The following is a 57043-nucleotide window of genomic DNA, read 5'->3' as shown; positions in this document are numbered from 1 at the left end:
TGATGCATCTGGGCCAGAAGGCCGAGAAGGACCTGTCCGTGCTGGCCAACCCGGGCAGCGAGGAAGAGCGAATCCTGTTCGCGGCCATCAGGAAGAAGGTCGCCGAAGACGGCACCTGGTACACGCGCAAGAGCGCCGAGATCATCGGCGTGACGGAAGAGACGACCACGGGGGTGCACCGCCTGAAGGAGATGTCAGCCAAGGGTACGCTGCTGTTCCGCGCCATCAACGTCAACGACTCGGTCACCAAGAGCAAGTTCGACAACCTTTACGGCTGCCGTGAATCGCTGGTGGACGGCATCAAGCGCGCCACCGACGTGATGGTGGCCGGCAAGATCGCCGTCGTGGCCGGCTACGGCGACGTGGGCAAGGGCTCGGCCCAGGCGCTGCGCGCGCTGTCGGCTCAGGTCTGGGTCACCGAGATCGACCCCATCTGCGCGCTGCAGGCCGCGATGGAGGGCTACCGCGTCGTGACGATGGAATACGCCCAGGACAAGGCTGACATCTTCGTGACGACCACCGGCAACAAGAACGTCATCCGCCACGAACACATGGCCGCGATGAAGAACAACGCCATCGTCTGCAACATCGGCCACTTCGACAACGAGATCGACGTCGCGTCGCTCGAGAAATACGAGTGGGAGGAGATCAAGCCGCAAGTCGACCACGTCATCTTCCCGGACGGCAAGCGCATCATCCTGCTGGCAAAGGGCCGCCTCGTGAACCTGGGTTGCGGCACGGGCCACCCCAGCTATGTGATGTCCAGCTCGTTCGCGAACCAGACCATCGCGCAGATCGAGCTGTTTGCGCACAAGGACGCCTACGACATCGGCAAGGTCTACGTGCTGCCCAAGCACCTGGACGAGAAGGTTGCCCGACTGCAGCTGACGACGCTGAACGCCCAGCTGACCGAGCTGACCGAAGAGCAGGCCGCCTACATCGGCGTGCCCAAGGCCGGCCCGTACAAGCCCGACACATACCGTTACTGATCCTGTCCCGATGCGTGCCGACCAGCTCCTCGTCGCCCAGGGCCTTGCGCCGACGCGTTCCGTCGCGCAGCGCCTGATCGGCAGCGGCTCGGCCGAGTGGGCATCGCCCACTGGCTGGGCCCCGCTGAAGAAGGCCGGCGAGGACCTGCCCGAGACGGCGCAGCTGCGCGTCACCGATGACGCGGAGCTGCGCTACGTGTCGCGCGGCGGGCTCAAGCTGGAAGGTGCGCTGGCGCGCACCGGGTTCGACGTCTCCAGCCACACGGTGCTGGACGTCGGCCAGAGCACTGGAGGCTTCACTGACTGCCTGCTGGCCCATGGCGCGCGCCACGTCGTCGGCGTGGATGTGGGCCACGGCCAGTTGCACGCACGACTGCAGGCCGACCCGCGCGTGACGGCGCTGGAAGGCACTCATGTGCGCGAGCTGGACGTGCTGCGCCAGCACGTGCCGACGGGTGGCTTCACGCTCATCGTCGGTGACCTGAGTTTCATTTCCATGGTGGGCAGCCTCCCGGAGCTGCTGCCCTGGCTGGAGGTGCACGGCCATCTGCTCGTGCTCATCAAGCCGCAGTTCGAGCTGGGGCCACAAGCCCTGGGCAAGGGGGGCCTCGTCAAGGACGAGGCCGATTACCCGCGACTGGAAGCACGCGTGCGCCTGGCCTGCACGGCCCTCGGCCTCAAGGTGCTGGACTATTTCGACAGCCCCATCACCGGCGGTGATGGCAATCGCGAATTCTTCTTGTGGGCCTCCCGATGAGCACCCCTGTCAGTTTCGAATTTTTCCCCCCCAACACACCGGTCGGTGTCGAGAAGCTCAAGACCGTCGTGCAGGAGCTGGGCGAGCTGTCGCCGCAGTATTTCAGCGTCACCTACGGCGCGGGCGGCTCCACACGCGACAAGACCCTGGGCGCCGTGACCGACATCGCCGCGGCGGGCTTCGAGGCCGCGCCACACCTCTCATGCGTGGGCTCCACGCGCGAGAACATCGCCGAGATCCTGGCCACCTACCGCGGCCAGGACATCCACCGCGTCGTCGCGCTGCGGGGCGACCTGCCCAGCGGCACCGCCACGGCCGGCGAGTTCCGCTACGCGTCCGAGCTGGTCAGCTTCATCCGCGAGACGCAAGGGCCGGACTGGCACATCGAGGTGGCAGCCTACCCCGAGGTACATCCGCAGCAGCGCTACGCTGCCAAGGACCTGCAGCACTTCGCTGACAAGATGCGCGCCGGCGCCGACGGTGCGATCACGCAGTTCTTCTTCAACGCCGACGCCTACTTCCACTTCGTCGACGAGGCCCGCAAGCTGGGCGTCACCCAGCCCATCGTGCCGGGCATCATGCCCTTCCACAACTATGGCCGCATCGCCCAGTTCGCGCAGCGCGACGGCATCGACATGCCGCGCTGGGTGCAGATGAAGATGGAAGGCTTCATGGACGACTCCGCCAGCATCCGCGCCTTCGGCCTAGACGTGATCACTCGGCTGTGCGAGCGCCTCATCGAGGGCGGCGCGCCCGGCATTCATTTCTACACGCTGAACCAGAGCGCGCTGACGCTGGAACTCTGCAAACGCCTGGGGCTGGGCGGCTGAGCGGTCAGGCCGCCTTGCCGGACTTGATCGCCATCAGCGCCTCCAGCAGCACGCGCACCCGCGGGGGCTGCAGGCGGGCTGTCGGCATGACAACGCTGATCGGCATTGCCGCCGGCCGGCAGGAGGCCAACACCTCGACGAGAGCACCGCTGGCCAACCCCTCGGCCACGATGTTGTCGGGGAGCTGCGCCAGGCCCAAGCCCTGTGCAGCCGCCGCGGCGATGCCCTCGCCGTCGTTCACCTCCACCGTGGGTTCTGGCAGCAGGCTGATGGCCTGCCGGCCGCTGCGAAACTGCCAGGGCCGCTGGCGGCCCGTGCTGGGCAAGCGGAACACGATGGCCGCATGGCCCGCCAGTTGCTCTACTCGCTCGGGCCGGCCACGAGCCGCCAGATAGGCGGGGCTCGCCACCAGCACCAGTCGCTGGGCATCGAAGCGCCTCGCAACGAGGCGCGAGTCCTGCAGATCGCCGACGCGGATGGCGGCGTCCAGCCCGTCGCGGATCAGATCGGCATAGCCGTCCTGCAGGCGCAGGTCCAGGCGCAGCTCCGGGTGCTCGCGCAGCAGCTCGCTGAGCACCGGCATCAACACCTTGCGGCCGTAGGTGATGGGCGCGTCGATGCGCAGCGTGCCGGCCACCGTCTGGCGCGTGCCGGCGGCATCGGCCCGCAGATCCTCAAGTTCGGCCAGCACGCGCTCGCAACGCCTGAACAGGCGCTCGCCATCAGGCGTCATCGACACCTGGCGCGTCGTGCGGTGAAACAGGCGCACGCCCAGCGAGGACTCCAGCCGCGCCACGCTCTTGGCAATGGTGGACGGCGTACCGCGCAGGTCGCGCGCAGCTGCCGCGAAGCTGCCGCGGCGGGCCGTCTGGGCGAAGGCGATGAGCGGCTGAAGTCCCTGCATGGTGACACCTCGATTGAGGAAACATTTTCCTCAATGTTATTCATCTCACGCATCTTCACGCCTCATTCATCCGACCAGACACTGCAGCTCCTCTCAATCCCCACGGGGCTTTCATGTATGTCCTTGAACAATCCTCTCCCCTGCTGACCAGGCTGCCCGGCATCGCCCATGCGACCTGGGCCAGCCAGGCCGAAGGCCTGCAGCAGCTCTCGGTCTGGCGCCAGCGCATGGCGCCGGGCACAGCCACGCCACCGCATGTGCACGACTGCGACGAGGTCGTGCTCTGCCTCGCGGGCAGTGGCGAGTTGCATGTCGACGGGCAGACCCTGGCTTTCGACGCCAGCCGCCTGCTCGTGCTGCCCCGCGGACTCCCACACCAGATCCTCAACACCGGCAGCGAGCCGCTGGAGACCCTGGCCGTGTTCGGCCAGACGCCTACGCCCACACGCTGGCCCGATGGCCGCGAGCTGGCCCTGCCCTGGCACAGCTGAGGTGTGCCGCAGGACGGGCCGAGCTGTTGCGAGGATGCCCTGCAATCTCGCTCGAGCTTGACCCAGCACAAAGCCACACCGTCTCCACGGACGGGGTTGCACGGTCATGTTGCGTTGCATCAACCCGGCAGGCGGGCCGGGCGCGTGGAATGACTCCGTCGGGGCCCGCCCCATTCACAGGAGCCATCCATGTTCAAGAAGATTCCCGCCCTCACCGCCGTTCTCGCCGTCGCACTGGCCGCGCCTCTGGCCCAGGCCGACGAAGGTCCGCTGCTGGTGCGCGTGCGCGCCCTGCACCTCGACTCGGCCAACAAGGACAGCACGGGCCTGGGCCTGTCGATCAACAACAAGACCTTCCCCGAAGTCGATTTCAGCTACTTCTTCGCCCCCAACATCGCGGCCGAGCTGATCCTGACCTATCCGCAGAAGCACAAGCTGTACTCCAACGGCAGTGAGATCGGCTCGCTCAAGCACCTGCCGCCGACGCTCACGCTGCAATACCACTTCAACCCGGCCGGCGCGGTGCGCCCCTATGTCGGCGCCGGCCTGAACTACACCAACTTCTCCTCGGTGGAGTTCGCGCCCGCAGTGCAGACGGCCCTCAAGCCCAGCATCAAGCGCAACAGCTGGGGACTGGCCTGGCAGATCGGCACCGACATCGAGCTCACCAAGGGCACCTACCTGAACTTCGATCTGAAGAAGGTCAACCTGGACACGACCGTCTATTCCGCCGGCACCTCGGTCGGCAAGTTCAAGGTCAACCCGACGCTGGCCAGCGTGGGCCTGGGCTGGCGCTTCTGAGACGAGTCAGCGCAGGGCGTCCACTGCGGGCGCCGTGACGCCCGTCGAAGGACGCGCCGCATGCGCGGCACGACATCGGTCGCCCATAACTTCCGCTCATGTAAATGAGCGATTTACGTGAGCGGCCGTAACCGCACGCCGCAAGAATGCGCGGCCATGAGCCGCCCACTCCTTGCGCTGGCCGCGCTGTGCGCCTGCGCGATCAGCGCGGCCCAGACGCCCACGCCGCCCGCAACTCCCAAGCCCCCCGCAGCGCCCGCCAGCGCCCCCGCGCCCGCCGCTGCAGCCAGCGGCGCCGGCAACCGGCTGGACCGCGTCGAGATCAGCAGCGGTCCCACGGCCAACAGCCGCCGCCGCAACAGCACGGCCAGCAAGATCGTCATCGAGCGCGAGGACCTGGACCGCTACGGAGACACCGTGCTGGGTGACGTGCTGCGTCGCCTGCCGGGCGTCACCATCGGTGGCCGGCCGGGCCGTGGCGGGGACATCCGCATGCGCGGCATGGGCAGCGGCTTCACTCAGATCCTCGTCGATGGCGAGCGCGCCCCTGCCGGCTTTGCCGTGGAGGACCTGCCACCCGACCAGATCGAGCGCATCGAGGTCTACCGCGCGCCCACTGCCGAAACCGGTGCGCGGGCCATCGCCGGCACCATCAACATCATCCTGCGCGAGCCGCTGGTGAAGGCAAACCACGAGCTGCGCTTCACGCTAGGCCAGGACCGCAACGAACCGCAGGCCGACTTCAGCTGGACGCGCAACCTGAAGTGGGGCGGTCCCAACGGCGACGAGTTCATCGGCGCCGTCTCAACCAACGGCGGCCTGCGCCGGCGCTTCAACAACATTGACTCGCACAACCGCGTCACCGACACCGAGACTGGCCAAGTCATCGAAGAGACCTCGCAGATCGGCACCAGCGCGGGCAACAGCGCCAACCTCAACGGCAATGCCCGGCTGCGCTGGAAATACAGCGACACGCTGAGCTTCAGCATCGCGCCCTTCTTCGCGCTGTCGCAGAACGAGGGCAGCAGCCAGACCAATGCCGAGGGCACGCGCTTTCGCGACATCCATGGCGAGAACGATGGCCGCATGCACAACCTGCGGCTGAACCTGTCGGCCAACTACCGCCCCCAGCCCGGCGAGAGCTGGGATTTCCGACTGGGTCGAGGCGGCTTCAAGAACTCCAACAACAGCCACCGGCGCGACACGCTGACCGTCGCGGGCGTGACCACCGAGCGCGTGCAGGACGACCATAACGTCGTCGACGAGGACCAGACCAGCCTGAGCGCCAAGTGGAGCCTGAAGACGGCCCAGGAGCACCAGTGGGTGAGCGGAGTCGAGACCGAGCGCAGCCAGCGCATGCAAGTGCGCGACACCCTGGTCAACGGCGCCGTCATCCCCGGCCTGGTGAAGTTCGGCAATACGCTGGGCTCCAGCAACCAGCGCTTCGCCGCCTACACACAGGACGAGTGGAGTCCCAGCAAGATGTGGTCGGTCTACGCCGGCATCCGCTACGAGCGCATCGAGACCCGCGCCGACGCCGCCGGGCTTCTCCCCGAGACACGCAATGTCTCGCAGGTCACGTCGCCGCTGCTGCACCTGTTGTGGAAGCCCGAGGCCTTTCCCAAGGACCAGGTGCGCCTTAGCCTGACGCGCAGCTACCGCTCACCCAACCTCAATGACCTGATCGCCCGCCCCAACATCAACGCGACCTACCCCGACGGCCCCAATTACCAGACTTATGCCGACCGCGCCGGAAACCCCGACCTCAAGCCAGAGCTGGCCACCGGCGTCGATCTGAGCCTGGAGCACTGGCTGCCCACTGGCGGCATCGTGTCGGCGAGCGCCTTCCTGCGCAACATCAAGAGCCTGATCCGCAACCAGGTGATGCTGGAGACGGTGTCCTGGGACACGTCGCCGCGCTGGGTCAGCCGGCCACGCAACATGGAGGGGGCACGCACCATGGGCCTGGAGTTCGAGCTCAAGGCACGCCTGGACGAGCTGTGGGAGGAAGCACCGCCCGAGCTGCAGCTGATGCTGCTGCGTTTCAACTTTGCCGTCTTCGACAGCAAGGTCAAGGGCATCCCGGGCGCCAACAACCGTCTGGACCAGCAGCCCAAGGGCAGCCTGAACTTCGGCATCGATCACCGGTGGAAGGCGCTGGGCCAGAACTTCGGCAGCGGCTTCAACGTCAACTACGTGCCCGCCACACGTGTGCAGCAGACCGAGACGTTGCGCCGCGAGGAAACTGCACGCCATCAGCTCGACGCCTACCTGTCCTGGTCCAGCGGCTCCGTGCGCGACGGCATTAACTGGCGGCTGTCCATGGCCAATCTGCTGCCGCGTGACGCGCAGTCGTCGTCGGAAGGCCTTGACCTCGTCAACCATCGCCTGACGGAGAGCTGGTCGCGCAACAGGACCTTCCGCGTCGTGTCCCTGCGGGCGGACATGCGCTTCTGAATGAGCCCCCTCGTTCAGTGAGTGCGAGACTGGTTCTCCGAGGGCGTGGTGATGCTTGCCGGATCGACCGGCAGCACATCACCCGGAGCGGGCCGGCTTGGCAGCTGGAATTGGGCACAGGCAGTCGCTGCGGAATGCCCGTGCCTATGCACGGCCGTTCTGGCCAATGGCAGGCCCGATGCTCGGCCCCGAGAATGCGGCGGGTATGAGCACACAGCGCATCCTCTTCTTCTGCATGGGCAATATCTGCCGCAGCCCGACCGCCGAGGGCGTCATGCGCGCCAAGATTGAGTCGGCCGGGCTAGACGTCGAAGTCGACTCTGCCGGCACGCACGGCTACCACGTGGGCGCGCCACCGGACGTGCGCAGCCAGGAGCATGCCGCCCGGCGTGGCTACGACCTCAGCCCACTGCGCGCCCGCCAGTTGGTCGCCGCGGACTTCTCCCGCTTCGACCTCGTGCTGGCCATGGACGAGGACAATCTTGCGAACGCCCGGGCACTGTGCCCACCCGCGCAGCGCCATCGACTGAAGCTGCTGATGGAATACGCCCCCCATGCCGGCAACCCGCACGTACCCGACCCGTACTACGGCGGCGCGGCAGGCTTCGAAGAGGTGCTGGACCTCGTCGAAGCGGCATGTGACGGGCTCGTCACGGCGCTGCGCACCCGCTGAGGCCTGGCTGCAGCTGCGGCGGTCAGTACGTCGCAGCAACCGGACGATGCGCCTTGAGGCAGGTCAGGACGCTCAGGACCACCAGCGCCAGGGCGGCGGCCTCCAGCGGGGTCGGCAGACGGTGCTCCCACGCGAGCCCGTAGAGCAGCGCGAACAACGTCTCGAACAGGATCATCTGGCCGACCAGCGTGAGCGGAAGCAGGCGGCTCATGCGATTCCACAAGGCGTTGCCGTAGATGGACGCCAGTAGTGCGACGCCCATAGAGACAGCACCAAGCCACGCCCAGCTGGACAGCTCGTGCCCACCGGCACCCAGCAGAATCGCCAGCGGAATCAGGGCCATGCTCTGCGCACCGGTGACGACACCCGTCAGCAGGTTCCATTCGTGAGGCGTCACGTGCTCCAAGCGGTGAAGCGCTCGGGCGTTGCCCACGGCGTAGGCTGTCCACGAAGCCAGCGCACCCGCAGCACAGGCAAGCCCGAGCAGTGTCCTTCCCAGCGAACCGCCGGCCGGGTGAGCAATGGCCTGCCAGCCGATGCAGACGACGCCCGCAGCGCACAGCAGCAACGAGGGCACCAGCCTGCCAAGCGGCACGGCCCCGCTGTCGCGGCTGCCGATGATCGTGACGGCAATGGGCAGGAAGCCGATCACGAGCGACGTCATCGCGATGCCGCCGGTCTGCACCGCGGCCGACAGCAGGAGGTAGTACAGGGTGTTGCCGGCAAAGGCGAGCCAGGCAAGGCTCAGCCACTGGCGCCGCGCCACGCGCGCCATCAGCGAGCGCCAGCGAAACGCCACCAGAACCCCTGAAATCAGGCCGTAGCAGAGGTAGCGACCGATGGTCAGATGCAGCGGTCCGAAATCGCCGACCAGTTCGGGCGCGAGGAAAACGAGGCCCCAGAGCGCGCCGGCGCCCATGCCGCAGGCCAGCCCGGCGAGCCTGTCCCCCTGCAAAGCACCAGCATGGCCGGCCGTCGAAAGCGAAGTCATCGGCGCACTTTATTTGCGCCAAACAAAGTCTTGCGCTCCAATTTCAGTACGTAGACGCAACAAATAATCGCCATGCCACGCAAGCCACGCAGTGACGAGTTCACCCTGGACCGGCAGGACCGCGCCATCCTCGACATCCTCCAGCGTGACAACAAGCGGCCTCAGCGAAGCATCGCCGATGAGGTGCACCTGTCCGCCGCCGCCGTGCAGCGCCGCATCGCCGCCATGGAAGACGCCGGCGTCATCGCCGCCAATGTCGCCCGGGTCGATCCCGACGCCGTGGGCGTCACCATCACCTCCATCGTGGAGGTGCATCTGCACAACGAGAACGCCGCAACGGTGGACCGCGCCAAGGCGCTGTTCCGCGATGCGCCGGAGGTGCAGCAGTGCTACTACGTGACCGGCGGCAGCAGCTTCGTGCTGGTCATCCTTGCCGCCGACATGCGCGTCTACCAGCGCGTGACCCGAAGGCTGTTCGCCGAGAACGAATCGGTCAAGAGCTACCGCTCCTTGATCGCCCTGGACAGGGTCAAGACCGAGACGGGCATGGTCATCCCCTGATCCCCTCCTCGGCCGCTACAGCCGGTTTCCAGGGGTAAACCACATTTGTTCGTCAGGCGAACAAATTACGATGTCCAGCGCTGTCACAAAAGATGCTGGAGACATGAAAACCATCAAGCCCTTGCTGGGCGCCCTGCTGCTGGCCGGCGCCTCCACCCAGGCCGCGCCGCCCGTGGACCTGCCCTACCACTGGCGCCCCGTCGCCATCGTTGGCGGCGGCTTCGTCGACGGCCTGTCCTTCCATACTGCAGCGCCTGGCCTGACGTACGCCCGCACGGACATGGGCGGAGCCTACCGCCGCGACACCGCCACCGGCCCATGGCAGCCGCTGCTGGACGGGCTGCCGCTGACCGATGTCAACCTGATGGGCGTCGAGAGCCTGGCCATCGACCCCCACGACCCCGACGCCCTCTACCTCGCCTGCGGCACCTACACCCACCCCTCCGCACCCAACGGCGCCGTGCTGCGTTCACACGACCGGGGTCGCAGCTTCCAGCGCACCGAACTGCCCTTCAAGCTGGGCGCCAACGAGGGCGGGCGCGGCAACGGTGAACGCCTCGCCGTGGACCCCAACGAAGGCCGCGTGCTCTACCTCGGCAGCCGCAATGCCGGTCTGTGGCGCAGTACCGATGCCGCCACCAGCTTCCAGCACGTCGGCACACTGCCCGACGTCGCCTGGCAGCGCAGCGCCGCAGACGGCCCGCCGCCCAGTTGGGGAGGCAGCGACGGCAAGGCCGGCATCGCCTTCGTGCTGTTCGACCCGGCCAGCGGCACGCGCGGCCAAGCCAGCCGCACGATCTATGCGGGCCTTTCCGTCATCGGACGGCCCAGCCTTTGGGTCAGCCACGATGCCGGCGCCACCTGGCAGCCCGTGTCCGGCGGGCCGGCGCAGCACCGCCCCATGCGCGCCGCGCTGGCCGGCGACGGGAGGCTCTACATCGCCTATGCCAGCGAGCCCGGTCCGCATCGCATGAAAGACGGCTCGGTCTGGCGCTACGACCCCGGCCGGCAGACATGGGCCGACATCACGCCTGAACGCCCCAGCGCCGCGCAGCCCTTCGGCTATGCCGCCATCGCCGTCGACGCCGCAAACCCGCTGCGCCTGCTCGCCAGCACCGCCGGCCGCGGCAAAGGAGACGAACTGTTCCGCAGCAGCGACGGGGGCGCAACGTGGCGGCCGCTGTTCACTGTCGCCCGCTTCGACGCCTCGGCGGCACCGTACGTCGCCGACACCCACCTGCACTGGCTCTACGACGTAAAGATCGACCCCTCCAATCCCGACCACGCCCTCTTCACGACCGGCTACGGCGGCTGGGAGACGCTGGACCTGACCCAGGCCGACAGCGCGAAACCCACCCACTGGCAGGTCATGAGCCGCGGCATCGAGGAGACCGTGGCCCTGGCCCTGCACAGCCCGACCCGGGGCGTACCGCTGGTGACGGCCATCGGCGACTACTCGGGCTTCGTGCACGCCGACCTGGACACGGCCGCTCCCGGCAACCCTAAGCCGCCCTTCTTTGGCAACACGCATGACGTGACCGGAGCTGAGTTGGCGCCCGAAGTCGTGGTCCGCATCGGCAAGCCGCGCGATGGCGGTAGCAACCTCGGCTACTCGCTGGACGGCGGCACCACCTGGCGCGAGCCGACGACCGTGCCCGACTCCAAATCCAGCGATGGCTTCGTCGCTGTATCCGCCGATGGCAAGTCCTGGGTCTGGACGCCCAGGGGCGGGACGCCGCACGTCAGCCACGACCGTGGCGACACGTGGACCGCCGTCAAGGGGCTGCCCGCCGGTACCCGCGTCATCGCCGACCGCGTGAACCCCCGGCGCTTCCATGCCATGGCGTTGTTCGATGACCAGCTGTTCGCGAGCGACGACGGCGGCCTCACGTTCAGCGCCAGGCCCCTGGCCTTGCCGGACGGCCCCGTCACGCGCGCCGCGGCCGGTGGCCACAACCACAGCAGCCGGGGTGACGACCGTGGTGGCCAGGATCGTCTCTACGCCACTCCCGGCCGCGAGGGCGAACTGTGGCTGGCGGCCTTCCATGGGCTCTACCGCTCAGCCAGCGGCCAGTCCTTCCAGCGCCAGCCCGCCATCGCACAGATCCACGCCTTCGGCTTCGGCCGCGGGGCGCCCGGCGCCAGCGACCCGGCCCTGTACCTCGTCGGCACCGTCTCGGGCCGCTACGGCCTGTTCCGCTCCACGGACGGCGCCGCGAGCTGGCAGCGCATCAATGACGACGCCCATCAATGGGGGTTGATCCTGCAGGTCAGCGGTGACCCCAAGCTGTACGGCCGCGTCTACGTCGGCACGCACGGTCGCGGCGTGCTGTACGGCGACGCGCTCAGCCCCTAGCCAAGCAGGGCGAATGCATCGCGCGTGAGGTTCTCGGGTGCCTCACCCGCGGCACGGCAGGCCACGTCGTCCTCGATGCGGATGCCGCCGTAGCGCGACAGCCTCTCCACTGCAGCCCAGTCCACCCGGGCCGAGTGCCCGGAGGCGCGCAGCTCGCGCAGCAGCATCGGGATGAAGTACAGGCCCGGCTCGATGGTAACCACCATGCCGGGCTGCAACGGCCGCGTCAGACGCAGGTAGCGGTGGCCCTCCGGCTTGGCCGCGACGCCGCCGATCTCGCTGGCCATGAAGCCGCCGACATCATGCACTTGCAGGCCCAGCAGATGGCCGATGCCGTGCGGGAAGAAGGGCTTGGTCACGCCCTCCTCGACCATGGCCTCCTCGCTCATCTTCACGAGGCCGGCCTCGCGCAGCACGCGGGCGACGCGGCGGTGCGTGCTGAGGTGGATGTCGCGGTAGTCCACGCCCTCGCGCACCTCATCGACGAGGCCCAACTGCTCCGTCTCCATCATCGAGACCAGCGCCGCGAATTCGTCGTGGCCCGGCGCCACCCAGGTGCGCGTGATGTCGCTGGCATAGCCGTTCACCTGCGCGCCGGCGTCGATGAGGAAGCTGCGCATCTCGGCCGGCGCCTGCTCGTCCTGGTACTGGTAATGCAGCACCGCGGCATGCTCGTTGAGGCCGATGATGTTGGTGTAAGGCAGGTCGCGATCGGTGTGGCCGGTCGCGGCCAGATAGGCGCGATGGATGCCCGCCTCGCTCTCGCCGCGCAGGAAGGCGGCACGGGCGGCGCTGTGCCCCGGCACCGCGCGGCGCTGCGCAGCGCGCATCTGTTCCAGCTCGTAGGGGGTCTTCACGCCGCGCGCCCAATGCAGCAGGTTCAGCAGCGGCTCGGGATTGTTGGGCGTCAGGCCCGACAGCGCCGCATCCGCCTCACCAAGGATGGCCGTGCGCGGCGTGACGACATCGGCCAGTGCCTTGGCAGCTTCTTCAGGTTCGCGGATGACGATCAGCTCGACGGCATCCACCCACTCGCCGCCGGGCGCGCTGGGCGGCACATGCCAGTAGTCGTCGGGCTGGTAATAGACGACGCGCGGCTTGCGGCCCGGCCGCACGGCCAGCCACGAATGTGGATGCTCCGTCAGCGGCAGCCAATGCTTGAAATGCGGGTTGGCCTGGAACAGATAGGGCCGGTCGTCGAGGAAGGCGTACTTCTCGATGCCGGAGGCGATCAGCAGCGCGTCGAAGCCGGTGCGCTCCAGCGCGGCTTCGGCCTGGTGCTGCAGGGTGGCGAGGTGGTCGAGGTAGAGGCTCATCAACGCCTCACTTGCGCACGTAGGTCAGCTTCTTCGTGCCGCCATCGCAACTGCCGATGACCTTGGCATCGCCGACCTTGTAATTCTCGACGGCCGTGATCTCGTAGCCCTTGACGCCCTTCTCGTCGAGTCGGGCGGCGATCTCGGCCTTCAGCTCGTCGCAGGGCTTGGGGGCGGCCAGCGCGGACTGGGTCAGCAGCAGGGCGGTGGCAGACAGGGCCAGCAGGGTGGGCTTGGTCATGACGGTTTGCTTGTGGCAATGAACGTGCCGGCATTGTCCGGCAGCGCGCCGGCGGCGGTCAGCCCTCGCAGTCCCACACCACCCCCTCCTCCGTCAGCATCGCATCCAGCGCCACGTCCAGCGGGCTGGGCTTGAGCAGGGGCAGGAAGCCATGTGCGTAGCCGATGCCGACGGCTGCCGGGCGGGGCTGCAGTTCGGCGAGCGTCTTGTCCATGAAGCCGCCGCCATAGCCCAGGCGCAGGCCGCAGGGGCCGAAACCCAGGCAGGGCACCAGCATCAACTGGGGCTGGAACTCCTCGGTGCCCTTGGGCTTGGGAATGTGGAAGGCGTCCTCCTCCATCGGGCAGCCGGGATACCAGACGTGAAAGCGCAGCGTGCCGTGCTGCTTGTCCACCACCGGCAGGCCTATCCGACGTTGTTGGCGTTCCGGGGCGTCCTCGCTCCAGCGGTAGAGCGCGGGCAGCGGGTCGAACTCGCCCTTGATGGGCCAGTAGGCGCCTATCGTGGTCTCGGGCCGTCGCAGCAGCCAGACGCGCAGCACCTCCTGCAGGGCAGATGCCAGGGCCAGGCGGTCGGGCAGGGCCAGGCGTTGGGCAATGAGCTTGTGCCGGACAGCGGCGCGGTCGTTCGCATCCATGACCCGCAAGCTTACAGTTCCTCGCATGGACGACTTCACCGAACTCTGCGTGGAAATGCTGTCGCCGCTAGGACCCGTGCGAGTGCGCCGCATGTTCGGTGGGCAGGGCTTCTACGTCGACGGTCTCTTCATGGCCCTCATCGACGGCGGGCAGCTCTTCCTGAAGGCCGACGACCTGACCCGCCAGCACTTTGTCGCGGCCGGCTGCCCACCCTTCACCTACCCGACGAAGGACGGTGAGCGCATGGTGATGAGCTACTACCGCCCGCCCGAGGATGCGCTGGAGTCCCCGCCCCTGATGCTTCCCTGGGCAAGGCTGGCATTCGAGGCCGCGCTACGGGCCGCGAACGCCAAGGCCAAGAAGGCTCCAGCGGCCGTCGCGAAGCGGGCGGCCAGATCAGCGTCCGAGAAGCCGGCCGCCAAAAAACCGGTGGCCAAGAAAGCCGCGCCGCGCGCCCGCTGACGCAGGCGGTACCAGCAGCTGGAAATCCGCCGCCGGCCAGCCTTCCAGCACGGCCGTCTGGCCCGGGGCCAGCGCCACGGCCTCGCCGGCCTCCAGCCACTTGTCCTCAGCCGGCTGGTCCGCCGTGCCGGACAGCGTCAGCCAGACCCGGCCGCGCGCCACGGCCAGACGGCGCACTTCTGCGGCACCGGCCAGAGTCAAGGCCCGGCCACCGTCCAGATGCCATGTGGATTGCGCATCGCTCATGATGTTGCTCCAGGGTTGATGTCAGGGATTCTGCTGATACCTCCCAAGGTGGTCCAATGACTACGGCGCGCGGATTGATACCATCTACGCATGAATCAGCCCATTCGACAGAGGCCACTCTCCGTCGGCCCGCTGCGCGCCTTCGAGGCCGTGGCGCGACTGCTGTCCTTCAGAGCAGCGGCCGAGGAGCTGAGCCTGACGCAATCGGCCATCAGCCGCCAGATCCAGTCCTTGGAGGAAGAGATAGGCTGCACCCTCTTCCTGCGCGGCACGCGCAAGGTGGAGCTGTCCGGCGACGGCGCGCAGTTGCTACCCACCGCCGTGGCCGTGCTCTCCAGGTTGGACCAGACCGTGCGCCAGATCCGCCGCGCGCGCGGCCGGCGCATCATCAACGTCAGCACCTTCGCCTCGTTCGCCTCGCTGTGGCTGATCCCGCGCATGGAGGCCTTCCAGCGCGAGCACGAGGACATCGACATCCGCGTGTCAGCCTATGACCGCAAGGTAGACCTGGAGGACGGCGAGAGCGACCTGGCGCTGCGCTACGACGACCACCTCTCCGTACCGCCCGACGCCGAGCAGCTCTTCGAGGAGCTACTGTCGCCCACCGTCAGCCCCTGGTATCTACAGAAGCCGCCGGCACCGCTGAAACATGCCGTCGACCTCGCTGGACATGCGCTGGCTGAGGAGGACGACCCCCGCCCCAGCGCCGAGTACCTGAGCTGGCGACGCTGGCTCACCCAGATGGGCGAGCACGACCTACAGCCACGCCGCTGGCTCTACATGAACTTCACCTACCAGCAGGTGCAGGCCGCGCTGACCGGCCAGGGCGTGGCGCTGGCGCGGCTGCCGCTGGTGCACGAGCACCTGCAGCGCGGCGAGCTGGTGGAGCCCTTCGGCAAGGCGGGGCGACTGGGCAGCCCCTTCAGCTATTGGATGCTGCTAGGGCCGAACGCCGCGCGCCGCCCCGAGGTGCAGCAGTTCGCCGACTGGGTGCGCGAGCAGGCCGCGATCACGCGCAGCCAACTGGCCGGCGTCTGATGGCGGGCCGAACGGAATTCAGGCTGCCACGACCCGAGCCAGTGCCTGCGCCAGCGCCTGCTGCGATCGCAGCACCTCGTTGACGCCAGCATCCCGCAGCCATTGCGCCTCTTCCCTCGTGTGTGCGACGACGGCACAACGCAGTTCCGGGTTGAGCTGGCGCGCCAGGTCCAGCATGGCCGGCACGCCGCGCACGTCGCTCACGGCGACGAGCAGCCAGGCCGCCTTCGCGATATGGGCCTGCACCAGCGTCATGGCCTCGGCCGCCTCACCCAGCACGGCCGCCTGGCCCGATGCGCGCAACTTCTCGACGACGTCGCGGTCGCGGTCGATGACGACCATGGGTCGTCCGCCCAGCTCGGTGCGCAGCGCCGTGCCCAGCGTGCCATGGCCCACCAGCACGATCTGCCCAGCCAGCGAGCTGTGTGGCGTATCGGCGGGCAACTCGGCCAGCGGGTCGTCGCGCGCCTCCAGCTTGCGCGCCCAGGCCGAGCGCGCCAGCACGAAGCGTCGGATAGGCTCGATGCTGGAGAACCACAGCGGGTTCAGCGCGATGGACACGATGGCGCCAGCGACCACCAGGCTGGCCGCCTCCGGCGGGACGAGGTTCAGGCTCTGACCCAGGCTCAGCAGGATGAAGCTGAACTCGCCGATCTGCGCCAAGCTGACCGCCACCGTGAGCGCTGTGGACAGCGGGTACTTCAGCAACAGGACAAGTGCGCCGGCGGCCAGCGTCTTGCCGACAAGGATGACCGCCAACGTCGCCAGCACGGCGAGCGGTTGCTCCACCAGCACGCGCGGGTCGAACAGCATGCCCACCGCGACGAAGAACAGCACGGCGAACGCGTCGCGCAACGGCAGGCTCTCATGGGCCGCACGCTCGCTGAACGCCGACTCGCGCAACACCAGGCCGGCGAAGAAGGCTCCAAGCGCCACGCTGACGCCGAACAACGCCGCTGCGCCGACGGCCAGCCCGACTGCCGCGGCCACGGTGGCCAGGGTAAACAGCTCGCGCGAGCCGGTGCGGTTGACCTGCCACAGCAGCCAGGGCAGCAGGCGTCGACCGGCCACCAGCATGACGGCGACGAAGGCCGCGACGGCCAGCAGCGTCGTGACGATGGTGACGGCCAGACTGCCGCCGGTACTGCCCTCGCCTCGGCCGCCCAGCAGCGGCATCAGCACCAGGGCCAGCACCATGGCCAGATCCTCGACAACCAGCCACCCTACAGCGATGCGGCCATTGCCCGTGTGCAGCAGCTCGCGCGACTCCAGCGCGCGCAGCAAAACCACCGTGCTGGCCACAGACAGGGCCAGTCCGAAGACCAGGGCCGCACCGAGGTTCCAACCCCACCACCAGTACGCCAGCCCACCGCCCATGGCCGTGGCCGCGGCCATCTGCACCAGTGCTCCCGGCAGCGCGATGCCCTTCACCGATACCAGGTCGTGCACCGAGAAGTGCAGGCCGACGCCGAACATCAGCAGCATGACGCCCACCTCTGACAGCTGCTGGGCCAGGTGCACGTCGCCGACGAAACCCGGCGTGTGGGGCCCGATCAGCACACCGGCCAGCAGATAGCCCACCAGCGCGGGCAGCCTGGCCCACTGCGCGAGCAGGCCAAGCACCAGCGCCAGGCCGAAGGCGGCGGCCAGCGTCGAGATCAGCGTCATGCCGTCATGCATCGTGTCGGGGTCCTTTCAGTCGGGGGCGATGAGCTCGCGCTCAGTGAGGATCAAGGTCAGCGCGCGGTCATGCGCCTCGACGGGGAAACGGGTCTCGGCGCCGGACCAGGCCAGGCCAACGGTCGTCACGCCGGGGTGCTGGGCCAGCCATCGGTCGAAGAAGCCGCCTCCATAGCCCAGCCGGAAGCCCTCGCGCGTGAAGCCCACGCAGGGCACCAGCACGACGTCTGGCACGGCTACCGCACCCGTGGACGTGGCGATGCCGCATTCGTCGCGGGCCGTAGGCAACGTGCCGTCCCAGCGGCGGTACTGCAGGGCGGCCGGCTCGAGGCGTGCGAACGGCAACGCGCGCGGATGGGACAGCACGCCCGGATCGAACTCGCCGGCCAGGGGCCAGTAGACGCCCAGCAACTCGGGCTCCAGCTGGTCCAGCAATATCGGCAGTGCCTGGCGCAGGGCATGCTCGGCCGCCTGGAAGGCAGGCGTGGCCGCGAAGGTCTGGCGCTGGGCCAGCAGGCTGCGGCGCAGCACGGAACGGTCGGATGGGGCGGCGTCTGTCATCGGGAACGGGCGGCGGCAGGGTGGCGCCATTGGAACTCATCGCGCGGGCTCGGTGGCACTGGGTTAAATTGGCCGATGTAGTAGTCGCGGCAGGCATGAGTCAAATGGACAGGCGAGTTAAGGAACACAGGAGCCGCAGCGCGATCGCGGCGCTGGGGGCACTGTTGCTGGCAACCACCGTGGGCGTCCCGGCGGCCCCCGGCGACAACGACCTCGCCGTGCAGGCCCGAGAAGCCTGGGTCAAACGCGACCGCAAGCGCCTGGCAGGACTGACGGAAGCCGCGCGCGGCCAGAACCATCCGCTGGCAGGCTGGGTCGAGTACTTCGACCTGAATGCACGGCTGACCGATGTCCGGCAGCCCGAAATGGACGCCTTCTACGCGCGCTACCCCGGCAGCTACGTCGAGGACCGGCTGCGCAACGACTGGCTGCTGGAACTCGGCCGCCGCCGCGACTGGACCAATTTTCGCCGCGACCACGCCAGCTACGTGATGCGCGACGACCGAGAGGTCGCCTGCTACGCGCTGCTGGCCGACCCGGCCGCCGGCAGCAGGCCCGCAGCAGACGCCGCGCGAGCGGCCTGGATGGCGCAGCGCGACGGCGACGATGGTTGCCAGCAACTGGCCAGCGCCATGGTCGACGCCGGCGTCTTCAAGCCCGACACCTTGTGGGCCAAGGCACGCCAGGCCACCGAGCAGGGCCGCCCACGGGCTGCGCGCCAAGCGGTGGCGCTGCTGGCCAGCAAGCCGCTGGACCAGAAGCTCGCCGAGCTGCAGGACAACGCCGGCCGCTACCTGACTCGCAAGGCCCGCTCGGCGCCGCGCTTCGACGCCGAGCTGACGACCCTGGCGCTGGCGCGCGTCGCCGCCAATGACCCCGAACAGGCGGGCGACCTGTTGCGCGACAAGTGGGGCCGGTTGCCCAATGACCTGCAGGCTTGGCTGTGGATGCAGATCGGCCGCCAGCAGGCGCAGCGGCTACAGGATGGCGCACTGACTGCCTTCGAACGGGCCGACAAGCTCGCGCCCGAGCTGGCCTGGAGCGACGAGGCTTTGGCCTGGAACGCCCGGGCCGCGCTGCGCGCCAAGGCCCCGGCCGCAGCGCTGCGCGCCATCGAACGCATGAGCAGCGCAGAGCAGCGCGAGCCGGCCTGGGCCTACTGGAAGGCCCGTGCCACCCGTCTGCAGGGCGACCAGCCGGGCGCCCGCGCCCAGCTCGCGGCACTGGCCAGTTCGCCGCAGGCCGGGCCGTTGAACTACTTCGGCCGCCTCGCCGCCGAGGAATTGGGCCTGCCCACGCCGCTGCCTCCCGCCCCCGCGCCCCTGACGGCCGAGGAGCGCCGCGCCGCGCGCAGCCATCCGGGCCTGACGCGGGCGCTGTCCCTCATTGCCCTGGGCCTGCGCAGCGAAGGCGTGCGCGAGTGGAACTTCTCGCTGCGCGAGATCTCGCAGCGCGGCGACCGCGCCCTGCTGGCTGCCGCGCAGGAGGCCTGCGACCGCGAGGTATGGGACCGCTGCATCAATACCAGCGAGCGCACCCGCATCGAGATCGACGTCGCCCAACGCTACCCCCTGCCCCATCGCGCCGAGTTGCAACGCGAGGCCCAGTCCGCCGGAGTGGACGCCGCCTATGTCTACGGCCTGATCCGCCAGGAATCGCGCTTCGTGCTGGACGCCCGCTCCCACGTCGGCGCATCCGGCCTGATGCAGGTCATGCCAGCCACGGCCAAATGGACGGCCAGGAAAGTGGGCATGGACTACAACGCCGGGCTGATGCACGACCGCGACTTCAACCTGCGCATCGGCACCCAGTACCTGAAGCTCGTGCTGGACCGCTTCGACGGCGCCCAGGCGCTGGGCGCAGCGGCCTACAACGCCGGCCCCAATCGCCCGGCGCGCTGGCGTGACGGCCCCGTCCTCGATGCGGCCATCTGGGCCGAGAACATCCCCTTCAACGAGACCCGCGACTATGTCCGCAAGGTGCTGCTGGGCGGCGCCGTCTACGCTCAGGTGCTGGGCCTTCCGGCCACATCCCTGCGCGAGCGGCTGGGCGCCAGCATCGGCCCGGCCGGCGCGCGGGCCTCTGACGTCAGCGACGTGCCGCCGCCGGCGGTGGGGGATTCCAAGTCATGAGTCTGTCCGTCCTGGTCCTCGGCGGCAGCGGCTTCGTCGGCCGCGCGCTGTGCGAGCAGTTGCTCAGGCGCCTGGGCGCCGACGCGCGCATCACGGTGCCCACGCGTCGCCTGCCGCATGCCCGCGGCATCCAGGGCCTGCCGGGGGTCACTGTCATCCAGGCCGACGTCTTCGAGGATCTGCCGCGGCTGCTGCCAGGGCATGACGCCGTCATCAACCTCGTCGCCATCCTGCAAGGCAGCGCGGCGGCCTTCGAGCATGTCCACGTCGAGCTGCCCAGGCGCATCGCCCATGCGATGGACGCGACCGGCGTGCACCGCGTCGTGCACGTCAGCGCCCTGGGCGTGGCCGAGCACGCGCCCTCCCGCTATCTTCGCAGCAAGGCCGCTGGCGAGGCCGTGCTGCGGGTGGCGGCGCAGACCCATGCGCTGGATCTGACGCTGCTGCGACCGTCGCTCGTCTTCGGCGATGGTGACAGCAGCGTCAACCTGTTCGCGCGGCTGCAGCAGCACTTCCCCATCCTGCCGCTGGGCGGTGCCGATGCACGTCTGCAGCCCGTCTGGGTGCAGGACCTGGCCGGCGCCCTCGTCGAGGTGCTGCGCCGCCGCGAGACCATCGGCCAGACCTATGAGATCGCCGGCCCGCGCGAGCTGACGCTGCGGGAGCTCGTGCGCCTGGCCGGTCGAGTCACTGGCCACGAGCGCCCGGTGCTGCGCCTGCCGCATGCGCTGGCCATGTTGCAGGCCCTGGCCATGGAGTGCCTGCCTGGGGAGCCGCTGCTGTCACGCGACAACCTCGCCTCACTGAGCGTGCCCAACGTGCCGGGCGGACAGTTGCCCGGCCTCGCGGAACTCGGCATCCAGGCCAGCTCCCTGGAGGCGGTACTGCCGACTTACCTCTCGCCCGACAGCGGCGTCGCGCGGCTGGATGCCTGGCGCGGCAGGCATTAATCCGTTGCGGATTGATCAACCCCGGCGCGCCTCGTCGTCCTTAAGCTTGCGGCCATGAAGCTCTACATCGGCAACAAGAACTACTCGTCCTGGTCCATGCGCAGCGGCGTGCTGCTGGCGGCCTTGCGCATCCCCTTCGAAGAGGTGAGGCTGCGCTTCGACTTCAGCCCAGGCTCGGCTTGGAACCGCGTGATCGGTGGCATCAGCCCGACCCGGCGCGTGCCCGTCCTCGTCGAGGACGACGGCTTCGCTGTCTGGGAAACGCTGGCCATCACCGAGTACGTCGCCGACCGCCATCCCGAGCTGGCCGTCTGGCCGCGCGACACCCGCGCCCGGGCCCGGGCGCGCAGCCTGTGCGCCGAGATGCATGGTGGCTTCACTCGGCTGCGCACCGTCTGCCCGATGAACATCGAGGTCTTCTTCCCCGACGTGGGCCAGAGGCTCTGGGCCGAGGACGAGGCGCTGCGCGCCGACGTTGCACGCTTGGACGCAGCCTGGAGCGAGGCGCTGAAGGCCAGCGGCGGCCCCTTCCTGTTCGGCGAGTTCAACGCGGCGGACGCCTATTTCGCGCCGGTGGCGGTGCGGCTGAGCCGTTTCGGCCTGCCGGTGTCCGACGCCGCCGCAGCCTACCGCGATGCGCTGCTGGCGCATCCGGCAGTGGAGGACTGGATCGCCGACGCGATGCGCGAGCAGGACTTCGTGCCCGAGGACGAGCCATACCGGACAAGCCGCTGATGGCGGCGCCGACGCCGGAGCAGCGATAGGGTCTCGGCCCGGCGCCTGGCAGCCGCCGGGAGTCCCGGCTCAGCGGCTCGAATCCGCAGCGGGTTGAAGTCGCTCCAGCGCGGCGGCGAGTTCGCGCGCCTCGTGGCGACACAGCCTGAGACGGCGCAACAACCACGGCGTCAGGTCCTGCTGGCCCAGGTGTTCAGGCCAGGCACCGGCGTCGGCGTCGGGTAGACCGGACGGATCGGTGCCCTTGTCGCTGGCCCCCGGCTCGCCCTGCAGTACAGCCACGCAGGCCTGACGGGCCAGCGGCAGCGCGGTCTCGGCGCGGGCCGCATCCAGGCGTGTACTGCGGCGCTGCACCTGATGTTGCACGGCTCCAAGCAGGGCCATCAAGCGATAGCCGTGACTCAGCGCGGCCTCGATCTCGGCCTCGGACAGGCGCACGCTCTCCGGCTCGACCCGGGTTCGCTGAGCTACCGCGGCCAATGCCGCCAGCGCCGTGTAGACCTGCTGGCGCGACAGGCGCTGGGCCAGCTGCTCCTCGGCACTGGGAATCCAGCGCAACATGTTGGACGCATGGCGAGCCAGTGCGCCGCGCAGTTGTGCCCCCAGCCGCGGCACGGTGGCGCGCTCCCAAGACGGCAGCACGAAACTGAATAGCCAAGCCAGGCCCGCGCCGATGATGGTGTCGGCCAGACGCTCGACGACGGCAGGGTCGCTGCCTGGCGCCAGCATCAGCGGCTGCAACAGGGCCATCACCGTCGCGGCCGTCGCAGCGACACGGTAGCGGCGGTTCACGTAGGCATGGGCCGTGCCTACGGCCGCGATGAAGCACAGGCCCAGCAGCGGCCCCCAGTGCAAATGGGCCAGCAGCAGTACGAGCAGGCAGCCCTGCACGGTGCCGATGATGCGTTCGTTGCGGCGCGACAGCGTCTGCTCCAAATTGCCTCGCAACACGACAGCCACACTCAGCATCAGCCAGAACGGGTGCGCCGCCCACGGCAGGAAGGCGCCCAGTGCATAGGCCAGCGACAACGCCAGTGCGGACCGCAGCGCATGGCGCATGACGCTGGACTGCAGGTTCAAGTGCGGCTTGAGCGCAGCCAGCGGCCAGCCTTCCGGCGAAACGAAGGGCGCCAGGCGCTCGGGCGTCCAGGGGCTGGAAGCGTCGTCATGGTCGTCGCCCTGAGCTTGGCGCGCGACCATGGCCCCCACATCGTCCAGCATGTGCCCCAGGCGCGACTGCAACGCCGACACCAGGTGGGCACGCGAATCACCGGCCGGCGCGCTGACGTCGGCCAGTCGCTCGGCCAGTTGCGCTCGCCATGCGTCGGCCGACACCAGGGGCAGCGGCGCACCGTAGGCCAGCGTGTCGGCCAGCGCGGCCAGCACGTCGGCGAGGTGGCGCAGCGTGTCGGCCAATGCGGCCCGCCACTGGCGACCCGGGAAGTCGTGGCCCAGCAGTTCGGTGTCCAGCCGACTGGCCAGCAGCAGGTCCCGCAGCTCTATGAGGCCCAGTACCAGGTCGGTCTGCCGGCGGCTGCGCGGCGAGCGGCGCGCGGCGAAGACCTGGTCGCGCGCGGCCTGCAGCGCCTCGGCCAGCAGCACGTCATCGGCGATGGAGGCACGAATGCTGGCCTCGGCCCCCCCCACTGCGCCAGCGATGCGTGCAGCGCGCGAACGCAGCCGCTGCTCGGTTGCACGCAGCGCCTGGGCCAGGGCCAGCTCGCGCAGCCGGTGGCGCAGCAGCGCCGCGCTGCCCCGCGCCCAGCCGGTGTAGACGCAGCCCCCCACGCCCACCCACAGCGCGTGCTCCCAGGGCGAGGCGCTGCCAGCCGCCCGGTCCCAGGCCATCGCGAAGACCATGGCCAGCACCGGCGAGAACGACAGCGGCCCCGCACGCAGCCCCCAGGCCAGTGCCATCAATGACAGGAAGGTGACGACGGCGATCACGGTCACCGTCAGAACCAACGATCCGTCCGTAAGGCCGACCAGCAGCGTGACAACGGCTGCCACCGCCGCTGCCGGCAGCAGTCGCGGCAGCACGCGGTTCGGCGGGTTGGGCAGGTCCGGCAGGCTGGCGCAGACGGCGCCACCCACCGCAGCGAGGCCGGCAGTCTCGCCGAACAGTGCGCCGACAACGACATGCGTAGCCGCCACGCCGAGGGCGACACTCAAGCCGTTCAGGTGAGCTGCATCCAGTTGCTTCAGCAGCTTCACTTGACGAGCAACTCCATCACGCGGCGTTCGTTGGCTGGCAGCTCATGCACAGAGAACCAGCTCGACTTCTCGGGCCGGTAGACATACTGCGGCGATGCATTGCCGGCAATGCGCTGGCGCAGTGGTGCCGCAGCGGCCTGGGCCGCGTCTGCCTCACCGAGCGCCTGCAGCGCGGCCGCCCGCACCATGACAGCCAGGTCGCTCCACGGACCGCGAACCTGCGCCTCGCCGGCGGCGCGGCGCGCAGCCTCAGCGTCGCCATCGACCAGTGCCAGCCAGCCCTTCAAGGCCAGCGTGTCGGGGTCCGTGGGGTCCAGCAGCAGCGCCGCCTGGACCTGCGCCCTGGCCGGTTCAGTGCGACCGGCGCGCAACAGGTCCAGCGCATAGTCGCGGCGCAATGGCAGCAGGCCTGTGCGCAGCCGCAGCGCGGCCTCGTACTGGACGAAGGCATCGTCCCAGCGGCCGTCCAGCGCCAACGTCGCGGCGCGGCCCCACAGCGCTTCGGGCTGGTCACCCTGGTAGGCCAGCACGGCCTGGTACGCCGCCAGCGCAGCTGCGGTGTTGCCGAGGCGGCGGTAGTGGTCAGCCAGCGCCAGGTCGACGCGGAATCGATCCTCGCCCCGCAGTGTCTGCGCGGCACGGGCCAGGCCGGGCAGCACCTCGGCAGCCAGAGGGCGGCCACCATGCCAGAGAGCGTCGGCCACGCCCACCCGCAGCGCGCCACTGCCCGGATGTGCGGCCAGCGCCCGCGCCGCCAGTTCGGCGACGGCCACGCCATCGCCCTCGATGCCCAGCGCATAGAGCTGCGCTGTCAGCGCGCGTTCGTCACCAGGCGCCAGCTTGAGGGCCCGTGCAAACAACGGCTTGGCCTCGGCAAGTTGGCCGTCCTCCAGCTTCTGGTTGCCCGCGTTGACGAGCGCGATGGGCAGGCTGGCCCGCGTGTCGCGTTGCGAGAAGAAGCCACGCACCGCGGCGCGCAGCGCCGGATCCAACGCGATCAGCCGCTCGCGCACGATCTCGCGGCCATCGTAGGCATCGCGGCGTGGCGAGGACTCGGCGTTGGCGCCCTCGGCGAAGTACTCCCACACCGAACCGCCCGCATAGCGGGAAAGGAAGCCCCCATTGGCCTTGTCGTGGGTCGCCGCGTCGCGTGTCTTGGCCTGCTGATACAAGGTCTCGATGACCCGCGCCTGGTCGGCGGTCAGCACGCCGTGAACCTGGTGGGTCAGCTCGTGCAGCACAGTGTTGTACTTGTCGAAGATGCTGCGCTCGACATCCTCGATGCCGGTGACGGTGAAGTGGCCGCCCATGCCGCGCACGTCATCCCAAAGCCGCGAGTCGTAGTCGATGCGGGCATCCTTCAGCGCATGGGCCTGGGGCGTCTCGGACAGACGCATCCACATCGGCTTGATGAAGTGCGTGGCGCCCCCCTCCACCAGAACAGGGATGAAGGATTTCCATGGCGCGACGGACAGCGCAACGCGCTTCTTGTGGCGCGGCGACAGTGCCTGCCAGTTCAGCACGTAGCGCTCGATACCTGGCACCGTCGGCATGGGCGTGGCCTTGAACCGGCGCTCGTACGCAGCGCGGTGCACGTCCACCGCAAAGCGTTGCGACTCCAGTGCCTTGGCAGCGATGGCATGCGCGCGGCCGAGCTGGGGGCAGCGCCGCAGCAGGTCGAGGCTGAGACCCAGCGCTGCGTCGAAATCGCCCTTGTCGAAGGCGTCGGAGGCGCGCTTCACATCGGCCATCAGAGGCGCGAAGGCATCGCCAAGCCGTGCCTGGAGCTGGCTGTAGTTCTCGCGCGTATAGCCGTTGCCGAGCAGGTAGTGTGCCGCTTCGTGGTGGCGGTTCAGCGCGACGGCACCCTCGGCCGCAGCGATGGCGTCCTCGGTCCTGCCGAGGCGGATCAGGGTGTCGGCCATGGCCGACATGCCGTCGGCCGTGCGCACCTCGGCCAGCCCCCGCTCCAACAGGGCCAGCGACGCATCGAACTCGCGAAGCTGGTAGTGGCGCTGGCCCAGGCCGCGCAAGGCCTCGGCGCGATCCAGCGGCGCCGAGGCCCGCTCCAGCGCGCGTTCGAAGCAGATCCTGGCGCGCTCGAAATCGCGCCGGTCCAGGGCCAGGCGGCCAGCGGCCAGCAGGTCGACGGCCTCGGCGCTGTCGTCGGCCAGGACGCCCTGCGTGCGACGATCCAGGGCGGCGCCGTCGTCGCGGGCGAACAGCCAGCGGTAGACGACGGCACGCTCAGCCGCGTCGGGCCTGGACTTGCGCAACAGTGCCTCGACGTCCGCGCGCGCGGTGGTGTAGCGCTGCTCGGTCAGCAGGAGCTGCAGCTGCGCGGGATCTGTGGCCGCGTTCGCCGCACTCAGGGTCAGGCAAACGGCCAGGGAAACGGCGAGTGGACGCCAGTGCATTCAATAGCTCCTCATTGGAGCGCCGATGCTAATCGTCGCAACGGACACCCGCGACCTTGACGGTCGCGGGGCGCTTCAGTCTTTGAGCATCTCGGCCGCGATGAGGCGTACCGGCGCGTTGCCATAACCGAGGAACTGCTCGTGGAACGCCTTGAGCCCGAAGCCCGGCCGGGCCTTGAGCTGCTCCCGTAGCGCGAAGATCTCGCTGTAACCGCTGAAATAGCTGGTCAGCTGCACCGATGTCAGCTGCACACGACGCCACTTCTCACGGGCTTCACGCTCGGTCTGGAAGGCCTGGCGCACCAGCAGGTCCAGCGCCTCAGCCTCGCTCATGCCCAGCACATGCACGCTGTAGTCCAGCACCGTGTTGGTGACGGAGCGCAGATGCCACTTGCCGTACATCAGCGTCATCTCGGGCGAGGCGCCGTAGCCGCTCTCGATCATCATGCGCTCGCCGTAGACGGCCCAACCCTCCACCATGGCGCCATTGCCGAACAAGGACTTGACCTTGCTGGGGGCGCGGTTGGCATGCACCAGCTGCGTGTAATGGCCCGGGATGGCTTCGTGGATGTTGAGGATCTGCAGGATCCAGTGGTTGTACTCGCGCAGGCTGCTCTCGGCCTCCTCGGGCGTCAGGTCGTCCAGCGGCGTGACGTTGTAGTACGTCTTATCCTGCGGCCGGTAGGGGCCTGGCGCCTCGATGCTGGCACCGGCCACGCCGCGCTGGTAAGCGGGCGTTTCGCGCACGGCCAACGGCTTGGCGAGATCCTGGCTGAGCAGGTCATGGTCGCGAACCCAGGCCTCCAGCTGCGGGATCTGGGCGCGGATCTCGTCGACGAAACGCTCACGGGCGACGTGGCGCTCGCTGAGCTTGGCGATGACGCGACCTATCAGCGCGAAACGATCGGCCGGCGCGGGCTCGCTGCCGATGACCGTGGGCCACAGCGCAGCGGCCTGGTCCTGCATGCTGGCCAGCACCTCCTCGCGGCGCCGCAACGCCAACTCGAAGGTCTCGCGCCCGGTGCGGGCGGACTGGATGTCGTGCGCAAACTTGGGCTCGTAAAGCTCGGCCCCGAGGCGGAAGCCCCGCACCGGCGTGAGTCTCTTCAGGTGCGCGACGTAGCCGTCCACGGCCGCCCTCGCCTGGGCAAGCGGCGCCTTGAATGCACCCGCTTGGGCGGCCTCGGCGGCGCGCGCGGCGATGTCGTCCAGCACGCCCAGAACACCCGGCGCCTGCTGGACGGCCAACTCGGTGTGCTCGCGCGAGACGCCCGCCAGGCTATCCCGCGCCGCGCGGTAGTAGGCCGGCAGCGCAGCGATACGCGGCCGGAGCGCCTTGAGCCGCGCGGCGAGCGGGGCGTAATCGGTGTTGAGCAGCAGGTCCAGCGGCGCGGCAGGGTTGTGCTCGGCCGGGTTCCAAGACCACTCGCGCAGCGTATCCAGGCGCCAGAGGTCGCTCTGCAGCTTGGCGACCAGCAAGTCACGGTCCATGCGGTCGGCGGTCGACAGCGAGTTGTCGGTCAGGCGCTGCAGCCGCGCCAGCCAGTCCTTCGCGAACACACGGACGCGCTGGCGCTGGGTGGCGCTGGGCAGCGTCACGCGGCCGGCGAACTCGAAGCGCCCGGCGGACACGGCCGCATCCGGATCGAGCTTCCACAGGGCTTCGAGGAAATCCTCACTCAGGGCCTCGAATGTGCGGCCTTGCGCCAGCGCCGGCAGGCCGACGCCGGCAAGGCCCGCCAGCGTGAATTCGCGGCGCCTCATGCCAGGGCGCCTTCCAGAGCGTCGATGAACATTCTGGCGACGTCAAAGCCGCTCTGGTCCGTGATCTCCTGGAAGCACGTCGGACTGGTCACGTTGATCTCGGTGACGTTCTCGCCGATGACGTCCAGGCCCACCAGCAGCAAGCCACGCTGCAGGAGGATGGGACCGAGCTCCTCTGCGATCTCGCGGTCGCGCGCCGTCAACGGGCGGGCCACGCCCTTGCCGCCCGCCGCGAGGTTGCCGCGCACCTCGCCGCCCTGCGGGATCCGCGCCAGGCAATGGGGCACCGGCTTTCCGCCGATGATGAGGATGCGCTTGTCACCCTCGGCGATGGCCGGGATGAAGCGCTGCACCATGACCGTCTGCGTACCGTCCTTGTTCAGCGTCTCGATGATACTGCCGAGGTTGAGCCCATCGTCCTTGACACGGAAGATACCCATGCCGCCCATGCCGTCCAGGGGCTTCAGGATGATGTCGCGCTGCTCGGCGTGGAAGGCGCGGATCTCTGCCGGGTCACGCGTGACCAGGGTGGGCGAGATGAACTGAGGGAACTCCATGATGGCGAGCTTCTCGGGATGCTCGCGCAGGCTGCTGGCTTTGTTGAAGACACGGGCGCCCTCGCGCTCGGCCTGGCTAAGCAGATGGGTGGCGTAGAAGAACTCACTGTCGAAGGGAGGATCCTTGCGCATCAGCACGGCATCGACGTCCGCCAGGGCCACGTCGCCGGTCCACTGGACGGCGAACCAGTCCTGCGCGTCGCCGGTCAGCCGGATGTGCCGGGCCTCCCGCGCAGTCACGCGCCCGCCGCGCTGCCAGACGAGCTGGCCGACCTCGCAGGCCAGGATGTCGTGGCCGCGCCGGGCGGCCTCGCGCATCATCGCGAAGGTGGAGTCCTTGTAGGTCTTGAAAGTGGAGAGCGGGTCGGCAACGAAAAGCAGCTTCATGTTCGGAGGCACCTGTGCAATGCGGGCAGTGTTGCACAGGGCTGCCGCCCCCGTCCGACTAGGGATGAGGGCGCCGGAATGAGGCGACCAGCGTCGCGACGCCACCTGCAACCACACCCCAGAAGGCCGCACCAATGCCGAAGACGCTGATGCCTGACAGGCAGACGAGGAAGGTCAGGATGGCCGCGTCGCGGTGGGCCTCGTCCTTCAGCGCCGAAGCCAGTGCGCTGGTGATGGTGCCGAGCAACGCCAGACCGGCAATGGCTGTGACGAGTTCGCGCGGGAAAGCCGCCAGCAGCATCGCGACGGCGCCGCCCGCCAGGCCCAACAGCACGTAGAACAGGCCGGCAGCCACGCTGGCCGTGTAGCGCCGCGCCGGATCTTCGTGGGCCTCGCGGCCCATGCAGATCGCAGCCGTGATGGCGGCGAGGTTGAGCGCATAGCCGCCGAAGGGTGCCAGCAGCGTCGTCGCGGCGCCCGTCACGGCAATGCTGGCAGACACTGGCGTCTGATAGCCGCTGGCGCGCTGAGCCGCCACGCCGGGCAGGTTCTGCGAGGCCATGGTGACGATGAATAGCGGCAGGGCCACGCCCACGATCGCGTGCCAGGTGAAGTGAGGAGCCGTCCAGACCGGCAGCGCGAAGACCTGCGACGTGTCTATGCCTAGCAGGCTGAGCCGTCCCTGCGCCAGCGCCACGGCGACGCCGGCGACGAGCACACCAGGCACGGCATAGCGCGGCCACAGCCGCCGCCCCACCAGGAAGGCCGCCGCCATCGCCAGTACCAGGCTGGGCGCCGTGCGGACGCTGACCACCGCATCGAGGCCGAAGCGGGCCAGCACACCGGCCAGCAGGGCCGACGCGATGGCCACGGGGATGCGGTCCATCAGCTTCTCGAACCAGCCGCTGGCGCCTGCCCAGGTGATAAGCAGGCCGCTGACGACGAAGGCGCCGATGGCCTCGGGCATCTCCACGCCGGAGGTCGAGGCCAGCAGCGCAGCCCCGGGCGTTGACCAGGCGGTCAGCACCGGCTGGCGCGTCCACAGGCTCAGGGCCAGGCTGGTGAGACCCATGCCCAGACCCAGCGCCCACAGCCATGAGGCCGTCTGGGCCGGTGTGGCACCCAACGCGACGGTGGCCTGGAAGATGATGGCCACAGAGCTGGTGTACCCCACCAGCACCGCGACGAAACCGGCAACGACGGTTGACGGCGAAAAGTCCTTCAGCAGCGCGCGCATGCGGTCAGCATAGCGGCCGGCATCGGCCTCAGATCTCCACCTTGCTGCCCAACTCGACGATGCGGTTGGTCGGCAGGTGCAGGAAATCCGCGGCCGCGGCAGCGTTGCGGTGCATGCTGGCGAACAGCTTCTCCCGCCACAGCGCCATGCCCGAGCCTATGGTCGGGATGACGATGTCACGGCTGAGGAAGTAGCTGGTTTCCATGTCCTCGAGCAGCACGCCCTGCTTTTCCAGCAGCGCGAGCGCCTGGGGAACGTCGGGCTCGTCCTTGAAGCCAAAGTGCAGCGCCACCTGCCAGCAACTGTGGCCAAGCGCCTGCGCCTCGCAGCGCTGCTCCAGACCGATCCAAGGCACCTCGTGATGCTTGACGGTGACAAAGATGTTCTGCTCGTGCAGTACCTTGTTGTGCTTGAGGTTGTGCAGCAGCGCGTTGGGCGTCGTGCCCTTCTCGGCGGACAGGAAGACCGCCGTGCCTGCCACGCGCAATGGAGGATTGATGAAGACGGCCTCCAGGAAAGTGCCGAGCTCGATTGCATCCTCGCGCAGCTTGTCGGAGAGCTGCTTGCGCCCCTGCTTCCAGGTCAGCATCAGCGTGAACATGCCAACACCGATCAGCAGAGGGAACCAGCCGCCGTGCAGCAGCTTGAGCAGGTTGGACGCGAGGAAGGTCACGTCGATGACGAAGAAGACGCCGGTGGCGGCCAGGCACAGCGCCAACGGATAGCGCCAGCCGTAGCGGATGACGAAGAAGGTCATCACCGTGGTGATGGTCATGTCGATGGTGACGGCAACGCCATAGGCGCCGGCCAGCTTGCTGGACGAGCCGAAGAACGCCACCGCCACGACCACGAGCGCGAACAGCGCCCAGTTGACGAAGGGCACGTAGATCTGGCCGATGTCGGTGACGCTGGTATGCAAAACGCGCAGCCGGGGCAGGATGCCCAGCTGGATGGCCTGCTTGGTAACCGAGAAGGCCGCCGTGATGAGCGCCTGCGACGCGACAGTGGCAGCCGCGGTGGCGAGCAGGAACAGCGGAATCTCGGCCCACGATGGCGCCAGCAGGTAGAACGGGTTCTTGATGGCCGTGGGATTGTCCAGCAGCATCGCCCCCTGGCCGAAGTAGTTGATGACCAGCGCCGGCATGACCATGCCGTACCAGGCCAGGCGGATGGGCTTCTTGCCGAAGTGGCCGAGGTCGGCATAGAGCGCCTCGCCGCCGGTCACGACGAGCACGACGGCGCCCAGCGCGACGAAGGCCACCCAGCGGTACTCCAGGCAGAAGTTCAGCGCGTACAGCGGATTGATGGCCGCCAGCACGCGCGGGTTGTCGAGCACATGCGGCAGACCCAGCGCCGCGAGGCACAGGAACCAGGCCAGCATGACCGGGCCGAAGGCCTTGCCGATACCGCCCGTGCCGAAGCGCTGCACCGAGAACAGCCCGGCCAGCACCAGCAGCGACACCGGCAGCACGGCGTCGTGGTAGTCCGGCGCATAGACCTCGATGCCCTCGATGGCGCTGAGCACGGTCATGGCCGGTGTGATCACCGCATCTCCGAAGAAGATGGCCGTCCCGAACAGCCCGACCATCATCAGCCCGCGCCGCAGCCGCGGTCGGTCGTTCACGGCGTTGGTCGCCAGCGCCAGCATGGCGATGAGCCCCCCCTCGCCGTTGTTGTCCGCGCGCAAGATCAACAGCACGTACTTGACCGAGACGATGACGGTCATCGTCCAGAACAGCAGCGAGAGCACGCCGAGGATGTTGTCAGGCGTCGTGGCGACATGGCCGCCGTGGAAGACTTCTTTTAGGGCGTACAGCGGGCTAGTGCCAATGTCGCCGTAGACCACCCCGAGGGCGCCAAGGGTCAGGCCCGCCAGTGCCGTGGGGCTGCGGGCCGTTTGGGAAGAACTCACTGCACGAGCACCACCCACTCGGGGTGGCGTTTGTTCGAAAGCGGCGATTCTCCGTCCGTCACCAGCGCCTTGTGCGACGCAGCAAAACCACAACGCGCGGGCTTGACGCCTGCCCGCAAGCCGGCGTAAGCCCCCACCCGCCGATCAGGGCGCAGCCGTCTGCACTGGCTGCAGCGGCTGGCCGTTGACCAAACGGCGGACGAACTCGAAGCTGGCCTGCTGCAGGAACTCCCGGTTGCCCTTGCCCGTGAAGCTGTGCCCCTCGTCCTCGGCCGTCAGGAACCACACTGGCGTGCCAGCCGCGCGCACCGCCTGCACCATAGCCTGCGCCTCGCCATAGGGCACGCGCGGGTCGTTGCGGCCGTGCACGACGAACAGCGGCTTCTTCACCGCCGACGCATGCGTCAGCGGCGAAATCTGCTGCAGGAAGGCCCGCATCTCGGGGTCGCGCTCATCGCCGTACTCGGCGCGCCGGTTGTCGCGGCGGTAGCTCTCGGTGTTCTCCAGGAAAGACACGAAGTTGGCAATGCCCACGCGACAGATGCTGCCGGCGATGCGGGCGGATTCGCGCACCGCCACGGCCAGCGACATGTAACCGCCATAGCTGCCGCCGGCAACGACCACCTTGGTGGCATCCATGTCAGCGCGCCCAGCGATCAGGTCCAGCAGCGCCGAGATGTCACGCACCGAATCCTCGCGCTGGCGGCCATTGTCCAGGTTCACGAACCGCTTGCCGAAGCCCTCGGAGCCGCGCACGTTGGGCAAGATGACATGCATGCCCAGCTCATTGACGAGCTGGTACAACCCTTTGGCCAGATAGCCCGGCCGCGACTGCGAGGCCGGCCCGCCGTGGATGCTGACGTAGACTGGCCGCGGCCCCTTGAAGCGGGCCGGCGGCGCGATGTGCAGACCGCTGATCTCCAGTCCATCGAAGCTCTTCCAGCGCAGCGTCGTGTACTCGGTAGGCTCGCGGGCGTCATCGCCCTCGGCACCGGCCCAGACCTGCATCACCGCCTTGGACTTGTCGTAGACGTAGATGCGCCCCGGGCTGCTGGCCGACGCATGGCCAAAGGCCAGCAGCGGCAGCGACGGATGCCAACGCGGGTTGGTGATGACGCCGGCAGCCAGGGCGGCGTCGATGCGCTGCGGCGCCGAACCACCGGGCTGCCACAGCCGCAGCACGGACACCCCGGCCTCGTTGTGCACGAGCGCCAACGGCAAGCCCGCACCCCGCGGCACGGCCAGCGCCTCAAGGTCGGCCGGGATGTCCGTCAGCAATGCGTCGCGGCGACCGCTGTCGACGTCCAGGCGTTGCACGTGGCGGAAATCACCCTGTGCGGCCTGGCGCTGCCACAGTAGCTGAGCGCCATCCTCGCCGCTGTCGTCACCCTCAATGGCCAAGTCGCCAGCATCCCCCACCTTGGCCGCCGCACCGACCAGTCGGGGCTCTGCACCGTCCAGGCCGAAGCGCAGCAGTTGGCTGCGCCCGCCCTGGATGCGCGTCACGACGATGGCACCACCGGCCGTCACACGCAGGCTTGTGAAGCGGCCACCGCGTACCTCGCCGAGCTGGCGCGCCAGCGCCGGTTGTTGCGGGTCCACCCACATCAACCGCGTCACCGACACGCGTTCGCCGGCCTTGGCAACCTGGCGATCCAGTTGCTCGAGCAAATAGACCAGCCCGGCCGGCGCCTTGTCGCGCCCCGGCAGGAACTCGAAGTCCGACACGCGCGCGTCGGCCGGCGTGATGGCTACGGGCGTAGCCAGCGCCGGGCCGCTGCCCGGCTGCAGGCGGAACAGCCGGTAGGCCTCGTCACCGCCATGGTCTCGGCTGAACACCAGGTAGTCGCCTCGCGCCGGCTCCCACTGCGCATTGTTGACGGGGTCTGCACCGGTCGTCAGCGCGCGCCGCTTGAGCTGAGGGCCGTCCAGCACATGCAGCTGGGTACGCGTTCCAGAGCGCGCAAGCACCAGCATCTCCGTGCGCAGCGGGTGCCACCCAACGAAGCGCGGCGCGCTCGGCTCCTCGCGCGCCGCCGCCGCGTGCTCCTCGAATGACGGAATGCCGTCGGCGATCAACTGCGGCCCTGGCACCAGCGGCGCCGCCGCCGCCAGCGCGGGCAGCAGCAGCCAGATCGCCAGCGCATCGGCGCGCCAGCGCCGGTGCGGCGCTGCTGCGCGATCAGAACTCATACGAGCCCGATACGGACAGGTAGCGGCCGTAGGCGTTGGCCACGCTACTGCTGTAGCCACTGGTGGTCTGGTTCGGGTCCAGCGGCGGGCGCTTGTCGGCCAGATTGCGCAGCGACGCGCTCAGGCGCATGCCACTGAAGCCCTTGTAGCTGACGGAGGCATCGAAGGTGTTCCAGGCCTTGATGCGGCACAGGTCGGCATAGCCGCCGGTGGTCAGCGTGGCATCGCAACTGCTGCCGTTATAGAAGCTCTGCATGCCGCTCTGGAAGTTGTAGCTCAGCGAAGTGGACCATGCACTCATCGTCCAGTTGGCACTCAAGCTGCCCTTGTTGCGCGGCATCTTGTAGAAGCCCAGCGTCTCGACGAACGCGCGGCCCGCTTCCACCTGCTCCTTGCGCGTCGCCGTGTGCGTACCCTTGAGGGTCAGGCGCAGGCGGCCGTAGTCGGCCAGCGGGATGCGGTGGGTGACTTCGTAGTCCACGCCGTGGGTCTTGGACTTGGCCAGGTTAAGGTAGGGGCGACGAACCTGGTAGACGCGACCGAGCACGCCCGGCTCGGTGCTTTCCAGGCGCATGACCGCACCAGGGAACTCCTCCTCGCGGTTCAGGATGTCCTGAGCGCTCAGGCGGTCCACCTCGCCGCGGCGCTCGATGTACCAGTAGTCCACCACCACGTCGGTCGACTTGGTAGGCTCGAACAGCACGCCCGCCGTGTAGGAGTCGGACTTCTCCGCCTCCAGGTTGGGGTTGGCCAGCGACACCGTGGACAGGCTCAGCGAGCAGTTGCCGTTGGTGCTGTCGACGACCGGGCACAGCTTGGGATCGCGGTAGCCGGAGCCGAAGGCGAACACTGACGACTTGGTGACCTGCGACAGCGACGGCGCACGGAAGCCGTTGGCCCAGGTGCCACGCACCGCGAGGCCAGAGACGATCTTGTACTTGCCGGCCAGCTTGGCGGTGATGGCGCTGCCAAAGTCCGTGTAGCGCTCGGCACGGACGGCCGCCTGGGTTTCCAGGTCCTTGACGAACGGCAGCTGCAGTTCGGCATAGGCAGCGGCCACGTTGCGCGAGCCGCGGGCCTCGCCGATGCCGCGGCCGATGATGTCGCCCGAGGCGGTAACGGGGTCGGCGCTCACTTCGAAGCCCTCGTGACGGAACTCGCTGCCCAGGCCCAGCATGGCCGAGCCACCGGCCAAACGGCCGATCTCGCGCGAGCCGCGCAGGTCGACCGAGGAGGTCTGCGACGAACCGCCGTCATTGATCTTCGGCGACAGAATGGCCAACACCTCGGGGCTGTTGACGCCGCCGAAGATGTAGCTGCCGTCAGCCAGCACCTTGTTCAGGCCCGACAGGCTCAGGCGGCCGTTGAGCTGGACACTGTTCTTCTGGCGGTGGACCAGCACGCCGCCATCCACATCCCAGCCGGCGATGACGGTGCTGGCGCTGACGACAGCGCGCAGGTTGTCAGCCTGGGTCTCGCGGTCGTAAGGCAGGTCGGCGAAGCGGTAGCGCAGGCCCAGCACGGTGGGCGTGGTGTAGCGCGTGGTGGTGCCGCTGGAGTTGGGCAGCAGCACCGGGTTGGCGGTGCTGGCCAGGCGCGTGGGGTTTTGCGGGTGATTGGCAGGCAGGGCCAGGCCACGGAACTGGATGGAGTTGCCCTTGGAGTCGCCCCAGGTGGTCAGCGACTCGGTGCGGCTGGTCGGCGAGTCCTCATACTGGTTGCGCGTGCGCGAGGCCATCAGCTCGGCGGTGACGGTACTGTTGGCATTCACCGACCAGCTGCCGCGCAGGAAGCCGGAGATGCGGTCCTGGCCGCCGGTGTACTGGTCGAAGCGGTCGGAGTCCCACAGACAGCGGGGCGTACTGACGGTCGACGAGTACGGCGCCGGGGTCGGGCAGTCGGCCGACAACATGCCGCGGAAGCTTCCGGACGAACCGTTGTTGTAGGTATAGAGGTTGCCCGGCCACGACGAGGTCGAGCTCGGCACCATGCGGTTGTAGAGCTTGGTCAGCAGCTCGCTCTGCACCAGGTCCGGTGCCTCGGCGATGCCCACGCCGTCACGCTTGAACAGCTCCACGCCGGCCATCACGTTGTAGCCGTTCTTGGCAATGTCGCCGAAGCCGAACACGCCGGTCACGGTATGGGTCTTGAACAGGCCATCTTCAACGCGCTGCTTGGCGTTGAACTCGATCAGGCGGCCTTCATAGTCATCACGCAGGATGATGTTGACGACGCCGGCCAGCGCGTCCGAGCCGTACAGCGAGGAGGCACCGGACTTCAGGATCTCGATGCGCTTGATGGCCGACATCGGGATGGAGTTGACGTTGAAGATGGTCGACTGGCCGCTGTTGACATCAACTACGGCGGCGGGCGAGATGCGGCGGCCGTTGATCAGCACCAGAGTGGCGGCGGAACCCATACCGCGCATGGAGACGGACGCCGTGCCGGCGGCAAAGCCATTGCCGGAACTCAGGTCGTCCAGGCCACCCATGCCGACGCTGGGGTCCATGCGCATGAGCTCGTCAAGCGTGGTGGCGCCGCTGCGCTCGATGTCTTCACGCGTGATCACCGACACCGGCGTGGGTGTCTCCCGATCCGTGCGCTTGATCATGCTGCCGGTGATCTCGACACGCTCGAGCTTGGGGGCGGCATCGGTGCTCGGCGCGGTGGCCTGCGCATGCGCCTGCGTGGCCAGCGCCAGGACGGCGATGGCGATCAGATGCGGTTTTGCGTTCATGGGTACTCCAGAGAGGGAAAGACAACAAGGGCAAGAAAGGCAGGCGATCAGGGCTTGGGCGGCGCAGCCAGTTCGGCGCGCGCGGCCTCGAGATCACGCTGGAATTCGGGCAGCACGTCGAGCTGCGCCACGACGGCGGTCGCCAGTTGGCGGCCGGCCTCGACGTCGCTGGGGAAGTGCATGCCGCAGATCACACGGCTGTCGGCATAGTCGGCCGCGCGCTGCAGCAGCGCGGGGGCCTTTTCCGGCGCCACCCGGGCCAGCACCAGCGCGGCGGTCCAGCCGTAGGCACTGTGGCCTGACGGGTAGGACGTGCGCTTGAGCGCATCGGGGTCGGGCTTGGGCTCATTGATGCCGCAGACCTTCTCCAGCTGCAGGCGCTGGTACGGGCGCAGGCGGCGGTGCACGTCCTTGGCAGCAAAGGCCGGGCCGCTGACCTGGCGCACCGCGCGGTTCAGCATCTGCACCAGCGCCGGCGTGGCATCTCGGCGCACAGGCCTGCCCAGCACGTCGGCGAAGCGGTCATAGAGCAGCTTTCCGTCGAGCTCGGCGGCCTGGCGGCGCGACGCGTCGACTCGCTGACGCAACATCACGGCGGCCACGTCGTCGCGGTCCAGCGCCGAGTCCGGCAACGGCGCCGGTGGCAGCACCAGGGGATACAGGGCACGCGCATCGAAGTACGGCTTGACGTCCTTGTGGCTGACCGGCGGCGTCTCCCACTCAGGCGAGGCGGCGTTCGCGATACTGCCGACCGCCGCCAGCAGGGCGGGGACGCAAAGGCGTGACAGAAACAGAGGGTGGCTCATGGTGCGGTGAGGTCTGGATTTCCCAATCCTAAATTTATGCGAAAAAATCGCACATATCGACGACCCCAATATTCGCGTTTTCCCAACGTTTGGCATCACTTTTTATGAACTCCAACTCTCGCGAGCAGGTGTTGCACATCGCTGCGCTGCTGATGCGGCCGCTGATCCGCCTGATGACGCTGCACGGCATCGGTCTCAACGACCTGGTCGAGCTGGCCAAGCGCATCTACGTCGAGCAGGCGGAGCGCCAGTTGCAGCGCGAAGGGCGGCGCGTGACCGACGCGGCCCTGAGCACGATGACAGGCGTGCATCGCAAGGACGTCAAGCGCATCGTGGAGGCTGGGCCGCTGCCGCTGGCCGACCGGCGCAAGCGCAGCCTGCTCGACTCGGTGATGTCGCTTTGGAGCGGCGACCCGCGCTTCATCGACGAACGCGGCGCGCCGCGCGTGCTGGAGCGCCGCTCATCGGTGCGCGAGACCGCGCAGCCCAGCTTCGAGGACCTCATCGAGGAAGTCACCAAGGGCGTGCCGCCCAAGGCGCTGCTGGATAGCTGGCTACAGCAGCACGCGGTGCGGCTTGATGAACAGGGGCGGGTGTGCTGGGCCGCGCCCGAACAGGCCACCGGCGAGGAACTCCAGAGCCTGGGACGCAGCGCGCTCGGCGCGGCCGACCGCCTTGAGGCGGCATGGGCGCAGACCTACGGCCCCTACGCGGGACAATGGCTGTTCTCGGTGCGCGGCTACGGCTTACTCGACGAGGATGTGCAGGCGCTGCACCGCTTCGTGCGCCGCTGGGGCCGTCGCTTCGGCGACCGCCTTAACAAGAGCGTGACGGCCGCCCAGGCCCGTGGCCTGGCACAGGGCGGCACGCAGCGCTACAGCTTCGGCGTGCACAGCCATGCCGAGGCGATTGCCGCCGGCGCGGCGCCGGAGGAGGAGGCCGGCGAGCAGGTCTGAGCGCGCAGGCCTACGCCGCCTCGGCCTCCGCCTGCGGGTCGGTAGCCTCCAGCTCGTAGCTGGCGGCCAGCATGGCCAGGCGGCCGATGACGCCGTACATGTAGAAGCGGTTGGGCGCACTGACACCGGGCTTCTCGCCGGGGCGAGGCAGGTGTGGCGACTCGGCGAACGCCAGCGGCACATAGCTGGCGCCCGGCGCGTTCAGGTTCTCGTCAATGCCACGGTGGGCGTGCACGCGATAGAAGCCGCCGACGACATAGCGGTCCATCGTGTAGACCACCGGCTCAGCCACAGCCTCGTGCACCCGCTCGTGGGTCGGCACGCCTTCCTGGACGATGACCTCCTGGCCCAGGTTCTCGGGAAGCGCCGACGCCAGCCCCTCGATGTCCTTGGCATCGCGCACCGTCATCACGCCGCGGCCGTAACTGCCCACGTCGCTCTTGATGATGACGAAGGGCTTCTCGTTGATGCCGTATTCCTTGTACTTGCGGCGCACCTTGGCGAGCTGGGCGTCGGCCGCCGTCTGCAGCGCCTCGAGCCCCTTGCTGCCCCGCAGGTCCACGCCCTGGAACATGGGCGTGATCAGCCAGGGGTCCATGCCAAGCAGCTTGCCGAAGCGCTTGGCCACTTCCTCGTAGGCACGGAAATGCTGGCTCTTGCGCCGCACCGTCCAGCCAGCATGCAGCGGCGGAAGCAGGTACTGCTCGTGCAGGCCCATCAACTGCGGCGGCGTGCCGGCCGACAGGTCGTTGTTCAGCAGGATCGTGCACGGGTCGAAGCCCTTGAGCGTCAGGCGGCCACGCTTGCGCACCAGCGGCTCGATGACGATGCTGCCGCCGTTGGCGATCCTCAGCTCGGTGGGCTCGATGACGGCCGAGTCCAGCGTGCCGAAGCGCACGTTCAGGCCAGCCTGCGTGAAGATCCGCGCCAGCGTGGCGAGGTTGTCGAGGTAGAAGCTGCAGCGTGCACCGGTTTCGGGGATGACCAGCAGGTTGCGGGCTTCAGGGCAGATCTTCTCGATGGCCGCCATGGCGGCCTGCACGGCCTGCGGCAGCATCTGGGGCGTCAGGTGGTTGAAACCGCCAGGGAACAGGTTGGTGTCTACCGGCGCGAGCTTGAAGCCGGCGTTGCGCAGATCCACCGAGGCATAGAAGGTTGGCGTGTGCTCCATCCATTCGAGCCTGAACCAGCGCTCCGTGGCCGGCATGGACTCCAGGACGCGGGCCTCCAGCTCATTGATGGGGCCGTTCAGGGCGGTGATCAGATGGGGAACCATGGCCGAATGATGTCAGATGCGGGAGGCGCCTCCACGTGGGGGCGGCAGCGTGGATCACAAGACGCCTTCCGCGCATTGCGTGCGCCCGCGGCCGGCGTGCTTGGCGCGATAGAGCTGGTCGTCTGCACGGGCGACGGCCGCGGCCAACGTCTCGCCAGGCTGCACACGTACTGCGCCGGCGCTGAAATCGGCTTCGAACCCCAGGCTGGCCTCGCAGCGCCGCCGGAGCGCCTGGTGCAAGCGCGCATCCAGCCGGCCGAAGTCCTCGGGTTCGCAGTGGCGCAGCAGCAGACAGAACTCCTCCCCGCCGTAGCGGCCGACGAGGTCGCTGGCACGCAATTCACCACGTAGCACCTCTCCGGCCATCTTCAGCACCTCGTCACCGACCGGATGGCCACGCTCGTCGTTGATGCGCTTGAAGTGGTCCAGATCCAGCATCAGCAATACGCCAGCACCGTCGTCGGCCGCACCCAGCGCCCGACCAGCGCGCTGCATCCATTCACGTCGGTTCAGCAGGCCTGTCAACGGATCCAGCGAAGCAAGTCGCACCAGGGCCTGCTCGGCCGCGTCGCGGTGGGCAAGCAGGAAACCCATTGTGCCGAGCACCAGGCTGGCGTTGAGCAGCATCAGCGAGGCCACGTTCAGCGGATGCGCCGCGATGAAGCGCGGATAGACCTCGGGCCAGCCGAGTACGAGGATCGCGCGCGCCAGCGTCAGCAGCGCGTTCGCCGCGGCTGCAGCACCGCACAGCCAGCGCCAGCGCATCCGACCCGCGCCACGCAGCAGCAACCAACTGCCCCAAAACACCTGCCCGCCGATGGCGAGATTGGTGAGGCCAGTGGCGACGCGCTGGTCCTGGAACACCAACGCATGCGCCACACCCAGCGCCAGTGGCACGGCCAGCAGCGCCCGTTGCGGCACCCGCAGACTCAGGAAGCGGCAGACCGTCAGCACCATCGCCGACGCCGAGGCACTCAGCGCGATGACACCCAGAGTGGCGAGCAGGCGCGGCATCGCCAGCGTCGCGCAGATCAGCAGACCGAAGCCTGCAGCCTGGCCCAGCAGCATGAACTGCCAGGCCTGAAGGCCACTCCGAACCCGCATGCCGACGCCGACCACCAGCGCCAGACTCATCAGCAGCGCATTGACCAGCACCGCCGCCAGCAGGGTGATCACATCCATGGCGGACCAGCATAACGGCCGATCGGCTCGCCCCAATGAAAAAAGCCGCCCTCCGGGCGGCTTTGCGTCGTGACGGGCCCGGCGCGAACCGGACCTTGCGATCACATCACTTGTGATAGGCCGTCTCGCCGTGCGACGAGATGTCCAGACCTTCGCGCTCTTCCTCTTCGGTCACGCGCAGGCCGATGACGATGTCGACCAACTTGTAGGCGATGAAGGAGACGACACCCGACCAGACAATGGTCAGCAGCACGCTCTTGATCTGCGTGATGACCTGGGCACCCATTGCGTACTCGGCCGGCTGCGTGCCGCCCAGCGCGGGAGCCGCGAACACGCCAGTCAGAATGGCACCGACGATGCCACCTACGCCGTGCACGCCGAACACGTCGAACGCGTCGTCCGCACCCAGCATCTTCTTCAGACCACCCACGCCCCACAGGCAGACCAGGCCGGCGACCAGGCCAAGGATGATCGAACCCATCGGGCCGATGAAGCCGGCGGCCGGCGTCACGGCGACCAGGCCAGCCACTGCGCCGGACGCAGCGCCCAGCATCGAGGCCTTGCCCTTGTGCAGCGCCTCGCCAGCAATCCACGACAGCGTCGCGGCGCCCGTGGCAAAGATGGTGTTGACGAAGGCCAGGCCAGCCACGCCGTTGGCGGCGCCCGCCGAACCGGCATTGAAGCCGAACCAGCCCACCCACAGCAGCGAGGCACCAACCATAGTCAGCGTCAGGCTGTGCGGCGTCAGCGCCTCCTTGCCGAAGCCGATGCGCTTACCCACCATGTAGGCACCAACGAGGCCTGCGATACCGGCGTTGATGTGCACCACCGTGCCACCGGCGAAGTCCAGCGCGCCATCCTTGCCCAGCAGGCCGCCGCCCCAGACGATATGGGCCATCGGCACGTAGGCAAAGGTGAACCACAGAACCGAGAACAGCAGCACGGCCGAGAACTTGATGCGCTCGGCGAAGGCGCCGACGATCAGCGCGCAGGTGATGGCTGCGAACGTGGACTGGAAGGCTACGAAGACGAATTCTGGAATGGTCGGCAGCGCGCCTGACAGCGTGTCCGCCGCGATACCCTTCAGGAAGACTTTGTCCAGGCCCGCGATGAAGGTGCCCTCGCCGCCGAACGCCAAGCTGTAGCCGTAGATGGCCCACAGCAGAGTGATCAGCGAGAAGATGACGAAGACCTGCATCAGCACCGACAGCATGTTCTTGCTGCGCGCCAGGCCGCCATAGAACAGCGCCAGGCCGGGGATGGTCATCAGGATGACCAGCATCGTCGAGGTCAGCATCCACGCGGTGTCGCCGCTGTCCAGCTTGGGCGTGGGCGCCGAGGCAGCCTCAGCCGGCGCGGAGGCTGCGGGCGCCTCGGGAGCAGAGGCCGCCACGGCGGCCTCGGTGGCGGACGCCGGCGCGGAGGCCGGTTCCTGGGCCCAGGCGCTGGGCGCAAGTGCCGCCGCCGCGAAGGCCAGGCAGGCAAGGAGTTTCTTCATTTGTCTGTTCTCCAACGGGTAACGGTTCAGACTCAGAGCGCGTCGTTGCCGGTCTCGCCGGTACGGATGCGAACGACTTGGTCCAGCGGCGACACGAAGATCTTGCCGTCGCCGATCTTGCCCGTGCGGGCAGAGGATTCGATCGCCTCGATGACGCGTTCAACGACGTCCTCGTTGACGGCAGCCTCGATCTTGACCTTGGGCAGGAAGTCGACGACGTACTCGGCGCCGCGATACAGCTCGGTGTGGCCCTTCTGGCGGCCGAAGCCCTTCACCTCGGTGACGGTCAGGCCCTGCACGCCGATGGCGCTGAGGGCCTCGCGCACCTCATCCAGCTTGAACGGCTTGATGACGGCAGTGATCAGTTTCATGTCGCGCTCCTTGGAATCAGAAGGTCTTCTTCAGGCCGATGACCAGCATGGTCTTGCCCATGAACTTGCCGTTCACGGGGCTGGCGTAGGCCGTCTTGTTGGCATCTGTGCCGATGACGGCGCCGCTGACGACCAGACCCGAGAAGTCCTTGGCCAACGTCAGCGAGTAGTCCGTGTATGACGCAGCCGAGTTGTGCTTGACGGTCTGGTGGCCCACGTGCGGCGTCAGCGTCATGCCGTCGCCCAGGTCAAAGTTGGCCGACACATCGAAGTAGCCCGAGCCCTTGCTGTCCGTGAAGCCGAACAGGTTTGTCGTGCTGTGCGAGTACTTGGCCGTGACCGGGCCGAAGCTGACCGCACCATACAGCTCCAGCGTGTTGGCGCTGGGGTTGAGCTTGTTGCTGGGATACAGGTACTGCAGCACGCCCACGTCGACGGTCAAACCCTTGGAGAGCTCGGTCTTGTAGCCGCCGTAGAAGTCGACCTCGACGTCCGCGTCGCCGCCGGCGTCCTTGATCCATTTGATCGTCGAGCCCCAGGTACCGACATAGAACCCGCTCGGGTCGGCGTAGTCGATGCCGCCCTGCAGGGCCGGCTTCAGGCGCGTCTGGGAGATGCCGCGGTAGCGGTACTCGCTGACGGCGCCGATGTTGAACGACAGCGGGTCCGGCGCCGGCTCATCGGCCATCGCGGGCAGAGCAGCCGCGGACAGCGCCAAGACGAGCAGCGAAGAGGACAACTTCATGGCGGGGCTCCTAATCAAAGTTGGGGGGGAAGGCAGTCCCGTGGGTTATTGCAGCTTCCGTGCCAAGCGTTACACCTTGGCCACCCGCACAAGTCTGGGCCGCGTGCGCCCGCCACCCGCCGGTCCGCACCAAAATGGGACTGATCGCATGCCAGAACTGCACCTTATGGGTGCATTCATGCGCGCGACATCGTCCGGACCGCGCTGGACCGGGGTCAGTCTGCCCGTCCCCTTTCTGCGCCAGCCACCTCGGCGGGGCCGCCACGCCATCCGCAACCGCATCCTCGACGGCGCCATCAGGCTTCAGCAGCGTCTGGGGATGAACGCAGGAATCCCGCGCCGGCTCTTGCTGATCAAGAGCTGGATGAGCTGCGGCGACTCATCGCCGACCTGCCGAGCCATGGCGGTCGCCTGGACTGCTCATGGGTCAATCGACAGCATCGGAGTGAACACCAACATTGGTAAGCCGAACCGGGCGTGCCGCCCGGTGGCCCAGCCCGGACTGTTGCAGGGGGCTCGACGCAGGCCGTCGTCCCGCCGCAAGCGGGAAGGCAAGCTCGCCGTGGCGTAGAGCGACACGCGCGGGATCTCGCCGAACATGCCGGACTGGAACCGCCCCCAAGGCCTTGCCCGGTGGCAGTTGAGAAGCCAAGCTGGCGCGCAGCTTCCACTGCACGCCACTCGTTGCCAGTACTGCGGCCGCCCTGAGAGGCGACCATGCCATCGCGCCGGTCGATGTGGCCGAAGCCAGCCAGCCGCGGCATGGGCTGCCCAGCGCCGCCTGAGCGGCGCGGGGTCCCGTGGCATCAGGTGCGCACGAAGCCGTTCTCGGTGAGTCGGACCTCGTCGCCGACGCGCAGGCCGGGGTCAGCGTTGCGCTCGAAGCGGCGCACGCGACCATCCCCCTCCTTCACCTGAACGACCCAGACGGTATAGCTCTTCTGATTCTTCTCGATCTCGTTGCCGGCATAGCCGCCAGCAACGGCACCGCCCACGGTGGCCAGCTTGCGGCCGTTGCCGCCGCCGACCATGTTGCCCAGCAGCCCGCCCACCACGGCGCCGCCCACGGCGCCAACACCACTGGCCTTGCCGTGGCGGGTCTCGGTATGCACATCCGTAACTCGACCACAGTTGCGGCATAGGACCGGCTGGGCCGGGCTCTCGACGACGGGGGCCGCCGGCCTGGCATCGCGCACGGGCTCACGCACGGGCTCACGCGCGGACTCGGCCGCTGCAACGCGCTGGACGGCCTGGGGCGGAGCCTCGACGGCGGACTCGCCCCCCTGGGAGCGCCCCACCGCATAGGCGGCGCCCAAAAGCGACAGCACGACAGCCACTGCGGCAACGATCTGGGTGGACTTGGCGGGAAGGGTGGGGGTCGACATGGGGCCTCCGTCGTGTTTTGAGATGACCCCGAGCATGCCCAGGCGCGGTCGCCGGCCGCGTAGGACGAAGCCGCAGCGCCGGGTCGGCAAGGTAAGCAGATGCTGTCGCCGGACGTGCCGGCCCGGAGTCAGCCCAGCAAAGGCGCGAGCGCGCGGCGCGCGTCGGCGTCGCTCAGGCCGCAACGGGCGGCCCAGTCGGCCAACTGGTCGTCGCCAATGCGCCCCACGTTGAAGTAGGCCGCGTCGGGGTGGGCCAGGTAGAAGCCGCTGACGCTGGCGGCCGGCGTCATGGCCATGCTGTCGGTCAGCCCCATGCCGATCTCGTCCGGCGCGAGCACCCTGAACAGGTCACGCTTGGCAAGATGGTCCGGACAGGCGGGATAGCCGGGCGCGGGTCGAATGCCCAGGTACTTCTCACGGATCAGCTCGTCGTTGCTGAGCGCCTCGCCGGGCGCATAGCCCCAGAACTCGCGGCGCACGCGCTCGTGCAACCACTCGGCCGCCGCCTCGGCAAGGCGGTCGGCCAGAGCCTTGAGCATGATGGCCGAGTAGTCGTCGTGGGTAGCGAGGAACTCCGCCTCCTTCCCGTCTACGCCCAGGCCGGCCGTCACGGCGAACAGACCGACATGGTCCCCCTCCTCGGCAACGAAGTCGGACAGGCAGCGATTGGGGCGCTTGACACCGTCCACGACAGGGCGCTCGCTCTGCATGCGCAGGCCATGCCAGGTCATCGGCGGCTCGCTGCGGATCTCGATGTCGTCTTCGTTGACTCGCACGGCCGGGTAGAGGCCAAACACGGCATGGGCCTGCAGCCAGCGGCCGTCGATGATCTTCCTCAGCATCGCCTGCGCGTCGGCGAACACCTTGCGCGCCTCGGTGCCGACGATGGCGTCGTCCAGGATGGCTGGATAGGGGCCGGCCAGGTCCCAGGTCTGAAAGAAGGGGCTCCAGTCGATATAGCGCGCGAGCTCGGCGAGGTCGAGGTTCTTCAGCACGCGACGCCCCGTGAACTTCGGTGCCGGCGCGACGCGGGCCAGGTCCAGCGGTGCCTTGTTGGCGCGCGCTGCGGCCAGCGTGACCAGCGGCGTCTGCTTCTTGCCTGCATGCAGCGCGCGTGTTTTCTCGATGTCCGCTTTCAACTCGGCGATGTAGGCCGCCGCGCGTTCGTCGCTGAGCAGCTCGGAGCACACGCCCACGGCGCGCGACGCATCGGGCACGTAGACGACCGGACCTTGGTAATGCGGCGATATCTTGACCGCAGTATGCACACGGCTGGTCGTCGCGCCGCCGATCAGCAGCGGCATGTGGCGCGACGCGAAGTAGTCGTCGCGCTGCATCTCGGCCGCGACGTGCTGCATCTCCTCCAGGCTTGGAGTGATGAGACCTGACAGGCCGATGATGTCTGCGCCCTCTTCCTTGGCCTTCCTGAGGATGTCCTGGGCCGGCACCATCACGCCCATGTTGACGACCTCGTAGTTGTTGCACTGCAGGACCACCGTCACGATGTTCTTGCCGATGTCGTGCACGTCGCCCTTGACCGTCGCCATGACGATCTTGCCCTTGCTCTTCACGTCGCCACCGGCAGCCTCCAGTTGACGCTTCTCTTCTTCGATGTAGGGCACCAGGTGAGCCACCGCGCTCTTCATCACCCGTGCGCTCTTGACCACCTGCGGCAGGAACATCTTGCCCTGGCCGAACAGGTCGCCAACGACGTTCATGCCGGCCATCAACGGGCCTTCGATGACGTGCAGCGGCCGTCCGCCCTTGGCGGAGATGGACTGCCAAGCTTCTTCGGTGTCGCCGACGATGAAGTCGGTGATGCCGTGCACCAGCGCGTGCGACAGCCGCTCGTTGACGTCACCGGAGCGCCAGGCCAGGCGGGCCGAGTCATCCTTGCCCGCGCTCTTGGCGCGGTCGGCGATCTCGATGAGACGCTCGCCGGCATCGGGGCGGCGGTTCAGGACCACGTCTTCCACCCGTTCGCGCAATTCGGCGTCCAGGTCGTCATAGACGCCCACCATACCGGCGTTGACGATGCCCATGTCCATGCCCGCCTGGATGGCGTGGTACAGGAAAACCGTGTGGATGGCTTCGCGTACCGGTTCATTGCCGCGGAAACTGAAGCTCACATTGCTGACGCCGCCTGACACCTTTGCGCCCGGCAGGTTCTGCTTGATCCAACGCGTCGCCTCAATGAAGTCCACAGCGTAGTTGTCGTGCTCCTCGATGCCCGTCGCGATGGCGAAGATGTTGGGGTCGAAGATGATGTCCTCGGGCGGAAAGTCCACCTCATCGACGAGGAACCGGTACGCGCGCTCGCAGATCTCGATCTTGCGCGCGAAGGTGTCAGCCTGGCCCTGTTCGTCGAAGGCCATTACGACAGCCGCGGCGCCGTAACGCTTCACTAGACGGGCCTGGCGCTTGAACTCGGCCTCGCCTTCCTTGAGCGAGATCGAGTTGACGATGCCCTTGCCCTGAATGCACTTCAGACCAGCCTCGATGACCGCCCACTTGGAAGAGTCGATCATGATGGGCACGCGCGCGATCTCGGGCTCGCCGGCGATCAGGTTCAGGAAGCGCACCATGGCCGCCTGGCTATCCAGCATGGCCTCGTCCATGTTGATGTCGATAACCTGGGCCCCGTTCTCGACCTGCTGGCGGGCCACCGCCAGCGCGTCCTCGAACTGGCCCGCGAGGATCAAGCGGGCGAAGGCCTTGGAGCCGGTGACATTGGTGCGCTCGCCAATGTTGACGAACAAGCTGCCGGCGTCGATGGCGACAGGCTCTAGGCCGGAGAGCTTGAGGGGAGGTGGCTGGATGTTCATCGATGGCGTCTCGCGCGGGGGATCGATGAGCGCCGTTAGAAAACGATCCGAGCCTGGGGGCCCAATACCCTCGCAGCGCTCCTCGGATGAGGCAGGAATTCTACGCAGCCACTCCTTCGCAGGCGTGCAAGCCTGGCTTGTTCGCGCGTCAGGCAATGGCGAGGCTGCGCCAGATCAGCCCCGTGATCAGCTGGCGCGCGGCCTCGAAGTCCGCTTCCTCCAGGCGAGGCTTGTCCATGTAGAGGGCGAACTGCGGCCCCAGGTCTGCATAGGCTTGGGTCGAGGACCAGATCAGGAACATCAGGTGCGTGAAGTCCACGCGTTGGATCAGGCCCTCGTCCGCCCAGCGCTCGAAGCGCTCGACATCGGCATGCAGCAAGGGCATGACCTGGGCCTTGAGCACGTCCTGATAGCGCGGAGCGCCAGCCATGATCTCGCGTGTGAAGACAGCGTTGCCACTGGGCCTCTCGCGGCTAAAGCGCAGCTTGACGGCGACATAGGTCTGGATGGCCGCCTCGGGCTCGTCGGCCTCGGCGATGGCGCTCATGTTGGCCATCCACTCGCCCATCACGCTGTCCAACACGGCGCGATAGAGATCTTCCTTGCTGGGCCAGTGGTAAAGCAGATTCTGGCGGGACAGGTCCAGCACGGCGGCAATGCTGTCCAGGCTGACGCCCTCGAAGCCGAACCGGGCGAACTGGCGCTCGGCCTCGGCAAGAATGGCCTCCTGCTTGCGCAGGGTGGCGGCGCGCGGCGTGCGCGTCACGGGGGCGATGTCAGTCATATGCTGCATTTTGACGGTGTGCACCAAGCTGAAGCTGCGGGTTTTTACGCTTCGGTCAAGTTTTACAGGGTAGTAATGTTTGCCTGTTTTCCCCAGGGAGACTCCCGTGGACCTTGCAGATTTGAAATCAGGTCGCCTCGGACCTGACGACTATGCCCACAACTTTGCGGATGCCCACCCGCCGCTGAACCGCGCCCAGGCGCTGATCGAGGCCGAGCGTTGCTACTACTGCTACGACGCGCCCTGCCAGACGGCCTGCCCCACCGGCATCGACATCCCCAGCTTCATCCAGCGCGTCGCGCAGGACAACGTGCGCGGCGCCGCCGAAGCCATTCTGTCGGCCAACCCGCTGGGCGGCATGTGCGCCCGGGTCTGCCCCACCGAGGTGCTGTGCGAGCAGGCCTGCGTACGCAACACCAACGAGAGCAAGCCGGTGGAGATCGGCCTGCTGCAGCGTTACGCGGTGGAAGGCCATCTGGCAAGTCCCGGCAAGCCGTTGTTCACGCGCGGCATGCCCACGGGGCGGCGCATCGCGGTAGTGGGTGCCGGCCCAGCCGGCCTGGCCGCGGCGCATGGGCTGGCGTGGCGCGGGCACGACGTGGTGTTGTTCGACGCCGCGGCCAAGCTGGGCGGCCTGAACGAATACGGTCTCGCGACGTACAAGGTAGCCGGCGGCTTCGCGCAGAAGGAGGTCGACTGGCTGCTGAGCATTGGCGGCATCACGCCAAGGCTGCACTGCCGACTCGGCCGCGACATCACACTCGACGGCCTTCTCTCGGAGTACGACGCGGTCTTCCTGGGCCTGGGTCTCGCGGGCGTCAACGCATTGGGCATTGCCGAGCCCGAGCTGCCGGGCCTGCGCGACGCAGTGGACTTCATCGCCGAGCTGCGCCAGAGCGCACCCGAGATCGTGGCGGTGGGCCGCAAGGTCGTCGTCATCGGCGGCGGCATGACCGCCGTGGACGCCGCCGTGCAGAGCCGGCTGCTGGGCGCCGAGCAGGTCACGATGGTCTATCGCCGTGGCATCGACGCCCTCTCTGCATCCACGCACGAGCAGCACTGGGCGCAGACCCATGGCGTGACCATCCGCTGCTGGGCGCGGCCGCTGGCCGTCGTCGCACAGGGCGGTGTTCTCAAGGGCATGCGCTTTGCGGCCACCAAGCTGGAAGGCGGCACGCTGGTGGACACCGGCGAGCAATTCGTCATCGAGGCAGACATGGTGCTGCGCGCCATCGGTCAATCCTTCCAGGCCATGCCGGTGGGCGCCGCCCTCGAACTGCAATCCGGCCGCATCAAGACCGATGCCGATGGCCGGACCAGCCTCGCACGCGTCTGGGCCGGCGGCGACTGCCGCGCCGGCGGCAGGGACCTGACCGTAGAGGCCGTGGAGCACGGCAAACGCGCAGCCATCGCCATCGATCGCGCGCTGGGCATCGCCACCGCCCGCCACACCGACACGACGGAGGCCGCCCATGGCTGATCTGAGCACCAACTTCCTGGGCATCCGGGGCCCCAACCCGTTCTGGCTCGCGTCGGCCCCGCCCACCGACAAGGAGGTCAACGTGCGCCGCGCCTTCGAGGCCGGCTGGGGGGGGGTGGTCTGGAAGACGCTGGGCGAGGACCCGCCGGTCGTCAACGTCAACGGCCCGCGCTACGCGACGCTGTGGAGCCAGGACCGACGTGTCATCGGCTTCAACAATATCGAGCTGATTTCCGACCGGCCGCTGCAAACCAACCTCGACGAGATCCGCCGCGTGAAGCGCGACTTCCCCGACCGGGCCATGATCGTCTCGCTGATGGTGCCGGTGAACGAGCAGAGCTGGAAGGACATCCTCGCCCGCGTGGCCGACACCGGCGCCGACGGCGTGGAGCTGAACTTCGGCTGCCCCCACGGCATGAGCGAGCGCGGCATGGGCTCTGCCGTGGGTCAGGTGCCGGAGTACATACAGCAGGTCACCGAATGGTGCAAGCAGCACACCAGGCTGCCCGTGATCGTGAAGCTGACGCCCAACATTACCGATGTGCGGTACCCCGCGCGCGCGGCCAAGGCCGGCGGCGCCGATGCGGTAAGCCTCATCAACACCATCAACTCGGTGATGGGCGTGGACCTGGACCGCATGGTCATGAGCCCCTCCACCGACGGCCTGGGCTCGCACGGCGGCTACTGCGGCCAGGCCGTCAAGCCCATCGCGCTGAACATGGTGGCCGAGATCGCGCGAGACGCGGCCACGGCCGGCTTGCCCATCTCGGGAATAGGCGGCATCACCACCTGGCGCGACGCAGCCGAGTTCATCGCCATGGGCTGCGGCACGGTGCAGGTCTGCACGGCCGCCATGGTCTACGGCTTCAAGATCGTGCAGGACATGTGCTCGGGCCTGTCCAACTTCATGGATGAGAAAGGCTATGCGTCGCTCGCGGACTTCCAGGGCCGCGCCGTGCCCACCGTGAAGAACTGGAATCAGCTCAACCTCAACCACGTCGACAAGGCGGTCATCAACCAGGATTCCTGCATCCAGTGCGGCCGCTGCCACGTCGTCTGCGAAGACACCTCGCACCAGGCCATCTGGGCCACCAAGGATGGCAGGCGCCACTTCCACGTCAACGAAGCCGAGTGCGTCGGATGCAACTTGTGCGTGTCGATCTGCCCGGTCCCTGGCACCATCACGATGCGTGCCCTCCAGCCGGGCGAGGTCGATGCGCGCACCGGCCGCGTCATCGACGGCTCCTACGCCAACTGGACCACGCATCCGAACAACCCCATGCGCCCTGCGTGCGCTTGAAGGACATGCGATGAGTCACTACGAAGTCGGTCACTGGATCAATGGCGCCGTCAGCCAGGGCTCCGGCGGCCGCAGGCAAGACATCCACAACCCCGCTACGGGCGCGGTGCAAGGCCAGCTGCTGCTGGGCAGCGTGGCCGACCTGGACGCCGCCGTTGCCAGCGCGGCGAAAGCCGCCAAGGCATGGAGCCAGACCCCGCCGCTAGCTCGCGCCCGCGTACTGTTCAGGTTCCTCACCCTGCTCCAGGAGAAGCGCGAGGAACTCGCAGAGGCTCTGGTTCGTGAGCATGGCAAGACGCTGCCCGACGCGCTGGGCGAGGTGGCGCGCGGCATCGAGGTCGTCGAGTTCGCGACTGCGATGCCACAGCTGCTGAAGGGCGAGTACACAGAGCAGATCGCACGCGGCATGGACGCCTGGAGCATGCGCCAGCCGCTGGGCGTAGTGGCCGGCATCACGCCATTCAACTTCCCCGCCATGGTGCCGATGTGGATGTACCCCATTGCGATCGGCTGTGGCAACGCCTTCATCCTCAAGCCCAGCGAGCGCGATCCGTCGGCCTCGCTGCTGATGGCGCGCTGGCTGAAGGAATCCGGCCTGCCGGACGGCGTGTTCAGCGTCATCCAGGGCGACAAGGACATCGTCGACGCCATCCTGGCCCACCCCGGCATCGCGGCGGTCAGCTTCGTAGGCTCCACGCCGGTGGCCGAGCACATCTACAAGGTCGGTTCAGCCCACGGCAAGCGCGTGCAGGCGCTGGGCGGCGCAAAGAACCACATGGTCGTCATGCCGGACGCCGACCTGGACGGTGCTGTCGATGCGCTGATGGGCGCGGCCTACGGTTCTGCCGGCGAGCGCTGCATGGCGATCTCGGTAGCGGTCGCGGTGGGCGACGTGGGCGACAAGCTGGTCGCCGCACTGAAGCCAAAGGTCGAGGCCCTGAAGATCGCCGAAGGTCACCAGACCGGTGCCGAGATGGGCCCGCTGATCACGCGCGCAGCGCAACAGCGCGTGGAGCGGCTGATCGCCGAAGGCGTGGCAGCCGGCGCCAAGCCCGTTGTAGACGGCCGCGGCTACAAGGTGGCGGGCCACGAGGACGGCTTCTTCGTCGGCGGCACCATCCTGGACGGCGTGAGCGCCGACATGAGCTGCTACACGGAGGAGATCTTCGGCCCCGTGCTGTGCGTGGTGCGTGTGCCGGACCTGGCTGCGGCCATCGCGCTGATCGAGGCCAACGAGTACGCCAACGGCGTGGCCATCTTCACCCGCGACGGCCATGTGGCGCGCGAGTTCGTGCACCACATCCAAGTTGGCATGGTAGGCGTCAACGTGCCGCTGCCCGTGCCTATGGCCTTCAACAGCTTCGGCGGCTGGAAGCGAAGCCTGTTCGGCGACCACCACGCCTACGGCCCCGAGGCGGTGCGCTTCTACACCAAGCACAAGGCCGTGATGCAGCGCTGGCCTGACAGCACGCCCAAGGGCCCGCAATTTGCTTTCCCGCAGAACACATAAACCTCACGGAAGCACGCCATGACTGACCCCTCGCTGAGCAATCCCGATCTCATTCCGACGACGGCTGCTCAGCGAACGTGGCGCTGGTGGCACTTCGCCGCACTGTGGGTGGGCATGGTCATGTGCATCCCGGCCTACACGCTGGCGGCCAGCCTCATCGAGTCGGGCATGAGTTGGGGCCAGGCCGTGGGCACTGTGTTCCTGGGCAACCTCATCGTGCTGGTGCCCATGCTGCTGATCGGCCACGCAGGCGCCAAGCACGGCATCCCCTACGCGGTGCTGGCGCGCGCCTCCTTCGGCACGCGGGGCGCACGGCTGCCGGCGCTGCTGCGCGCGCTGGTGGCCTGCGGCTGGTACGGCATCCAGACCTGGTTCGGTGGGCAGATGATCTACACGCTGGTGGGCGTGCTGATGGGCCACCCGCTGTCCGGCGACCCACTGCCGGGCCTTGGCATCAGCGCAGCCCAGTTCGCCTGCTTCCTGTTGTTCTGGCTGCTCCAGTTCTGGTTCGTCGTGCACGGCATCGAGGCCATCCGCAAGCTCGAAACCTACACGGCACCGCTGAAGATCCTCATCTGCTTTGTGCTGCTGTGGTGGGCCTGGGACAAGGCTGGCGGCTTCGGCCCCATCCTGGACCAACCCTCGCAGTTCATTGATGGCGGCAAGAAGGCCGGCCAGTTTTCCGCCGTGTTCTGGCCCTCGCTGACCGCCATGGTGGGCTTCTGGGCCACGCTGGCACTGAACATCCCAGACTTCACGCGCTTTGCCAGGAGCCAGCGTGACCAGTTGGTGGGTCAGGCCATCGGTCTGCCGGCACCCATGGGGCTTCTTGCAGCGCTGGCCGTGTTCGTCACGTCGGCCACCGTGGTCATTTATGGCAAGGCGCTGTGGGATCCGGTAGATCTGGCCGCCCGCATGACGGGTGCCGCAGTGTTGATCGCGCTCATCGTGCTGCTGATCGACACAGTCAGCGTCAACCTCGCGGCCAACCTCGTTGGTCCGGCCTACGACTTCTCGGCGCTGGCGCCTGGCAAGGTCAGCTACAAGCTGGGCGGTGTGATCACCTGCGGCATCGCCATCGCAATGATGCCGTGGAAGATCCTGGCCTCCACCGAGGGGTACATCTTCACCTGGCTGATCGGCTACTCGGCGCTGCTCGGGCCGGTGGCGGGCATCCTCATCGTCGACTACTACCTGCTGCGCAAGACCGAGCTGGTTGTCGAAGACCTCTACCGCGAGGGAGGCCGCTACAGCTACCGCGGCGGCTGGAACATGGCGGCCCTGATCGCCTTTGCCGTTGGCGTGGCGCCCAACATCCCCGGCTTCCTGCACGCGGCCTTCCCGGCCAGCTTTCCCGAGGTGGGCTCGGCGTTCAAGGAGATCTACACCTATGCCTGGTTCGCGGGTCTCGCGCTCGCGGCCATCGTCTACGGCGTGCTGATGGCCGGCAAGACCCAACCCCAACCGCTCACGAGGAGCGCGACATGAGTTCCCAGCCCCTGCTGATCCGCAGCGCCATCGCCGTCAATGCCGACGCCGAATCCCGCATCGATGTCCTCTGCGTCGACGGCCGCATCGCTGCCCTGGGCGAACGTGCCGTCACCGAGGCGCCGGCCGGCACGACGACGCTGGACGGCACAGGCCGCTACCTGATTCCAGGCGGCATCGACCCGCACACCCACATGCAACTGCCCTTCATGGGCACGGTCACGCAGGACGACTTCTTCACCGGCACCGCAGCGGCGCTGGCGGGCGGAACCACCAGCATCATCGACTTCGTCATCCCCAACCCTCAGCAGCCGCTGATGGATGCCTACCGCACCTGGCGCGGGTGGGCCGAGAAGAGCGCGACCGACTACGCCTTCCACGTCGCCGTGACGTGGTGGGACCAGAGCGTCAGCGACGACATGGGCACGCTGGTGCGTGACGAGGGCATCAACAGCTTCAAGCACTTCATGGCCTACAAGAACGCCATCATGTGTGACGATGAAACGCTGGTGAACAGCTTCAAGCGAGCACTTGAGCTGGGCGCCATGCCCACCGTGCATGCGGAAAACGGCGAGCTGGTCTATCTGCTGCAGGCCGAGGTCGCCAAGATGGGTATCACCGGCCCCGAAGGCCATCCGCTGAGCCGTCCGCCCATGGTGGAAGGCGAGGCCGCCAATCGTGCCATCGCCATCGCCGACGTGCTGGGCGTGCCCATCTACATCGTGCACGTATCGTGCATCGAGAGTGCCGAGGCCATCGCTCGAGCGCGAGCACGTGGCCAGCGCGTCTACGGCGAGGTACTGGCGGGCCATCTGCTGATCGACGACAGCGTCTACCGCGACCCGTCGTTCGAGAGGGCCGCGGCGTATGTGATGAGCCCGCCCTTCCGCCCCAAGATCCACCAGGAGTTCCTGTGGCGCGGCCTGCAGAGCGGCCAGTTGCACACGACAGCCACCGACCACTGCACCTTCTGCGCGAGCCAGAAGGCCGCGGGCAAGGACAACTTCGCCAAGATCCCCAACGGCTGCGGCGGCGTCGAGGAGCGCATGGCGGTGCTGTGGGATGCTGGCGTCAACTCGGGGCGGCTCACACCCAGCGAGTTTGTCGCCATCACGTCGGCCAATGCGGCCAGACTGTTCAACATGTACCCACGCAAGGGCGCCATCAAGGAAGGTGCGGATGCCGACCTCGTGCTGTGGGACCCGGCCGGCACCAAGACGTTGTCCGCCAGGACGCAGTTCTCGAAGAACGACTTCAACATCTTCGAGGGCCGCACCGTGCGCGGCATACCCAGCCACACCATCAGTCAGGGCCGCGTCGTGTTCGCCAACGGCGACTTGCGCGCTGAGCAGGGCCAGGGCCGCTACCTAAAGCGGCCAGCCTTCGGTCCGCAGTTCGATGCTGCGTCCAAGCGTGCCGCCGACCTCGCACCTACCGCCGTCGCACGATGACCATGCAGACCGTTGTCCCTCAGCTGCGCATGACACAGGCCGACCGCAGCCTGGCGTTCTATGTCGGGCAGCTCGGATTCACGATCGACTGGGAGCACCAGTTCGAACCGGGGCTGCCGCTGTTCGTGCAGCTCACTCGCGAAGGGCAGACCATCTTCCTGAGCGGCCACGCCGGCGATTGCCAGCCCGGCGGCGCCGTCTACTTCTGGGTGCCGGACGCTGACGCCCTTTACGCGGCTTTCACGGCCAAGGGCGTCCAGCCTGTCAAGCCCATCGAAGACATGCCCTGGGGCGTGCGCGAGTTTCTGCTTGCCGACCCCGACCACAACCTGCTGCGTTTCGGCACCGAACTGCCAGACTGAGGACATCGCCATGGACATGCCCACCACCCGCCCCGACATCACGAAGCTGCGCGTCAATGGCCAGCGCCTGTGGGATTCGCTGATGGAGCTGGCCCGGATCGGCGCGACGGACAAGGGCGGCGTCTGCCGGCTGACGCTGACCGACCTCGACAAGCAGGGCCGCGACCTCGTCACGCGCTGGGCGCGCGAGGCGGGCATGACGGTCACCGTCGACAAGATCGGCAACGGCTTCATGCGCCGCGCGGGCCGCAACAACAGCCTGCCGCCCATCATGACCGGCAGCCACATCGACACCCAGCCCACAGGTGGGAAGTTCGACGGCAACTATGGCGTGCTGGCCGGCATCGAGGTGGTGCGCACGCTGAACGACCATGGCATCGAGACCGAGGCCCCCATC

Annotated in this window: 48 protein-coding genes and 1 riboswitch (2 of these 49 only partly in view); of the genes, 23 read left to right on the top strand and 25 right to left on the bottom strand. The window is 68.0% G+C overall.

What is annotated here, in order from left to right:
• The 3 genes in view from ahcY to metF are tightly spaced (at most 10 nt apart) and all read left to right on the top strand, a layout consistent with a single transcriptional unit that may run on beyond the window.
• A protein-coding gene (gene ahcY, locus QM732_RS26485; RefSeq protein WP_415659073.1) for an adenosylhomocysteinase crosses the window boundary here: on the top strand, positions 1-989 show its 3' portion. 424 nt of this gene lie to the left of the window's left edge; 989 of the gene's 1413 nt are visible here — the last part of the coding sequence; its start codon lies off the left edge, out of view; it ends in the stop codon at positions 987-989.
• 10 nt (positions 990-999) lie between these two features.
• Complete coding sequence (locus tag QM732_RS26480; RefSeq protein ID WP_415659072.1) at positions 1000-1746, top strand: TlyA family RNA methyltransferase; 747 nt, start codon at positions 1000-1002, stop codon at positions 1744-1746.
• Entirely contained in the window at positions 1743-2576 is an 834-nt protein-coding gene (gene metF / locus QM732_RS26475; RefSeq protein ID WP_415659071.1) for a methylenetetrahydrofolate reductase [NAD(P)H], read from the top strand. Before QM732_RS26480 ends, metF begins: the two co-directional genes overlap by 4 nt.
• Positions 2577-2580: 4 nt before the next feature.
• Here the strand turns inward: metF and QM732_RS26470 are convergent, their stop codons facing one another.
• On the bottom strand, positions 2581-3480 hold the full coding sequence (locus tag QM732_RS26470; protein ID WP_415659070.1) for a LysR substrate-binding domain-containing protein: 900 nt from the start codon (positions 3478-3480) through the stop codon (positions 2581-2583).
• Positions 3481-3593: 113 nt separating this feature from the next.
• On the opposite strand from QM732_RS26470, the gene QM732_RS26465 reads away from it, so the two are divergent.
• The 4 genes from QM732_RS26465 (at position 3594) to QM732_RS26450 (ending at position 7902) form a co-directional block, all read left to right on the top strand.
• Positions 3594-3971, top strand: coding sequence for a cupin domain-containing protein (locus QM732_RS26465; protein ID WP_415659069.1), 378 nt, complete (start codon positions 3594-3596; stop codon positions 3969-3971).
• Between the two features lie 189 nt (positions 3972-4160).
• Positions 4161-4772, top strand: coding sequence for an OmpW/AlkL family protein (locus tag QM732_RS26460; protein ID WP_415659068.1), 612 nt, complete (start codon positions 4161-4163; stop codon positions 4770-4772).
• A gap of 156 nt (positions 4773-4928) precedes the next feature.
• A complete protein-coding gene (locus tag QM732_RS26455; RefSeq protein WP_415659067.1) occupies positions 4929-7229 on the top strand; it encodes a TonB-dependent receptor plug domain-containing protein in 2301 nt (766 codons plus the stop codon).
• 205 nt (positions 7230-7434) lie between these two features.
• Positions 7435-7902, top strand: coding sequence for a low molecular weight protein-tyrosine-phosphatase (locus QM732_RS26450; protein WP_415659066.1), 468 nt, complete (start codon positions 7435-7437; stop codon positions 7900-7902).
• Positions 7903-7924: 22 nt separating this feature from the next.
• Here QM732_RS26450 and QM732_RS26445 read toward each other — a convergent pair whose 3' ends face one another.
• The gene (locus tag QM732_RS26445; RefSeq protein ID WP_415659065.1) at positions 7925-8893 is read right to left on the bottom strand and encodes a DMT family transporter; all 969 of its coding nucleotides are present in this window, start codon (positions 8891-8893) and stop codon (positions 7925-7927) included.
• Positions 8894-8965: 72 nt separating this feature from the next.
• On the opposite strand from QM732_RS26445, the gene QM732_RS26440 reads away from it, so the two are divergent.
• Positions 8966-9454, top strand: a complete 489-nt coding sequence (locus QM732_RS26440; RefSeq protein ID WP_415659064.1) for an Lrp/AsnC family transcriptional regulator — start codon at positions 8966-8968, stop codon at positions 9452-9454.
• Positions 9455-9557: 103 nt separating this feature from the next.
• Positions 9558-11810: a WD40/YVTN/BNR-like repeat-containing protein gene (locus tag QM732_RS26435; protein WP_415659063.1), complete on the top strand. Its 2253-nt coding sequence runs from the start codon at positions 9558-9560 to the stop codon at positions 11808-11810.
• Here QM732_RS26435 and pepQ read toward each other — a convergent pair.
• Genes pepQ through QM732_RS26420 form a run of 3 tightly spaced genes read right to left on the bottom strand, consistent with a single transcriptional unit; the run spans position 11807 to position 14004 of the window.
• Positions 11807-13126, bottom strand: a complete 1320-nt coding sequence (gene pepQ, locus QM732_RS26430; protein ID WP_415659062.1) for a Xaa-Pro dipeptidase — start codon at positions 13124-13126, stop codon at positions 11807-11809. The two genes, QM732_RS26435 and pepQ, sit on opposite strands and share 4 nt — an antisense overlap.
• Positions 13127-13133: 7 nt before the next feature.
• Entirely contained in the window at positions 13134-13367 is a 234-nt protein-coding gene (locus QM732_RS26425) for a DUF1161 domain-containing protein (RefSeq protein ID WP_415659061.1), read from the bottom strand.
• A 58-nt stretch (positions 13368-13425) separates the two neighbouring features.
• Positions 13426-14004, bottom strand: coding sequence for a 5-formyltetrahydrofolate cyclo-ligase (locus QM732_RS26420; RefSeq protein ID WP_415659060.1), 579 nt, complete (start codon positions 14002-14004; stop codon positions 13426-13428).
• A 25-nt stretch (positions 14005-14029) separates the two neighbouring features.
• Here QM732_RS26420 and QM732_RS26415 point away from each other — a divergent pair, with 25 nt between their 5' ends.
• Entirely contained in the window at positions 14030-14467 is a 438-nt protein-coding gene (locus QM732_RS26415) for a TfoX/Sxy family protein (protein WP_415659059.1), read from the top strand.
• Here the strand turns inward: QM732_RS26415 and QM732_RS26410 are convergent.
• Positions 14402-14713, bottom strand: a complete 312-nt coding sequence (locus QM732_RS26410; RefSeq protein WP_415659058.1) for a DUF2917 domain-containing protein — start codon at positions 14711-14713, stop codon at positions 14402-14404. The genes QM732_RS26415 and QM732_RS26410 overlap by 66 nt on opposite strands.
• 90 nt (positions 14714-14803) lie before the next feature.
• Here QM732_RS26410 and QM732_RS26405 point away from each other — a divergent pair, with 90 nt between their 5' ends.
• The gene (locus QM732_RS26405; protein WP_415659057.1) at positions 14804-15751 is read left to right on the top strand and encodes a LysR substrate-binding domain-containing protein; all 948 of its coding nucleotides are present in this window, start codon (positions 14804-14806) and stop codon (positions 15749-15751) included.
• Positions 15752-15769: 18 nt separating this feature from the next.
• Here QM732_RS26405 and QM732_RS26400 read toward each other — a convergent pair whose 3' ends face one another.
• Both QM732_RS26400 and QM732_RS26395 read right to left on the bottom strand, forming a co-directional pair.
• Positions 15770-17431, bottom strand: coding sequence for a cation:proton antiporter (locus QM732_RS26400; protein WP_415659056.1), 1662 nt, complete (start codon positions 17429-17431; stop codon positions 15770-15772).
• A gap of 15 nt (positions 17432-17446) precedes the next feature.
• Entirely contained in the window at positions 17447-17992 is a 546-nt protein-coding gene (locus QM732_RS26395; RefSeq protein ID WP_415659055.1) for a 5-formyltetrahydrofolate cyclo-ligase, read from the bottom strand.
• A gap of 104 nt (positions 17993-18096) precedes the next feature.
• On the opposite strand from QM732_RS26395, the gene QM732_RS26390 reads away from it, so the two are divergent.
• Genes QM732_RS26390 through QM732_RS26380 form a run of 3 tightly spaced genes read left to right on the top strand, consistent with a single transcriptional unit; the run spans position 18097 to position 21809 of the window.
• The gene (locus QM732_RS26390; protein WP_415659054.1) at positions 18097-20124 is read left to right on the top strand and encodes a transglycosylase SLT domain-containing protein; all 2028 of its coding nucleotides are present in this window, start codon (positions 18097-18099) and stop codon (positions 20122-20124) included.
• Positions 20121-21074 (top strand): complex I NDUFA9 subunit family protein, encoded by a 954-nt coding sequence (locus QM732_RS26385; RefSeq protein WP_415659053.1) that lies wholly within the window; start codon positions 20121-20123, stop codon positions 21072-21074. The genes QM732_RS26390 and QM732_RS26385 overlap by 4 nt, the downstream gene beginning before the upstream one ends.
• A gap of 54 nt (positions 21075-21128) precedes the next feature.
• Complete coding sequence (locus QM732_RS26380) at positions 21129-21809, top strand: glutathione S-transferase (protein ID WP_415659052.1); 681 nt, start codon at positions 21129-21131, stop codon at positions 21807-21809.
• Positions 21810-21878: 69 nt separating this feature from the next.
• On the opposite strand, the gene QM732_RS26375 is transcribed toward QM732_RS26380, so the two are convergent.
• From QM732_RS26375 to QM732_RS26335, 9 genes are all read right to left on the bottom strand, one after another.
• A complete protein-coding gene (locus tag QM732_RS26375; RefSeq protein WP_415659051.1) occupies positions 21879-24023 on the bottom strand; it encodes an FUSC family protein in 2145 nt (714 codons plus the stop codon).
• The gene (locus QM732_RS26370; RefSeq protein ID WP_415659050.1) at positions 24020-26440 is read right to left on the bottom strand and encodes a tetratricopeptide repeat protein; all 2421 of its coding nucleotides are present in this window, start codon (positions 26438-26440) and stop codon (positions 24020-24022) included. The genes QM732_RS26375 and QM732_RS26370 overlap by 4 nt, the downstream gene beginning before the upstream one ends.
• Before the next feature lie 75 nt (positions 26441-26515).
• Positions 26516-28204, bottom strand: a complete 1689-nt coding sequence (locus QM732_RS26365) for a DUF885 domain-containing protein (RefSeq protein ID WP_415659049.1) — start codon at positions 28202-28204, stop codon at positions 26516-26518.
• Positions 28201-29148 (bottom strand): glutathione synthase, encoded by a 948-nt coding sequence (gshB, locus tag QM732_RS26360; protein ID WP_415659048.1) that lies wholly within the window; start codon positions 29146-29148, stop codon positions 28201-28203. The genes QM732_RS26365 and gshB overlap by 4 nt, the downstream gene beginning before the upstream one ends.
• 58 nt (positions 29149-29206) lie before the next feature.
• Complete coding sequence (locus QM732_RS26355; RefSeq protein WP_415659047.1) at positions 29207-30385, bottom strand: benzoate/H(+) symporter BenE family transporter; 1179 nt, start codon at positions 30383-30385, stop codon at positions 29207-29209.
• A gap of 28 nt (positions 30386-30413) precedes the next feature.
• Positions 30414-32297, bottom strand: a complete 1884-nt coding sequence (locus tag QM732_RS26350; RefSeq protein ID WP_415659046.1) for a potassium transporter Kup — start codon at positions 32295-32297, stop codon at positions 30414-30416.
• Positions 32298-32441: 144 nt separating this feature from the next.
• Positions 32442-34490, bottom strand: a complete 2049-nt coding sequence (locus QM732_RS26345; RefSeq protein WP_415659045.1) for an alpha/beta hydrolase family protein — start codon at positions 34488-34490, stop codon at positions 32442-32444.
• The gene (locus QM732_RS26340; RefSeq protein ID WP_415659044.1) at positions 34480-37227 is read right to left on the bottom strand and encodes a TonB-dependent receptor; all 2748 of its coding nucleotides are present in this window, start codon (positions 37225-37227) and stop codon (positions 34480-34482) included. The genes QM732_RS26345 and QM732_RS26340 overlap by 11 nt, the downstream gene beginning before the upstream one ends.
• A 47-nt stretch (positions 37228-37274) precedes the next feature.
• On the bottom strand, positions 37275-38033 hold the full coding sequence (locus tag QM732_RS26335) for an acid phosphatase (protein WP_415659043.1): 759 nt from the start codon (positions 38031-38033) through the stop codon (positions 37275-37277).
• A 104-nt stretch (positions 38034-38137) separates the two neighbouring features.
• Here QM732_RS26335 and QM732_RS26330 point away from each other — a divergent pair, with 104 nt between their 5' ends.
• Positions 38138-38989 carry a DUF6502 family protein gene (locus tag QM732_RS26330; protein ID WP_415659042.1) on the top strand — a complete coding sequence of 284 codons (852 nt, stop codon included), beginning with the start codon at positions 38138-38140 and terminating at the stop codon, positions 38987-38989.
• 10 nt (positions 38990-38999) lie between these two features.
• On the opposite strand, the gene gshA is transcribed toward QM732_RS26330, so the two are convergent.
• The 5 genes from gshA to QM732_RS26305 all read right to left on the bottom strand — a co-directional run bounded on the left by gshA (position 39000) and on the right by QM732_RS26305 (position 44061).
• Complete coding sequence (gene gshA / locus QM732_RS26325) at positions 39000-40265, bottom strand: glutamate--cysteine ligase (RefSeq protein ID WP_415659041.1); 1266 nt, start codon at positions 40263-40265, stop codon at positions 39000-39002.
• Between the two features lie 54 nt (positions 40266-40319).
• Positions 40320-41447, bottom strand: coding sequence for a GGDEF domain-containing protein (locus QM732_RS26320; RefSeq protein WP_415659040.1), 1128 nt, complete (start codon positions 41445-41447; stop codon positions 40320-40322).
• Positions 41448-41553: 106 nt separating this feature from the next.
• A complete protein-coding gene (locus tag QM732_RS26315; protein WP_415659039.1) occupies positions 41554-42945 on the bottom strand; it encodes an ammonium transporter in 1392 nt (463 codons plus the stop codon).
• A 32-nt stretch (positions 42946-42977) separates the two neighbouring features.
• Positions 42978-43316: a P-II family nitrogen regulator gene (gene glnK, locus QM732_RS26310; protein ID WP_119041111.1), complete on the bottom strand. Its 339-nt coding sequence runs from the start codon at positions 43314-43316 to the stop codon at positions 42978-42980.
• A gap of 16 nt (positions 43317-43332) precedes the next feature.
• A complete protein-coding gene (locus QM732_RS26305) occupies positions 43333-44061 on the bottom strand; it encodes a TorF family putative porin (protein ID WP_415659038.1) in 729 nt (242 codons plus the stop codon).
• Between the two features lie 148 nt (positions 44062-44209).
• Between QM732_RS26305 and QM732_RS26300 the strand changes: the two genes are divergently transcribed.
• Complete coding sequence (locus QM732_RS26300) at positions 44210-44632, top strand: hypothetical protein (protein WP_415659037.1); 423 nt, start codon at positions 44210-44212, stop codon at positions 44630-44632.
• A 235-nt stretch (positions 44633-44867) separates the two neighbouring features.
• Here QM732_RS26300 and QM732_RS26295 read toward each other — a convergent pair whose 3' ends face one another.
• From QM732_RS26295 to QM732_RS26285, 3 genes are all read right to left on the bottom strand, one after another.
• Positions 44868-45446 carry a glycine zipper 2TM domain-containing protein gene (locus QM732_RS26295; protein WP_415659036.1) on the bottom strand — a complete coding sequence of 193 codons (579 nt, stop codon included), beginning with the start codon at positions 45444-45446 and terminating at the stop codon, positions 44868-44870.
• A gap of 128 nt (positions 45447-45574) precedes the next feature.
• Positions 45575-48271, bottom strand: coding sequence for a methionine synthase (metH, locus tag QM732_RS26290; protein ID WP_415659035.1), 2697 nt, complete (start codon positions 48269-48271; stop codon positions 45575-45577).
• 20 nt (positions 48272-48291) lie between these two features.
• A riboswitch (S-adenosyl-L-homocysteine riboswitch) is annotated at positions 48292-48361 on the bottom strand.
• A gap of 58 nt (positions 48362-48419) precedes the next feature.
• Positions 48420-49055, bottom strand: coding sequence for a TetR/AcrR family transcriptional regulator (locus QM732_RS26285; protein ID WP_415659034.1), 636 nt, complete (start codon positions 49053-49055; stop codon positions 48420-48422).
• Between the two features lie 106 nt (positions 49056-49161).
• Between QM732_RS26285 and QM732_RS26280 the strand changes: the two genes are divergently transcribed.
• The 7 genes in view from QM732_RS26280 to QM732_RS26250 are tightly spaced (at most 18 nt apart) and all read left to right on the top strand, a layout consistent with a single transcriptional unit that may run on beyond the window.
• A complete protein-coding gene (locus tag QM732_RS26280; RefSeq protein WP_415659033.1) occupies positions 49162-50535 on the top strand; it encodes an NAD(P)-dependent oxidoreductase in 1374 nt (457 codons plus the stop codon).
• Positions 50528-51835 (top strand): NAD-dependent dihydropyrimidine dehydrogenase subunit PreA, encoded by a 1308-nt coding sequence (gene preA, locus QM732_RS26275; protein ID WP_415659032.1) that lies wholly within the window; start codon positions 50528-50530, stop codon positions 51833-51835. The genes QM732_RS26280 and preA overlap by 8 nt, the downstream gene beginning before the upstream one ends.
• Before the next feature lie 10 nt (positions 51836-51845).
• Positions 51846-53345 (top strand): CoA-acylating methylmalonate-semialdehyde dehydrogenase, encoded by a 1500-nt coding sequence (locus QM732_RS26270; protein ID WP_415659031.1) that lies wholly within the window; start codon positions 51846-51848, stop codon positions 53343-53345.
• An 18-nt stretch (positions 53346-53363) separates the two neighbouring features.
• Positions 53364-54833, top strand: coding sequence for an NCS1 family nucleobase:cation symporter-1 (locus QM732_RS26265; protein WP_415659030.1), 1470 nt, complete (start codon positions 53364-53366; stop codon positions 54831-54833).
• On the top strand, positions 54830-56284 hold the full coding sequence (gene hydA / locus QM732_RS26260; RefSeq protein WP_415659029.1) for a dihydropyrimidinase: 1455 nt from the start codon (positions 54830-54832) through the stop codon (positions 56282-56284). The genes QM732_RS26265 and hydA overlap by 4 nt, the downstream gene beginning before the upstream one ends.
• Before the next feature lie 2 nt (positions 56285-56286).
• Positions 56287-56646 (top strand): bleomycin resistance protein, encoded by a 360-nt coding sequence (locus QM732_RS26255; RefSeq protein WP_415659028.1) that lies wholly within the window; start codon positions 56287-56289, stop codon positions 56644-56646.
• 10 nt (positions 56647-56656) lie between these two features.
• Positions 56657-57043: the beginning of a Zn-dependent hydrolase gene (locus QM732_RS26250; protein ID WP_415659027.1), read on the top strand. It continues 876 nt past the right edge of the window; the window shows 387 of its 1263 coding nt (coding positions 1-387); its start codon is at positions 56657-56659; its stop codon lies beyond the right edge, outside the window.

Origin of the sequence: Roseateles sp. (assembly GCF_047654805.1) — a bacterium.
GTDB lineage: Bacteria > Pseudomonadota > Gammaproteobacteria > Burkholderiales > Burkholderiaceae_C > Pelomonas.
This window is presented reverse-complemented; position numbering and strand designations above follow the sequence as displayed.

What these genes read in the sequence shown, in the direction of transcription:
- QM732_RS26480 (WP_415659072.1), top strand. Translation starts at nt 1,000, where the DNA reads ATGCGTGCCGACCAGCTCCTCGTCGCCCAGGGCCTTGCGCCGACGCGT.
- metF (WP_415659071.1), top strand. Translation starts at nt 1,743, where the DNA reads ATGAGCACCCCTGTCAGTTTCGAATTTTTCCCCCCCAACACACCGGTC.
- QM732_RS26470 (WP_415659070.1), bottom strand. Translation starts at nt 3,480, where the DNA reads ATGCAGGGACTTCAGCCGCTCATCGCCTTCGCCCAGACGGCCCGCCGC.
- QM732_RS26465 (WP_415659069.1), top strand. Translation starts at nt 3,594, where the DNA reads ATGTATGTCCTTGAACAATCCTCTCCCCTGCTGACCAGGCTGCCCGGC.
- QM732_RS26460 (WP_415659068.1), top strand. Translation starts at nt 4,161, where the DNA reads ATGTTCAAGAAGATTCCCGCCCTCACCGCCGTTCTCGCCGTCGCACTG.
- QM732_RS26455 (WP_415659067.1), top strand. Translation starts at nt 4,929, where the DNA reads ATGAGCCGCCCACTCCTTGCGCTGGCCGCGCTGTGCGCCTGCGCGATC.
- QM732_RS26450 (WP_415659066.1), top strand. Translation starts at nt 7,435, where the DNA reads ATGAGCACACAGCGCATCCTCTTCTTCTGCATGGGCAATATCTGCCGC.
- QM732_RS26445 (WP_415659065.1), bottom strand. Translation starts at nt 8,893, where the DNA reads ATGACTTCGCTTTCGACGGCCGGCCATGCTGGTGCTTTGCAGGGGGAC.
- QM732_RS26440 (WP_415659064.1), top strand. Translation starts at nt 8,966, where the DNA reads ATGCCACGCAAGCCACGCAGTGACGAGTTCACCCTGGACCGGCAGGAC.
- QM732_RS26435 (WP_415659063.1), top strand. Translation starts at nt 9,558, where the DNA reads ATGAAAACCATCAAGCCCTTGCTGGGCGCCCTGCTGCTGGCCGGCGCC.
- pepQ (WP_415659062.1), bottom strand. Translation starts at nt 13,126, where the DNA reads ATGAGCCTCTACCTCGACCACCTCGCCACCCTGCAGCACCAGGCCGAA.
- QM732_RS26425 (WP_415659061.1), bottom strand. Translation starts at nt 13,367, where the DNA reads ATGACCAAGCCCACCCTGCTGGCCCTGTCTGCCACCGCCCTGCTGCTG.
- QM732_RS26420 (WP_415659060.1), bottom strand. Translation starts at nt 14,004, where the DNA reads ATGGATGCGAACGACCGCGCCGCTGTCCGGCACAAGCTCATTGCCCAA.
- QM732_RS26415 (WP_415659059.1), top strand. Translation starts at nt 14,030, where the DNA reads ATGGACGACTTCACCGAACTCTGCGTGGAAATGCTGTCGCCGCTAGGA.
- QM732_RS26410 (WP_415659058.1), bottom strand. Translation starts at nt 14,713, where the DNA reads ATGAGCGATGCGCAATCCACATGGCATCTGGACGGTGGCCGGGCCTTG.
- QM732_RS26405 (WP_415659057.1), top strand. Translation starts at nt 14,804, where the DNA reads ATGAATCAGCCCATTCGACAGAGGCCACTCTCCGTCGGCCCGCTGCGC.
- QM732_RS26400 (WP_415659056.1), bottom strand. Translation starts at nt 17,431, where the DNA reads ATGCATGACGGCATGACGCTGATCTCGACGCTGGCCGCCGCCTTCGGC.
- QM732_RS26395 (WP_415659055.1), bottom strand. Translation starts at nt 17,992, where the DNA reads ATGACAGACGCCGCCCCATCCGACCGTTCCGTGCTGCGCCGCAGCCTG.
- QM732_RS26390 (WP_415659054.1), top strand. Translation starts at nt 18,097, where the DNA reads ATGGACAGGCGAGTTAAGGAACACAGGAGCCGCAGCGCGATCGCGGCG.
- QM732_RS26385 (WP_415659053.1), top strand. Translation starts at nt 20,121, where the DNA reads ATGAGTCTGTCCGTCCTGGTCCTCGGCGGCAGCGGCTTCGTCGGCCGC.
- QM732_RS26380 (WP_415659052.1), top strand. Translation starts at nt 21,129, where the DNA reads ATGAAGCTCTACATCGGCAACAAGAACTACTCGTCCTGGTCCATGCGC.
- QM732_RS26370 (WP_415659050.1), bottom strand. Translation starts at nt 26,440, where the DNA reads ATGCACTGGCGTCCACTCGCCGTTTCCCTGGCCGTTTGCCTGACCCTG.
- QM732_RS26365 (WP_415659049.1), bottom strand. Translation starts at nt 28,204, where the DNA reads ATGAGGCGCCGCGAATTCACGCTGGCGGGCCTTGCCGGCGTCGGCCTG.
- gshB (WP_415659048.1), bottom strand. Translation starts at nt 29,148, where the DNA reads ATGAAGCTGCTTTTCGTTGCCGACCCGCTCTCCACTTTCAAGACCTAC.
- QM732_RS26355 (WP_415659047.1), bottom strand. Translation starts at nt 30,385, where the DNA reads ATGCGCGCGCTGCTGAAGGACTTTTCGCCGTCAACCGTCGTTGCCGGT.
- QM732_RS26345 (WP_415659045.1), bottom strand. Translation starts at nt 34,490, where the DNA reads ATGAGTTCTGATCGCGCAGCAGCGCCGCACCGGCGCTGGCGCGCCGAT.
- QM732_RS26340 (WP_415659044.1), bottom strand. Translation starts at nt 37,227, where the DNA reads ATGAACGCAAAACCGCATCTGATCGCCATCGCCGTCCTGGCGCTGGCC.
- QM732_RS26335 (WP_415659043.1), bottom strand. Translation starts at nt 38,033, where the DNA reads ATGAGCCACCCTCTGTTTCTGTCACGCCTTTGCGTCCCCGCCCTGCTG.
- QM732_RS26330 (WP_415659042.1), top strand. Translation starts at nt 38,138, where the DNA reads ATGAACTCCAACTCTCGCGAGCAGGTGTTGCACATCGCTGCGCTGCTG.
- gshA (WP_415659041.1), bottom strand. Translation starts at nt 40,265, where the DNA reads ATGGTTCCCCATCTGATCACCGCCCTGAACGGCCCCATCAATGAGCTG.
- QM732_RS26320 (WP_415659040.1), bottom strand. Translation starts at nt 41,447, where the DNA reads ATGGATGTGATCACCCTGCTGGCGGCGGTGCTGGTCAATGCGCTGCTG.
- QM732_RS26315 (WP_415659039.1), bottom strand. Translation starts at nt 42,945, where the DNA reads ATGAAGAAACTCCTTGCCTGCCTGGCCTTCGCGGCGGCGGCACTTGCG.
- glnK (WP_119041111.1), bottom strand. Translation starts at nt 43,316, where the DNA reads ATGAAACTGATCACTGCCGTCATCAAGCCGTTCAAGCTGGATGAGGTG.
- QM732_RS26305 (WP_415659038.1), bottom strand. Translation starts at nt 44,061, where the DNA reads ATGAAGTTGTCCTCTTCGCTGCTCGTCTTGGCGCTGTCCGCGGCTGCT.
- QM732_RS26300 (WP_415659037.1), top strand. Translation starts at nt 44,210, where the DNA reads ATGCCAGAACTGCACCTTATGGGTGCATTCATGCGCGCGACATCGTCC.
- QM732_RS26295 (WP_415659036.1), bottom strand. Translation starts at nt 45,446, where the DNA reads ATGTCGACCCCCACCCTTCCCGCCAAGTCCACCCAGATCGTTGCCGCA.
- metH (WP_415659035.1), bottom strand. Translation starts at nt 48,271, where the DNA reads ATGAACATCCAGCCACCTCCCCTCAAGCTCTCCGGCCTAGAGCCTGTC.
- QM732_RS26285 (WP_415659034.1), bottom strand. Translation starts at nt 49,055, where the DNA reads ATGACTGACATCGCCCCCGTGACGCGCACGCCGCGCGCCGCCACCCTG.
- preA (WP_415659032.1), top strand. Translation starts at nt 50,528, where the DNA reads ATGGCTGATCTGAGCACCAACTTCCTGGGCATCCGGGGCCCCAACCCG.
- QM732_RS26270 (WP_415659031.1), top strand. Translation starts at nt 51,846, where the DNA reads ATGAGTCACTACGAAGTCGGTCACTGGATCAATGGCGCCGTCAGCCAG.
- QM732_RS26265 (WP_415659030.1), top strand. Translation starts at nt 53,364, where the DNA reads ATGACTGACCCCTCGCTGAGCAATCCCGATCTCATTCCGACGACGGCT.
- hydA (WP_415659029.1), top strand. Translation starts at nt 54,830, where the DNA reads ATGAGTTCCCAGCCCCTGCTGATCCGCAGCGCCATCGCCGTCAATGCC.
- QM732_RS26255 (WP_415659028.1), top strand. Translation starts at nt 56,287, where the DNA reads ATGCAGACCGTTGTCCCTCAGCTGCGCATGACACAGGCCGACCGCAGC.